At 71.7% G+C, this 57,052-nt stretch carries 49 protein-coding genes (1 of these 49 running past the window's edge); 24 read left to right on the forward strand and 25 right to left on the reverse strand.

Annotated elements, in window-relative coordinates; translation table 11 throughout:
* Positions 1–373, reverse strand: the beginning of a protein-coding gene (locus ACFVQG_RS20610; RefSeq protein ID WP_383385572.1) for a sugar kinase. Its footprint begins 650 nt before the window's first position; 373 of the gene's 1,023 nt are visible here — the first part of the coding sequence; its start codon is at positions 371–373; its stop codon lies beyond the left edge, outside the window.
* 135 nt (positions 374–508) lie between these two features.
* On the opposite strand from ACFVQG_RS20610, the gene ACFVQG_RS20615 reads away from it, so the two are divergent.
* A complete protein-coding gene (locus ACFVQG_RS20615) occupies positions 509–1,774 on the forward strand; it encodes an amino acid deaminase (protein ID WP_383384983.1) in 1,266 nt (421 codons plus the stop codon).
* An 11-nt stretch (positions 1,775–1,785) separates the two neighbouring features.
* Entirely contained in the window at positions 1,786–3,369 is a 1,584-nt protein-coding gene (locus ACFVQG_RS20620; protein WP_383384985.1) for an amidohydrolase family protein, read from the forward strand.
* Position 3,370: 1 nt separating this feature from the next.
* On the opposite strand, the gene ACFVQG_RS20625 is transcribed toward ACFVQG_RS20620, so the two are convergent.
* Positions 3,371–4,048: a hypothetical protein gene (locus ACFVQG_RS20625; RefSeq protein ID WP_383384988.1), complete on the reverse strand. Its 678-nt coding sequence runs from the start codon at positions 4,046–4,048 to the stop codon at positions 3,371–3,373.
* Positions 4,049–4,174: 126 nt separating this feature from the next.
* On the opposite strand from ACFVQG_RS20625, the gene ACFVQG_RS20630 reads away from it, so the two are divergent.
* The 6 genes from ACFVQG_RS20630 (at position 4,175) to ACFVQG_RS20655 (ending at position 10,577) form a co-directional block, all read left to right on the forward strand.
* Positions 4,175–5,386, forward strand: a complete 1,212-nt coding sequence (locus tag ACFVQG_RS20630; RefSeq protein WP_383384991.1) for a pyridoxal phosphate-dependent aminotransferase — start codon at positions 4,175–4,177, stop codon at positions 5,384–5,386.
* Positions 5,387–5,466: 80 nt separating this feature from the next.
* Positions 5,467–5,889, forward strand: a complete 423-nt coding sequence (locus tag ACFVQG_RS20635; protein ID WP_383384994.1) for a hypothetical protein — start codon at positions 5,467–5,469, stop codon at positions 5,887–5,889.
* A 186-nt stretch (positions 5,890–6,075) separates the two neighbouring features.
* Positions 6,076–7,179, forward strand: coding sequence for a hypothetical protein (locus ACFVQG_RS20640; RefSeq protein WP_383384997.1), 1,104 nt, complete (start codon positions 6,076–6,078; stop codon positions 7,177–7,179).
* A complete protein-coding gene (locus ACFVQG_RS20645) occupies positions 7,176–8,432 on the forward strand; it encodes a toxic anion resistance protein (RefSeq protein WP_383385000.1) in 1,257 nt (418 codons plus the stop codon). The genes ACFVQG_RS20640 and ACFVQG_RS20645 overlap by 4 nt, the downstream gene beginning before the upstream one ends.
* Positions 8,429–9,973 carry a substrate-binding domain-containing protein gene (locus tag ACFVQG_RS20650; protein WP_383385003.1) on the forward strand — a complete coding sequence of 515 codons (1,545 nt, stop codon included), beginning with the start codon at positions 8,429–8,431 and terminating at the stop codon, positions 9,971–9,973. Before ACFVQG_RS20645 ends, ACFVQG_RS20650 begins: the two co-directional genes overlap by 4 nt.
* Positions 9,960–10,577, forward strand: coding sequence for a hypothetical protein (locus tag ACFVQG_RS20655; protein ID WP_383385006.1), 618 nt, complete (start codon positions 9,960–9,962; stop codon positions 10,575–10,577). The genes ACFVQG_RS20650 and ACFVQG_RS20655 overlap by 14 nt, the downstream gene beginning before the upstream one ends.
* Here the strand turns inward: ACFVQG_RS20655 and ACFVQG_RS20660 are convergent.
* Positions 10,567–12,294 carry an Ig-like domain repeat protein gene (locus tag ACFVQG_RS20660; RefSeq protein ID WP_383385010.1) on the reverse strand — a complete coding sequence of 576 codons (1,728 nt, stop codon included), beginning with the start codon at positions 12,292–12,294 and terminating at the stop codon, positions 10,567–10,569. The two genes, ACFVQG_RS20655 and ACFVQG_RS20660, sit on opposite strands and share 11 nt — an antisense overlap.
* Positions 12,295–12,543: 249 nt before the next feature.
* Positions 12,544–14,367 carry a phosphoenolpyruvate carboxykinase (GTP) gene (locus ACFVQG_RS20665; RefSeq protein ID WP_383385013.1) on the reverse strand — a complete coding sequence of 608 codons (1,824 nt, stop codon included), beginning with the start codon at positions 14,365–14,367 and terminating at the stop codon, positions 12,544–12,546.
* Between the two features lie 343 nt (positions 14,368–14,710).
* On the opposite strand from ACFVQG_RS20665, the gene ACFVQG_RS20670 reads away from it, so the two are divergent.
* The 4 genes from ACFVQG_RS20670 (at position 14,711) to ACFVQG_RS20685 (ending at position 17,956) form a co-directional block, all read left to right on the forward strand.
* Positions 14,711–15,424, forward strand: a complete 714-nt coding sequence (locus ACFVQG_RS20670; protein ID WP_383385016.1) for a hemolysin III family protein — start codon at positions 14,711–14,713, stop codon at positions 15,422–15,424.
* 106 nt (positions 15,425–15,530) lie between these two features.
* On the forward strand, positions 15,531–17,033 hold the full coding sequence (locus tag ACFVQG_RS20675) for an MFS transporter (RefSeq protein WP_383385019.1): 1,503 nt from the start codon (positions 15,531–15,533) through the stop codon (positions 17,031–17,033).
* Positions 17,033–17,188, forward strand: a complete 156-nt coding sequence (locus ACFVQG_RS20680; RefSeq protein WP_383385022.1) for a hypothetical protein — start codon at positions 17,033–17,035, stop codon at positions 17,186–17,188. The genes ACFVQG_RS20675 and ACFVQG_RS20680 overlap by 1 nt, the downstream gene beginning before the upstream one ends.
* Before the next feature lie 36 nt (positions 17,189–17,224).
* Positions 17,225–17,956, forward strand: coding sequence for a Mut7-C RNAse domain-containing protein (locus tag ACFVQG_RS20685; RefSeq protein ID WP_383385025.1), 732 nt, complete (start codon positions 17,225–17,227; stop codon positions 17,954–17,956).
* A 108-nt stretch (positions 17,957–18,064) separates the two neighbouring features.
* Here the strand turns inward: ACFVQG_RS20685 and ACFVQG_RS20690 are convergent, their stop codons facing one another.
* The 5 genes from ACFVQG_RS20690 to ACFVQG_RS20710 form a co-directional block, all read right to left on the reverse strand.
* Complete coding sequence (locus tag ACFVQG_RS20690) at positions 18,065–20,500, reverse strand: galactose oxidase-like domain-containing protein (RefSeq protein ID WP_383385028.1); 2,436 nt, start codon at positions 20,498–20,500, stop codon at positions 18,065–18,067.
* Positions 20,497–21,678: a glycosyltransferase gene (locus ACFVQG_RS20695; protein WP_383385031.1), complete on the reverse strand. Its 1,182-nt coding sequence runs from the start codon at positions 21,676–21,678 to the stop codon at positions 20,497–20,499. The genes ACFVQG_RS20690 and ACFVQG_RS20695 overlap by 4 nt, the downstream gene beginning before the upstream one ends.
* Positions 21,675–23,324, reverse strand: a complete 1,650-nt coding sequence (locus ACFVQG_RS20700; RefSeq protein ID WP_383385034.1) for an ArnT family glycosyltransferase — start codon at positions 23,322–23,324, stop codon at positions 21,675–21,677. Before ACFVQG_RS20700 ends, ACFVQG_RS20695 begins: the two co-directional genes overlap by 4 nt.
* The gene (locus ACFVQG_RS20705) at positions 23,321–24,583 is read right to left on the reverse strand and encodes a glycosyltransferase (protein ID WP_383385037.1); all 1,263 of its coding nucleotides are present in this window, start codon (positions 24,581–24,583) and stop codon (positions 23,321–23,323) included. The genes ACFVQG_RS20700 and ACFVQG_RS20705 overlap by 4 nt, the downstream gene beginning before the upstream one ends.
* 202 nt (positions 24,584–24,785) lie before the next feature.
* A complete protein-coding gene (locus ACFVQG_RS20710) occupies positions 24,786–26,873 on the reverse strand; it encodes a thioredoxin domain-containing protein (RefSeq protein ID WP_383385040.1) in 2,088 nt (695 codons plus the stop codon).
* A 134-nt stretch (positions 26,874–27,007) separates the two neighbouring features.
* Here ACFVQG_RS20710 and ACFVQG_RS20715 point away from each other — a divergent pair, with 134 nt between their 5' ends.
* Positions 27,008–30,214, forward strand: a complete 3,207-nt coding sequence (locus ACFVQG_RS20715) for a tetratricopeptide repeat protein (RefSeq protein ID WP_383385043.1) — start codon at positions 27,008–27,010, stop codon at positions 30,212–30,214.
* Positions 30,215–30,217: 3 nt separating this feature from the next.
* On the opposite strand, the gene ACFVQG_RS20720 is transcribed toward ACFVQG_RS20715, so the two are convergent.
* Together ACFVQG_RS20720 and mca are read right to left on the reverse strand one after the other, a co-directional pair.
* Complete coding sequence (locus ACFVQG_RS20720) at positions 30,218–30,463, reverse strand: hypothetical protein (RefSeq protein WP_383385046.1); 246 nt, start codon at positions 30,461–30,463, stop codon at positions 30,218–30,220.
* Positions 30,456–31,337: a mycothiol conjugate amidase Mca gene (gene mca / locus ACFVQG_RS20725; RefSeq protein ID WP_383385049.1), complete on the reverse strand. Its 882-nt coding sequence runs from the start codon at positions 31,335–31,337 to the stop codon at positions 30,456–30,458. The genes ACFVQG_RS20720 and mca overlap by 8 nt, the downstream gene beginning before the upstream one ends.
* A gap of 156 nt (positions 31,338–31,493) precedes the next feature.
* Between mca and ACFVQG_RS20730 the strand changes: the two genes are divergently transcribed.
* Together ACFVQG_RS20730 and greA are read left to right on the forward strand one after the other, a co-directional pair.
* Positions 31,494–31,892, forward strand: coding sequence for a DUF4307 domain-containing protein (locus ACFVQG_RS20730; RefSeq protein WP_383385051.1), 399 nt, complete (start codon positions 31,494–31,496; stop codon positions 31,890–31,892).
* 226 nt (positions 31,893–32,118) lie between these two features.
* Positions 32,119–32,619, forward strand: a complete 501-nt coding sequence (greA, locus tag ACFVQG_RS20735; RefSeq protein WP_383385054.1) for a transcription elongation factor GreA — start codon at positions 32,119–32,121, stop codon at positions 32,617–32,619.
* Between the two features lie 118 nt (positions 32,620–32,737).
* On the opposite strand, the gene ACFVQG_RS20740 is transcribed toward greA, so the two are convergent.
* The 3 genes from ACFVQG_RS20740 to ilvA form a co-directional block, all read right to left on the reverse strand.
* Complete coding sequence (locus ACFVQG_RS20740; protein WP_383385060.1) at positions 32,738–33,583, reverse strand: ABC transporter permease; 846 nt, start codon at positions 33,581–33,583, stop codon at positions 32,738–32,740.
* Complete coding sequence (locus tag ACFVQG_RS20745) at positions 33,580–34,557, reverse strand: ATP-binding cassette domain-containing protein (protein WP_383385067.1); 978 nt, start codon at positions 34,555–34,557, stop codon at positions 33,580–33,582. The genes ACFVQG_RS20740 and ACFVQG_RS20745 overlap by 4 nt, the downstream gene beginning before the upstream one ends.
* Before the next feature lie 162 nt (positions 34,558–34,719).
* The gene (ilvA, locus tag ACFVQG_RS20750; protein WP_383385070.1) at positions 34,720–35,949 is read right to left on the reverse strand and encodes a threonine ammonia-lyase; all 1,230 of its coding nucleotides are present in this window, start codon (positions 35,947–35,949) and stop codon (positions 34,720–34,722) included.
* Positions 35,950–36,112: 163 nt separating this feature from the next.
* Between ilvA and ACFVQG_RS20755 the strand changes: the two genes are divergently transcribed.
* From ACFVQG_RS20755 to ACFVQG_RS20765, 3 genes are all read left to right on the forward strand, one after another.
* Complete coding sequence (locus ACFVQG_RS20755; protein ID WP_383385073.1) at positions 36,113–36,619, forward strand: MarR family winged helix-turn-helix transcriptional regulator; 507 nt, start codon at positions 36,113–36,115, stop codon at positions 36,617–36,619.
* Between the two features lie 195 nt (positions 36,620–36,814).
* Positions 36,815–37,321, forward strand: a complete 507-nt coding sequence (locus ACFVQG_RS20760) for a sigma factor-like helix-turn-helix DNA-binding protein (RefSeq protein ID WP_383385076.1) — start codon at positions 36,815–36,817, stop codon at positions 37,319–37,321.
* Positions 37,318–37,566, forward strand: coding sequence for a hypothetical protein (locus tag ACFVQG_RS20765; RefSeq protein WP_383385079.1), 249 nt, complete (start codon positions 37,318–37,320; stop codon positions 37,564–37,566). Before ACFVQG_RS20760 ends, ACFVQG_RS20765 begins: the two co-directional genes overlap by 4 nt.
* A gap of 13 nt (positions 37,567–37,579) precedes the next feature.
* Here ACFVQG_RS20765 and ACFVQG_RS20770 read toward each other — a convergent pair whose 3' ends face one another.
* On the reverse strand, positions 37,580–38,734 hold the full coding sequence (locus ACFVQG_RS20770; RefSeq protein ID WP_383385082.1) for a cystathionine gamma-synthase: 1,155 nt from the start codon (positions 38,732–38,734) through the stop codon (positions 37,580–37,582).
* A 165-nt stretch (positions 38,735–38,899) separates the two neighbouring features.
* Here ACFVQG_RS20770 and ACFVQG_RS20775 point away from each other — a divergent pair, with 165 nt between their 5' ends.
* The 4 genes from ACFVQG_RS20775 to ACFVQG_RS20790 all read left to right on the forward strand — a co-directional run bounded on the left by ACFVQG_RS20775 (position 38,900) and on the right by ACFVQG_RS20790 (position 42,421).
* Complete coding sequence (locus tag ACFVQG_RS20775) at positions 38,900–40,018, forward strand: hypothetical protein (RefSeq protein ID WP_383385085.1); 1,119 nt, start codon at positions 38,900–38,902, stop codon at positions 40,016–40,018.
* Positions 40,019–40,092: 74 nt separating this feature from the next.
* Positions 40,093–40,764 (forward strand): peptide-methionine (S)-S-oxide reductase MsrA, encoded by a 672-nt coding sequence (gene msrA, locus ACFVQG_RS20780; protein WP_383385091.1) that lies wholly within the window; start codon positions 40,093–40,095, stop codon positions 40,762–40,764.
* Between the two features lie 497 nt (positions 40,765–41,261).
* Positions 41,262–41,840 (forward strand): DUF4291 domain-containing protein, encoded by a 579-nt coding sequence (locus ACFVQG_RS20785; RefSeq protein WP_383385097.1) that lies wholly within the window; start codon positions 41,262–41,264, stop codon positions 41,838–41,840.
* 5 nt (positions 41,841–41,845) lie between these two features.
* Positions 41,846–42,421, forward strand: coding sequence for a hypothetical protein (locus ACFVQG_RS20790; RefSeq protein ID WP_383385100.1), 576 nt, complete (start codon positions 41,846–41,848; stop codon positions 42,419–42,421).
* On the opposite strand, the gene ACFVQG_RS20795 is transcribed toward ACFVQG_RS20790, so the two are convergent.
* The 7 genes from ACFVQG_RS20795 to ACFVQG_RS20825 all read right to left on the reverse strand — a co-directional run bounded on the left by ACFVQG_RS20795 (position 42,395) and on the right by ACFVQG_RS20825 (position 51,237).
* Positions 42,395–42,643 (reverse strand): helix-turn-helix domain-containing protein, encoded by a 249-nt coding sequence (locus ACFVQG_RS20795; protein ID WP_383385103.1) that lies wholly within the window; start codon positions 42,641–42,643, stop codon positions 42,395–42,397. The genes ACFVQG_RS20790 and ACFVQG_RS20795 overlap by 27 nt on opposite strands.
* Positions 42,643–43,140, reverse strand: a complete 498-nt coding sequence (locus ACFVQG_RS20800; RefSeq protein WP_383385106.1) for a DUF2975 domain-containing protein — start codon at positions 43,138–43,140, stop codon at positions 42,643–42,645. Before ACFVQG_RS20800 ends, ACFVQG_RS20795 begins: the two co-directional genes overlap by 1 nt.
* A 99-nt stretch (positions 43,141–43,239) precedes the next feature.
* The gene (locus ACFVQG_RS20805) at positions 43,240–44,031 is read right to left on the reverse strand and encodes a group II truncated hemoglobin (protein ID WP_383385109.1); all 792 of its coding nucleotides are present in this window, start codon (positions 44,029–44,031) and stop codon (positions 43,240–43,242) included.
* A 117-nt stretch (positions 44,032–44,148) separates the two neighbouring features.
* Positions 44,149–47,457: a S8 family serine peptidase gene (locus ACFVQG_RS20810; protein ID WP_383385113.1), complete on the reverse strand. Its 3,309-nt coding sequence runs from the start codon at positions 47,455–47,457 to the stop codon at positions 44,149–44,151.
* 200 nt (positions 47,458–47,657) lie between these two features.
* Positions 47,658–48,335 (reverse strand): ABC transporter ATP-binding protein, encoded by a 678-nt coding sequence (locus ACFVQG_RS20815; protein WP_383385116.1) that lies wholly within the window; start codon positions 48,333–48,335, stop codon positions 47,658–47,660.
* A 51-nt stretch (positions 48,336–48,386) separates the two neighbouring features.
* A complete protein-coding gene (locus ACFVQG_RS20820) occupies positions 48,387–49,856 on the reverse strand; it encodes an ABC transporter permease (RefSeq protein ID WP_383385118.1) in 1,470 nt (489 codons plus the stop codon).
* A 127-nt stretch (positions 49,857–49,983) separates the two neighbouring features.
* Positions 49,984–51,237 carry an Ig-like domain-containing protein gene (locus tag ACFVQG_RS20825; protein WP_383385120.1) on the reverse strand — a complete coding sequence of 418 codons (1,254 nt, stop codon included), beginning with the start codon at positions 51,235–51,237 and terminating at the stop codon, positions 49,984–49,986.
* 428 nt (positions 51,238–51,665) lie between these two features.
* Here ACFVQG_RS20825 and ACFVQG_RS20830 point away from each other — a divergent pair, with 428 nt between their 5' ends.
* A complete protein-coding gene (locus tag ACFVQG_RS20830) occupies positions 51,666–51,965 on the forward strand; it encodes a hypothetical protein (RefSeq protein ID WP_383385123.1) in 300 nt (99 codons plus the stop codon).
* 57 nt (positions 51,966–52,022) lie between these two features.
* Positions 52,023–52,832 (forward strand): hypothetical protein, encoded by an 810-nt coding sequence (locus tag ACFVQG_RS20835; protein WP_383385126.1) that lies wholly within the window; start codon positions 52,023–52,025, stop codon positions 52,830–52,832.
* 86 nt (positions 52,833–52,918) lie between these two features.
* Here ACFVQG_RS20835 and hutH read toward each other — a convergent pair whose 3' ends face one another.
* The 3 genes from hutH to ACFVQG_RS20850 form a co-directional block, all read right to left on the reverse strand.
* Positions 52,919–54,457: a histidine ammonia-lyase gene (gene hutH, locus ACFVQG_RS20840; protein WP_383385575.1), complete on the reverse strand. Its 1,539-nt coding sequence runs from the start codon at positions 54,455–54,457 to the stop codon at positions 52,919–52,921.
* Between the two features lie 77 nt (positions 54,458–54,534).
* On the reverse strand, positions 54,535–55,680 hold the full coding sequence (locus ACFVQG_RS20845) for a diguanylate cyclase domain-containing protein (protein ID WP_383385131.1): 1,146 nt from the start codon (positions 55,678–55,680) through the stop codon (positions 54,535–54,537).
* Between the two features lie 129 nt (positions 55,681–55,809).
* Complete coding sequence (locus tag ACFVQG_RS20850; protein ID WP_383385136.1) at positions 55,810–56,619, reverse strand: enoyl-CoA hydratase/isomerase family protein; 810 nt, start codon at positions 56,617–56,619, stop codon at positions 55,810–55,812.
* Positions 56,620–57,052 lie beyond the last annotated feature (433 nt).

Here is a 57,052-nt window from a genome sequence, read left to right on the forward strand (position 1 = left end):
CCGGCGTCATCGCGGAGGCCGCCGATCCGGCGCGGTAGTACGCCACCTCGTGGGCGTCGGTCGCGCGGTCCCCGGCGGTGCGGAAGTAGAGGCCGGTGGGGCGGGCGGGGTCGCGGACCACGTGGGACACGTCGACGCCGTAGGCCGCGAGGGCGGCCACCAGATGGTCGCCGAACCCGTCGGTGCCGACCCGGCTCACCCAGCGGGCGCGGTGTCCGGCGGCGGCCAGCGCGCAGGCCACGTTGGACTCCGCGCCGCCGATGCCGCGGTCGAAGGACGGGACGTCGGCGAGGCGGCCCGGCCGGGTGGGCAGGAACGTGACCATGGACTCGCCGAGGGCGACGACGTCGAAGGGTCCGTGGTCGGTCACGATCGTCGGGTCTCCTCTGCGGCTGGCCGTGCGGGGTACGGCTCCGTTGACCCCGCGTGGCCGAGATGTTAGACAGCGACAAGCGATATACGCAATGACTGTTGCAAGTAGCGCAACAGACCTGATCAGGGAGGTTCCATGAGCCCCGAGGCGCTCGCCCGACTCGCCGAGGAACGCATCGACCACCGCTTCAAGGGCCTCCCGCCCGACGCGGACGGCCTGACCGTCGGGGAACTGGCCGCCCAGCGCCGCGACCTCTTCACCGGCGGCTTCAGCACCCCCGTGCTGGCCCTCTCCGCCGAGCGCCTGGAGCACAACCTGCGGCTCATGGAGACCTACGCGGCCCGCCACGGCCTCGCCTTCGCGCCGCACGGCAAGACCTCGATGGCGCCCCAGCTCTTTCAGCGCCAGCTCGACCACGGCGCCTGGGGCATCACCCTCGCCGTCCCCCACCAGGTGCGGGTGGCCAGGGCCTTCGGCGTGCGGCGGGTCTTCCTCGCCAACGAACTGGTCGATGCCGCCGCCCTGCGCTGGCTCTCCGCGGAACTCGCCGCCGACCCGGACTTCCGCCTGGTCTGCTACGTCGACTCGGTGCGCGGCGTGGAGCTGATGGCCGCGGCGCTGCGCGGGGCCGCCCGCCCGGTGGACGTCGTGGTGGAACTGGCCGCCGGTGAGGGGGCGCGTACCGGCGTGCGCACCGAGGCCGAGTGCGCGGCGGTCGCCGACGCGGTGGCCGCGACGGACCGGCTGCGGCTGGTCGGGGTCGCCGGTTACGAGGGCGAGGTGCCGCGGGCGACCCCCGAGCGGGTGCGGGACTGGCTGGGCCGTCTGGTCTCCCTCGCCGTCGAGTTCGACAAGGCGGGCCGGTTCGCGGGGCTGGACGAGATCGTCGTCAGCGCGGGCGGCAGCGCCTGGTTCGACGCGGTCGCCGACGCCTTCGCCGGTATCCCCGGCCTCTCCGCGCCGGTGCTGAAGCTGCTGCGCTCCGGTGCGTACGTCTCCCACGACGACGGGCACTACCGCAAGCTCACCCCCTTCAACCGGGTCCCCGGGGAGGGCGCCCTGGAGCCCGCGTTCCGGCTGTGGACGCAGGTCGTCTCCCGGCCGTCGGCCGAGCAGGCGTTCGTCAACGCGGGCAAGCGCGACGCCGCCTACGACCTGGATCTCCCGTTCGCCCAGGTGGTCCGCCGGGACGGCACCGAGCACCCGGCGGCCGGGATCGAGGTCACCGCCCTGTCCGACCAGCACGCCTGGCTGCGCACCGGGCCGGACGCGGACCTGGAGGTCGGGGACTGGGTGGGCCTCGGGCTGTCCCACCCGTGCACGTCCTTCGACAAGTGGCAGCTGATTCCGGTGGCCGAGGCGGACGGCACAGTCGTCGACTACGTCCGCACGTTCTTCTAGGAGGTACGGCGATGGCAGACCTGGTCATCCGGGACGCGGACGTCGTCGACGGCTCGGGCGGGCCCTCGTACCGCGCCGATGTCGCGATCGACGACGGCAGGATCGTCTCGATCGTCAAGGAGGCAGCGGCGGCGGGCTGTCAGCGCCCGACCGCCACCCGGGAGCTGGACGCGGAGGGCCTGGTCCTCTCCCCCGGCTTCATCGACATGCACGCCCACAGCGACCTGGCCCTCCTCAGGGACCCGGACCACAGCGCGAAGGCGGCGCAGGGCGTGACCCTCGAGGTCATCGGCCAGGACGGGCTGTCGTACGCCCCGGTCGACGACCGCACCCTGGCGGAGGTCCGCCGGGCGATCACCGGCTGGAACGGCTCCGGCGACGACATCGACTTCGACTGGCGGTCGGTGGGCGAGTACCTGGACCACCTCGACCGGGGCATCGCGGTGAACGCGGCGTACCTGGTCCCGCAGGGCACGGTCCGCGCGCTCGCCGTCGGCTGGGAGGACCGCGAGGCGACGCCCGCCGAGCTGGACCGGATGCGGCGGCTGGTCGCCGAGGGCATGGAGCAGGGCGCGGTCGGCATGTCGTCGGGGCTGACGTACACGCCGGGCATGTACGCCAAGGACGCCGAACTGACCGAGCTGTGCCGGGTGGTGGCGTCGTACGACGGCTACTACTGCCCGCACCACCGCTCCTACGGGGCCGGGGCCCTGGAGGCCTACGCGGAGATGGTGGCGCTGACGAGGGAGGCGGGCTGCGCGCTCCACCTCGCGCACGCCACCATGAACTTCGGCGTCAACGAGGGGCGGGCGCCGGAGCTGCTGGGCCTGCTGGACGAGGCGCTGGCGGCGGGCGCGGACATCAGCCTGGACACCTACCCCTACACGCCCGGCTGCACCACGCTCGCGGCGCTGCTGCCGAGCTGGGCGAGCGAGGGCGGCCCGGAGGCGGTGCTGGCCCGGCTGGCGGACGAGGAGACCGCCGAGCGCATCCGGCACCACCTGGAGGTCATCGGCTCGGACGGCTGCCACGGGGTGCCGGTCGAGTGGGAGACGATCGAGATCTCCGGGGTGAGCGACCCGGCGCTCGCCGCGCACACCGGCCACCGCCTGGACGGCTGGACGACGGCCCGCCGCCTCCTGCTCTCCGACCGGCTGGGCACGACGATCCTCCAGCACGTCGGCCACGAGGAGAACGTCCGCGCGATCATGCGCCACCGCGTGCACACGGGCGGCTCCGACGGCATCCTGCAGGGCAGCAAGCCGCACCCGCGGGCCTACGGCACGTTCCCGCGCTACCTGGGCCGGTACGTGCGCGAGCTGGGCGTGCTGTCGCTCGAGGAGTGCGTCGCCCGTCTGACCGCCCGCCCGGCGGCCCGGCTGCGGCTGCCGGACCGGGGGCTGGTGCGGGAGGGCTACCGGGCCGACCTGGTGCTGTTCGACCCGGAGACGGTGGCTGCGGGCTCGACCTTCGACCAGCCGCGCACCCTGCCGACCGGCATACCGCACGTCCTGGTCGACGGCCGGTTCGTCATCGAGGACGGGCGGCGCACGGACGTACTGGCGGGCCGGTCGGTCCGGCGCACGCCCGCCTGAGCTACTTGGGCCCCTTGGTCGTGCCCTGCCCGTTGCCGGGCTTGTGGTCGGAGTTGCCGGGGCCGCCGTCCTCGCCCGCGGGCGCGGTCGAGGTGGGCGCGCCGGACGTGGTGGGGGCGGTGGACTCGGCGGCGCCGGAGGAGGGGCTGGCGGTCGTGTCGGCCTCGTCCTTGGTGGGGCTCGCGGAGCGGGAGGCGCCGGGCGTGCGGCTGCCGGTGTCCTCGGAGGCGTCCGGGTCGGACGTCCGGGTGGTGTCGGTGTCCCCGGCGGACGGTACGCCCGTACGGTCCTGTCGGTCCTCGGAGCCGTCCGTGGAGGAGCCGGAGAAGGAGAACCCGGCGATCAGCGCGGCGGCGGACACGGCGCCCACGGCTCCGGCGGCGACGGCGGCGCGGCGGGTGCGCCAGGCGCTGGGCTTGCGGCGGGCGCGGTGGCCGGTGCGGGGGCGGTCCGTCCGGGCGGGCACGGCGGCGGGCGCGGGCGGCACCTCCCCGGCCTGGGGCGCCAGTTGCTCCCCGGCCGCGATCGAGGGCAGCTCGTGCGTCTGGTCGTAGGCGTTCTGCCAGCCGTGCGCGGCGGCCGGGTCGGCGTACTCGTCGTACGACGGGGTCTCGGCGGCCTGCGGGTGGTAGACCTTCGGTGCTTCGCCGTCCGCGGGGGGCTGCTGGTGCTCGGACATGGCCGGGGATTGTAGGGACTGGAGTGGCCTCTGAGACAGCGGACGGCGATATCGGGACATACCCCTGCGTCTCACGTGGCGGAAAACACCACCCATGGAGCGTTACCCAGCCGTAAGCTCCCAGACATGCAGGTGATCCAGTCGACGAAGCTCGCCAACGTCTGTTACGAGATCCGGGGCCCGGTGCTCGAGGAGGCGATGCGGCTGGAAGCTGCCGGTCACCGCATCCTCAAGCTGAACACCGGCAACCCGGCGGCGTTCGGCTTCGAGTGCCCGCCCGAGATCCTGGAGGACATCCTCCGCAACGTCTCCACGGCCCACGGCTACGGCGACGCGAAGGGCCTGCTGGCCGCGCGCCGGGCGGTGGTGATGCACAACCAGACCCTCGGCATCGAGACGGACGTCGAGCACGTCTTCATCGGCAACGGCGTCTCCGAGCTGATCACCATGGCGATGCAGGGCCTGCTGGACGACGGCGACGAGGTGCTGGTCCCCGCCCCGGACTACCCGCTGTGGACGGCCGCGGTCTCCCTGTCCGGCGGTACGGCGGTGCACTACCGCTGCGACGAGCAGTCGGACTGGATGCCGGACCTCGCGGACGTGGAGCGCAAGGTCACCGACCGCACCAAGGCGATCGTCATCATCAACCCGAACAACCCGACGGGCGCGGTGTACGACGAGGCGGTGCTCAAGGGACTGACCGACATCGCCCGCCGCCACAACCTGCTGGTCTGCTCGGACGAGATCTACGACAAGATCCTCTACGACGGCGCCACGCACACCCCGACCGCCGCCGTCGCCCCCGATCTGCTCACCCTCACCTTCAACGGCATGTCGAAGGCGTACCGGGTCGCCGGTTACCGGGTCGGCTGGATGTCGATCTCCGGGCCGCGGGCGCACGCGGACTCCTACATCGAGGGCCTGACGATCCTGGCGAACATGCGGCTGTGCGCGAACATGCCGGGCCAGCACGGCGTGGTCGCCGCGCTCAGCGGGCGACAGACGATCAACGACCTGGTGCTGCCGGGCGGGCGTCTGAAGGAGCAGCTGGACGTGGCCTACGACCTGCTGACCCAGATCCCCGGCGTGTCCTGCGTCCGGCCCAGGGGGGCGCTGTATCTCTTCCCGCGGCTCGACCCCAAGGTGTTCAAGATCAAGGACGACCGGCGGATGGTCCTGGACCTGCTCCGCCGCGAGAAGATCATGGTCGTGCACGGCACCGGCTTCAACTGGCCCGAGCCGGACCACTTCCGGGTGGTGACCCTGCCGACGGCCGGGGACCTGCGGGACGCGATGGGGCGGATCGGGAACTTCCTGGACGGCTATAGCCAGCCTTGAGCGCCTCTTTTTGGAACAACACAACTTTAGACGCGATCTAATGTAGGATGGCTTCTGTCAGAGCATCTGGAGGCCGTCCCATGTACGAACCGATCCGCGACAAGTCGGTCCACAGCACGACGGCCGGCCGCACCGCCGACTTCCCCCACCGCTCCCGTGAGGAAGAGCTGGACATCCAGCTCGCGGGCCATCTCGCCGCCCTGCTCGCCGTCACCGACGAGCTGCGCGCGCTGGCCCCCTCCGCCGACCTGGACACCGCGGCCGAACGGCTCGCGCAGCAGGTCACCCGGCTGCGCGGAGGCAGTGCCCCGGCCCGCGCGCCGCTGGCCGCCGCCACCCCCGAGCCGCACCTCGCGGCCCTGCACCGCCGCGCGCACACCCTCGCCGGACGCGCCCTGGTCGTCGCCGCGTCCCGCGCCGACACGGCCGCCGCGATCCTCACCGCCGAACGCATGGACGCCCACGCCGCCGCCCTCGAACCCCGCGAGCTGGCATCCCACTGAGCCCCGCCGAGGGCTCCCCCTGACGGCCCCGGTCCGCGTGCACCCGCAGCGACGCGCGGACCGGGCGCCACACACCCGCGCGCACGGCGCCCGCGACGGGCGCCCGTTGTGTACCGGGACCGGTACGTCACCCCCCGTTCACCCTGGGCGACGAGGAACGTTGGATTCCAGGAGCACGCTCCCCGCGTGAGAAGAATCGCAGGCATCGTCCTCGCGGTCCTGCTGATCGGCGGAGTGGTGGCAGCCGTCGTAGCGGGCCGGGACAACGGGGACCAGGGCACGGCAACGAAGACCGTGCGCGCGGTGATCGGCTCGGAGAAGGCCACCTTCTTCGCCGATCAACAGGTGGTGGACGCCCTTGCCGCCGAGGGCTACACCGTGCGGACGGAGACGTCCGGGTCCTGGGCCATGGAAGGGCTCGACCTCGAGGGCTTCGACTTCGCCTTCCCCTCCAGCCAGGCACCCGCCGACGAACTCGCCGCGAAACTCGGCGTGCAGAAGCCACTGCCGCGGCCCTTCTACTCCCCGCTCGTCGTGGTCGCCCACCACAACGCCGCCGCGGTCCTCGACCGCAACGGGCTCGCGGACGTGGAGAGCGCACAGGGCAAGGGCGTCCTGCGCATGGAGGCGTTCCTCGACGCCGCCCGGGACGACCGGACCTGGCAGGAACTGAAGGGCGCCGAGCAGCACGGCGAGCTGACCGGCACCCTCTACACCGCCACCACCGACCCCGTCACGTCCAACTCCGGCGCCCTCTACCTCGCCGCCGCCTCCTACGTCGACAACGGCCTCAAGGTGGTCGCGGGCGACGCCGACATCCGGCGCGCCGCGCCGCTGCTGCGGAAGCTGGTCCAGGTGCAGGGCGCCCAGCAGCCCAGCTCGGACGCCGCCTTCACCGACTTCATCAGCGGCGCGGGCAAGCCGCTCGTCCTGGTCTACGAGTCCCAGGTCGCCGCCCTGCTCGCGGAGGGCGGCGCGGGCGTCACCGACGACCTGACCGTCCTCTACCCGGACACCACCGTCAACAGTGACCACACCGTCGTACCGCTCACCGAGGAGGGCCGCGCCGTCGGCCAGCTCCTCTCCACCGACCCGGAGCTGCGCAAGCTGGCCGTCAAGCACGGCTTCCGGCCGGAGCGCGGCACCGCCGAGTTCACGGCGGCCACCCAGGACCACACCGACCACCTCAACCAGCAACTGGACGGCATCAGTCAGGCGCCGGTGCCCACCTACGAGGTGCTGCGCGAGATGACACGCCGAGCGCGTGGACAGGGGGACAGCACATCATGAACGACCAGAGCGCCAGCTTCGGCCTCGGCCGGAGTCCGGGTCACAGCACCAGCCAGAACACCAGCCAGAGCACCAGCCAGAACAGCCACGTCAGCCTCGACGACACCTTCACGCTCACCCCACCGCAACCCGTCACCCCCGTACCGCCCGAGCGCGCCGGGGGGCTCGTCCCCGTCGACGACGGGGTGCGCACCGAGATGGCCCGCAAGGCCGCCGACTACGTCGCCTCGCTCGCCGCCCTCGACGCCCGCTCCCCCGAGTTCGCCGGGAAGGTCGGCGAGATCACCGCGCTCGGCGCCGGGGAGATGCGCACCGCCGCCGCGCAGTCCAACCGCATGCTGGAGCGGACCGTGCGCAGCCTGCCGTCCAAGGGCGGCGACGCCCAGTCGCAGGTCGCCGGGTCGCTGGTGGAGCTGCGCCGGGTGGTCGAGGACCTCGACCCGCGCGACCTGCCCGCGACCAAGGGACGCAGGTTCCTGTCCCGGCTGCCGGGCGGCAACCGGCTGCGCGACCACATCGCCAAGTACGCCTCCGCACAGGGCACCCTGAACCAGATCGTCGGCGCGCTGCGCGGCGGGCAGGACGAACTGCGCCGCGACAACGCCGCGTTGCAGACCGAGCGGGTCCGGCTGTGGGAGACCATGGGCAAGCTCCAGGAGTACGTGGTGCTCACCGAGGCCCTGGACACCGCCGTGGAGCGGCACATCGACGCCGCCGAGCCGCAGCAGGCCGACTCGCTCCGCGCCGACGTGCTCTTCCCGGTCCGGCAGAAGCACCAGGACCTGCTCACCCAGCTCGCGGTGTGCGCGCAGGGCTACCTCGCCATGGACGTCGTACGCCGCAACAACGACGAGCTGGTCAAGGGCGTCGACCGGGCGGCCACCACCACGGTGTCCGCGCTGCGCATCTCCGTGATGCTGGCCTCCGCGCTGGACCACCAGAAGAAGGTCGTCGACCAGGTCAACGCGTTGCGCGGCACCACCGAGGACCTGATCCGCGGCAACGCCGAGATGCTCGCCACGCAGAGCGGGGAGATCCAGCGGATCGCCGCGGACCCGGCGGTCGGCGCGGAGACCCTGCGGACCGCCTTCCAGCAGATCTACCGCACCCTCGACGCCATCGACACCTACAAGGTGCAGGCGACCGAGGCCATGGCGGCCACCGTGGAGTCCCTGACCAGCGAGTTGCAGCACGCCAGCGCGTACCTGGAGCGGAGCCGGTCGCAGGGCGCGCTGGAAGGGGGCCCGGCATGAGACGGCTGCTGGCCCTGCTGCTCGCCGCGTGCGCGGCGCTGACCGCCTGCACCGGACAGGACGGCGACGACCGGGACGACGACGGCGCCCCCGCCTACCAGCCGGGCACCCTGCGCGTCCTCGCCTCCAGCGAGCTGAGCGACATGACGCCCGTCCTGGACCAGGTCCGCGAGGACACCGGCATCACCGTCCGCCCCACCTACATGGGCACCCTCGACGCCGTGGACCTGCTCGCCAGCGGCAAGGCGGACGGCACCTACGACGCGGTGTGGCTGGCCTCCAACGACTATCTGCGGCTGCGCCCCGAGGCCGCGCAGGAGGTCGTCTCCGAGACGCCGGTGATGTCCAGCCCGGTCGCCATCGGCGTCAAGCCGGACACCGTCGACGAGCTGGGGTGGGAGCCGGAGAAGGTGACGTGGGCGCAGGTCGAGCGGGCCGTCCGGGACGGCGGGCTCACCTACGGCATGACCGACCCGACCCGCTCCAACTCGGGCTTCGCCACGCTGGTCTCGGTCGCCTCGGCGCTGTCCGGCGCCCAGTCCGCGCTCACCGACGCCGATGTGCGCCGGGCGACACCCCGGCTGAAGGACTTCTTCCAGGGGCAGCAGCTCACCTCGGGCTCCTCCGGCTGGCTGGCCCAGGCCTACCAGCGGCGCGGCACCGTGGACGCGCTGCTCAACTACGAGTCCGTCCTGCTCGGCATCCCCGACCTGACGGTGATCCGCCCCCGCGACGGCGTCGTCACCGCCGACTACCCGCTGTCCACGCTGGCGTCCTCCAACGCCACCGCCCGCGAGGACGTCCGGCGCCTGGCCGAGGCCCTGCGCTCGCCCGAGGCGCAGCGGCAGATCACCGGCACCACGCACCGCCGCCCGGTCGTCGCCGCCGTACCGCCAGGACCCGGTCTCGACCCGGCCCGCCGCCGGGAACTGCCCTTCCCCGGCAGCCGGTCGGTCGCCGACGGGCTGCTCGACAGCTACCAGAACGAGCTGCGCCGCCCCTCGCGGACGGTGTACGTCCTGGACACCTCCGGCTCGATGCAGGGCGACCGGCTCGACCGGCTGAAGCAGGCCCTCACCGACCTCACCGGCGACTTCCGCGAGCGCGAGGAGGTCACGCTGATGCCGTTCGGCTCGGCGGTGAAGGACGTCCTCACCCATGTCGTCGACCCGGCCGACCCGCAGACGGGCCTGGACGGCATCCGACGCGACACCGAGGCGCTCTCCGCCTGGGGCGACACCGCCGTCTACACCTCGCTGGCGAAGGCCTACGACCATCTGCGCACCGACAAGGACACCTTCACCTCGATCGTGCTGATGACGGACGGCGAGAACACCACCGGCGACGACGCCGGGGACTTCCAGTCCTTCCACGCGTCCCTCACCGGCGCCCAGCGCGACATCCCCGTCTTCCCGATCCTCTTCGGCGACTCCGACCGCTCGGAGCTGGAGCGCATCGCCGACCTGACCGGCGGCCGTCTCTTCGACGCCCGGCAGGGCTCGCTGGACGGCGCCTTCGAGGAGATCCGTGGCTACCAGTAGAGCGGCCCTGCGCTACCTCGAGTCGCGCAAGAACCTCACCGGCAGCGCCTGCGGGCTGCTGGGCCTGGTGCTGACGTTCACGGAGGTGGCGGGCCCGTACTGGCCCGTCGTCGTGTGCGGTCTGTACGGCGCGGGCGCGCTGATCGCGCCGCCGGAGCGGCCCGCGCTGCCGGAATTCCCCGACCCGTCCGCCCAACTGGAGGCGGTGCGCGCCGACTTCGAGCGGCTCGGCGGCTATCTGGCGGACGTGGAGCTGCCGACCGCCGCCGCGGAGCGCCTCACCGCGCTGACCGACCTGCTCGGCGCGCTCCTTGCGCCCGGCTGGGTCGCGGAGGTCCTGGCGGCCGACCCGGAGGGGGTGCACGCCGTCTCGCGGACCGTCCGGCAGGACATCCCGGAGGCCGTCGACGCGTTCGTACGGACCCGGTGGTGGCACCGGATGGCGCCGGGCCAGGAAGCGCCGGAGTCCCCTCTGGAGCGGCAGTTGACGCTGCTGCACGAGGAGGCCGAGCGGCTGGCGGCGGGCCTCAGGGAGATCGAGGCCCGCCGCCAGGAGTCGCACACCCGGTACCTGGAGGACCGGGGCGGCGGACTCAGCGCGTGACGTACACGGTCGCCGACGCGGTGGACGGCTGGTGCAGGTCGTCGCCGGGCCAGCTGACGGTGTAGGTGACCTCGCGGCGGGTGCGCGGCAGGTCGTCGATGGTGAAGGTGCCGTCGGCGGCGACGGTCACCGACGACAGGGTGCCCGTGCCGAGCCGGTCCGACCGCTCCACCTTCAGCACCGCCCGCTCCGGCAGCGCCTTGCCCCGCGCGGCGAACGTGCCCGTGATGTGCACGCCGCCCGACAGGGAGCCCTCCGCCGGGGCGGTGAGCGCGATCGAGGTGGGCGCCTTGCCGACGGTCACGGTACGGGTGAGGTCGGTGGCGGGGCGGTGGGTGAGGTCGCCGAGGAAGGAGACGGTGTAGGTGGCCTCGCCGACCAGGTCGGGCTCGTCGAGGACGGTGAAGGTGCCGTCGGACCTGACGGTGGCGGTGCCCAGGTCGTGGGTGCCGTGGGCGTCCTTGCGGGTCGCCGTCACCCGCAGCGGCTGGGTGGGGGCGGGCCCGTCGGACTCCAGCCTGCCGCGCACGGCGAGCGGCTCCCCGGCGACGGCCTCGGCGGGGCTGTGGCTCAGCTCGCCGGAGAAGCGGGTGTCGTACTGGACGGCCGGGGGCTGGATGACGTGCAGCCAGTACTGGCCGCCGGTGGCGTTGGTGGTGACCGCGAACAGCCGGGAGCCGTCGGCGGACCACTCCAGGCCGCGCGGGGCGACCCGGTCGCCGTCGAGGCTGCCCTCGAAGGCGAACTCCAGCGGCTCGGTGGCGTCGGCCGGGTCGGCGGGCTGGACCAGCAGGTCGGGCGTGGCGCCGGTGGCCGCCGCGCCCCGGGCGATGTACTTGCCGTCGCCGCCGAAGGCGACCGCGCTGGCGGTGGCACCGGCCGGGAGCGCCGGGTAGCCGGTCCCCGCGTCCGACAGGTCGTCGGTGTTGAGCAGCCGGGTGCCGTGCGAGGCGTCGGCGACGGCGATCTTGGCGCCGTCCGGGGAGACCGCCATGTCCTTGAGGTGGAGGGCGCCCTTGCCGTCGGCGTCGGCGAACCGGCGGGCGGCGTTGCGCACCAGCGTGGTGCCGCTGGCGTCGAACACCGTGAGGAACGGGTCCGGGGCCTTGGTGTTCAGCGGCTGGCCCATCACGAGCCGGTCCCCCGCCCCGGCCTCCAGCTGCAGGACGCCGAAGTCGTTCCAGCCGGTGCGCGTGTACCCGCCCGGGACGAGGGTGTCCAGGTTGGTCGGCACGGTGGCGCAGGAGTCGGCGGTGCCGTACGGGGTGGTGAAGTGCAGGGTGCCGCCGGACTGGGCCAGGGAGCGCCCGCAGACGTCGACCGAGACGTTGGTGGTGGCGGTCTGCTGGTGGGTGGTGGTGTCGAAGGCCAGGATCTGGGTGCGTCCGCCCACGTAGAGGGTGGAGCTGTCGGCGCTGAGGGCCAGGCCGGAGACGTAGTACTGGGTGTTGATGGTGGTGACGCGCTCGCCCTGGAAGTCGTACACGACGACGATTCCGGGGTTGGTGTAGTAGTTGGTGCTGCTGTCCGCGACGTACACGCGCTGGTGCACGGAGTCCACGGCCATCGCCGAGTACGAGCCGATCGGCAGCTTGGCCACCACGTCGGAGGCCGCCGCGTGGGCCGCGGGCGCGGCGGCGACGGTCAGTCCGGTCCCGGCGAGCGCGGCGGCGAGGACGGTGGCCGCGAGCCGTCTGGGACGGTGTGCTGTGTTCAACTGTGCCCCCCACAGGCTGTGTTGAGCCCCGTCGGACGCGACGGGACTCGTGTGTCACCCATGTAACAGGGGTGAAGATCATGTGATCAAGGGGGCGCGCGGGCTGGTTGAGCGCAACGGCAGCACGCCCCGCACGCCGTTGTGCGGGGCCCGGTTCGTGACAATGTGCCGCCGCCCGCGGCCGACCGTGACGATCGCTGGTCAGGGCTCCCATCGAGGGGTCGGCCGCGGGGGTTCTCGGGGTGGGCGTCAGCCCAGGCGCCGCACCAGGGCGCGGTACTCGTCCCACAGCTCCTGGGGAGTGTGGTCGCCGAAGGTGTTGAGGTGCTCGGGGACCAGGGCGGCCTCCTCGCGCCAGACCTCCTTGTCGACGGTGAGCAGGAAGTCCAGGTCGCTGTCGGAGAGTGCGAGGCCGTCGGTGTCGAGCGCGCCCTTGGCGGGCAGCACGCCGATCGGCGTCTCGACGCCGTCCGCCTTGCCCTCAAGGCGCTCCACGATCCACTTCAGGACGCGGCCGTTCTCACCGAAGCCGGGCCAGACGAAGCGGCCCTCGTCGTCCTTGCGGAACCAGTTGACGTAGTAGATCTTCGGCAGCTTGGACTGGTCCTTGTCCTTGGCCACGTCGATCCAGTGACCCATGTAGTCGCCCATGTTGTAGCCGCAGAACGGCAGCATGGCGAACGGGTCGCGGCGCAGCTCGCCGACCTTGCCCTCGGCGGCGGCGGTCTTCTCGGAGGCCACGTTGGCGCCGAGGAAGACGCCGTGGTTCCAGTCGAAGGACTCCGTCACCAGGGGTACGGCGGTGGCGCGACGGCCGCCGAAGAGGATCGCCGAGATCGGCACGCCCTTGGGGTCCTCCCACTCCGGCGCGATGATCGGGCACTGCGCGGCGGGCACGGTGAAGCGGGCGTTGGGGTGCGCGGCGGGCGTCCCGGACTCGGGGGTCCAGGCGTTGCCCTTCCAGTCGGTGAGGTGGGCCGGGCCCTCCTCGGTCATGCCCTCCCACCACACGTCGCCCTCGTCGGTGAGGGCGACGTTGGTGAAGACGGCGTTGCCCCACAGCGTCTTCATCGCGTTGGCGTTGGTGTGCTCGCCGGTGCCGGGCGCGACGCCGAAGAAACCGGCCTCGGGGTTGATGGCGTACAGACGGCCGTCCTCGCCGAAGCGCATCCAGGCGATGTCGTCGCCGATGGTCTCGACCGTCCAGCCGGAGATCGTGGGCTCCAGCATGGCGAGGTTGGTCTTGCCGCAGGCGGAGGGGAAGGCCGCGGCGACGTACTTGGACTCGCCGGTGGGCGGGGTGAGCTTGAGGATCAGCATGTGCTCGGCGAGCCAGCCCTCGTCGCGGGCCATGACGGAGGCGATGCGCAGGGCGTAGCACTTCTTGCCGAGCAGGGCGTTGCCGCCGTAGCCGGAGCCGTAGGACCAGATCTCGCGGGTCTCCGGGAAGTGGGAGATGTACTTGGTCTGGTTGCAGGGCCACGGGACGTCCTGCTGGCCGGGCTCCAGGGGGGCGCCGAGCGAGTGCACGGCCCGCACGAAGAAGCCCTCGTCGCCCAGTTCGTCCAGGACCGGCTGTCCCATGCGGGTCATGGTGCGCATGGAGACGGCGACGTACGCCGAGTCGGTGATCTCGACGCCGATCGCGGACAGCGGCGAGCCGAGCGGGCCCATGCAGAAGGGCACGACGTACATGGTCCGGCCGCGCATGGAGCCGCGGAACAGGCCCTTGTCACCGCTGAAGATCTCCCGCATCTCGGCGGGGGCCTTCCAGTGGTTGGTGGGACCGGCGTCCTCCTCCTTCTCGGAGCAGATGAAGGTCCGGTCCTCGACGCGGGCCACGTCGGTGGGGTCGGAGGCCGCGTAGTAGGAGTTGGGGCGCTTGATCGGGTCGAGCTTGCGGAAGGTGCCCGCCTCGACGAGCTGCCCGCACAGCCGCTCGTACTCGGCCTCGGATCCGTCACACCAGACCACGCTGTCCGGCTGGGTCAGTTCGGCGATCTCGTTGACCCACGAGATCAGTTCCTGGTGGTTGGTCGGAATGACGGGGGGAGCCGCGATATCGCGCGCCACGATCGCTCCTAGGTGAGGGTTTGTCGTGAGGGATATGTCGTTGTCTGCCCCGTGGGGGCCGCGACCCGGATGCTTCGCTGGTTCCGCCGCGCGCTCATCCGGTGCCGACCGCACTCATATGATCATGCGATGCGAGTGCCCATCTGTCCAGAGGGCCTCACAACTGAGCAACGTGACCATCGCCACGTGTGAAATGTCACTTTACGTGCGCATTGCGTTCAGCCAACCGTTCCTTTACGCCACCCGGGGGGCCACTCCGCCCGCCCCAACTCCCGTGAGACGATGGCCACTACCGGCGCCGGACTGATCCGTAACTTACGGTTCCGTAGGTACGATGTGGTGTATGACTGCGTCCGTCCCCGACGCGCCCATGGACACGCCGGCCGCCGGCCGCGTCTCCGCGGCGCTCTCCCTGCCGCACCCGATCAAGCCCAAGCTCCGCGGCTGGCTGCATCTCGGCATGTTCCCGGCCGTCCTCGTCGCGGGTCTGGTGCTCACCGCCCTCGCCGACTCCCCCCGGGGACGCCTGGCCTGCGGGATCTACGCCCTGACGGCATGCCTGCTGTTCGGCGTGAGCGCGCTGTACCACCGGGGTGACTGGAGTCCGCGCATGGACGGCGTCCTGCGCAGGCTGGACCACGCCAACATCTTCCTGATCATCGCGGGCACCTACACCCCGCTGACGATCCTGCTGCTCCCGGGCGCCCAGGGGCAGTGGCTGCTGTGGGGCATCTGGGCCGCCGCGCTCGCCGGGATACTCTTCCGGGTCTTCTGGGTCGGCGCCCCGCGCTGGCTCTACACCCCGTGCTACATCGCCATGGGCTGGGCGGCCGTCTTCTACCTCCCCGACTTCCTGCGCACCGGCGGCATCGCCGTCCTGGTCCTGGTGATCGTCGGCGGGCTGCTCTACAGCGCGGGCGGGGTGGTCTACGGCATCAAGCGCCCCAACCCGTCACCGCGCTGGTTCGGCTTCCACGAGGTCTTCCACTCGTTCACGCTGGCGGCGTTCATCGCGCACTACGTGGGGATCTCGCTGGTGGCGTACCAGCACGCGTAACCACCGCTCACCGTTCAGCAAAGGCCACGGCTCACGCCGTGGCCTTTCCCATGTCCCTCCCCGGGGATATTGACAGAGACTACCTTCTGAGAGCTACTCTCAGTTCATGTCAGCTGTCACTCCGTCGGTCGGACGCCGCCGCTGGGCGGTGCTCGCAGCCCTGGCCGCGAGCACCCTGGTGCTCGGCTTCCAGCTCACCGACGTGGTGTCCGTGGTCGTCTTCGCGGCGCTGACGCTCCCCGCCGGACTGCTCGGCGACCGGTTCGGGCGGCGCCGGATGCTGCTCACCGGGCTCGGCGTCCTGCTCGCCGGTTCCCTCCTCGGCGCGCTGGCCGGGGACGAGCGCGCGGTCGTCGTGGCGCGGGTCGCGATGGGCGTCGGCGGGGCGCTGCTCGTGCCGCTGTCGCTGTCCGTGCTGCCCACGCTGTTCGGGCCCTCCGAGCGCCTGCGGGCCGTCGGGATCGTCTCGGCCGCCTCCGCGCTGGGCATGCCGCTCGGGCCCGTCCTGGGCGGACGGCTCTCGGACCACTTCTGGTGGGGCTCGGTCCTCCTGGTCAACGTCCCGCTGCTCGCCCTGGGCATCGCGGCCTGCCTGTTCCTGCTGCCCGACCCGGAGGACGCCGCCCCCGTCGGCGTCGACGCCCTCTCCACCGCGCTCACCGCCGCCGGGCTCGGCTCCCTCGTCTACGCCGTCATCCAGGCGCCCGTGCGCGGCTGGGGCGACCCGCTGGTCCTGGGGCTGCTCGGCGGGTCGCTGGTGGTGCTCACCGCGCTGGTGCGGCGGGAACGGCGGGCCGCGCGCCCCACGCTCGACCTGGCGCTGCTCGGCGACCGCGGCTTCCTGCTCAACGCCGGAACCGCCACGCTGGTGACCTTCGTGCTGGCGGGGCTGCTGTTCCTGCTGCCGCCGTACCTCCAGGCGGTCCTCGGGCACGACGCCTTCGGCACCGGGCTGCGGCTGCTGCCCGTCATGGGCGGTCTGCTGATCGCCGCGCGGGCGGCACAGCCGCTGGTGGACCGGCTCGGCTCCCAGTCGGTGGTGAGCGCGGGCCTGGTGGTGCTGGCCTTCGCCGCGTTCCTCGGCAGCCGTACGGCGGCCGACTCCGACTACGGCTACACCGCGCTGTGGCTGTCCCTGGCGGGCATTGGCTTCGGCTTCTCGATGGTCCCGACGATGGACGGGGCGCTGGCCGTGCTGCCCGCCGACCGGTCCGGCGGCGGCTCCGGGCTGCTGATGGCCCTGCGCCAGGTCGGCGGCGCGATCGGCATCGCCCTGCTGGGCAGTCTCCTCGCCGGGGTCTACCGCGCCGGGCTGGACGTCACCGGCCTGCCCTCGGCGGCGGCCGACACCGCCGGTGAGTCGGTCGTCGCCGCGCACCTGATCGCCACCGAGACCGGCGCCCCCGCCCTCGCGGCCTCCGCGGACGCCGCCCACGTCCAGGGCATGGCCGTGGTGCTGCTGGTGTGCGGGGTCGCGGCGCTGGCGGCGGCGTTACTGGCGGCGGCGCTGTTACCCGGCGTCGCGGCAGCGGACGCCGCCGCGACGGGCGGGGGCAAGGTCGGAAAGGTCAGGCACGTCAGACAGATCGCGGGACGGAGCGAAGGCTGATGTTCGACATCGAGGCATACGACAGCCGGTACTTCCCGGTCGAGGCGGACACCGCCCGCACCGAGGAGCCCGACGACCCGGTGTCGCTGCGGCTGATCACCACGGCCCCGGAGCCCGGTCCCGCCCACGCCATCGGCCCCTCCTGGGAGGTCTGACCGCACCCGGGCGCGGCGCCTGACATCCTGAGTGCCGTGAACGGACCCCAGATCCACGTCGAATTCGACCCAGGAATCCACCTGTTCGTCCCCGCCGCCCGCCGCGCCGGACCCACCCCGCTGACCACCGACGGCGTCTCCACCCTCGGCCATGTCGTCGAGTCCCTGGGCGTACCCCTGACCGAGGTCGGCGCCCTCGTCGTGGACGGCCGCGAGGTGACCACCGCGCACATCCCGGCCGCCGGTGAGTCCGTCGCCGTACGCGCGGTGACCCGCCCCCAACGCGTCCCGGGCGCGCCCCTGCGGTTCCTGCTCGACGTCCACCTCGGCACGCTGGCCCGGCGGCTGCGGCTGCTCGGCGTGGACACGGCGTACGAGTCGACGGACATCGGCGACCCGGCGCTCGCCGCGCGCTCGGCCGCCGAGCGGCGGGTGATGCTCAGCCGCGACCGGGGGCTGCTGCGGCGCCGTGAGCTGTGGGCCGGGGCGTTCGTCTACTCCACCCGGCCCGACGACCAACTCCGCGACGTCCTCGACCGGTTCGCGCCCGCACTGCGGCCGTGGACGCGGTGCACCGCCTGCAACGGGATGTTGCGGGCGGCGACGAAGGAGGAGGTCGCGGACCAGTTGAAGGGCGGGACGCAGCGGTCGTACGACGTGTTCGCGCGGTGTGGGGAGTGTGGGCGGGCGTACTGGAAGGGGGCGCATCACGATCAGTTGGAGGCGATCGTCGAGCGGGCGCTCGCGCTCCGCGCGGAGCGGGGATAGGGGCGTGGGGGGGGTTGGGGTCGTAGGGAACCGCGGGTCCGTTGTGGCTGGTCGCGCCCACGGCGGAACCGCGTATCGATACAGCCCCCACGCCCCTGGAAGGGGCGCTCAGCGCCTGGTCAGGTCCTTCTTCCCGCAGGCTTTGCCGTCCCCGTCGCGGTCCAGGTGCAAGGGGTCGTCCGTGCCGTTGAGGGTCAGTCGGCCGTAGCCGTTCGTCTTCAGCCAGGTGCAGCGGGACTTCGTCGTCGCCTGCACCGTGGGCGGGAAGGTGGTCGGTACGCAGACGTTGGCGGAGCCGTAGTGGCGGTCGCAGCCGGAGACCGTCGGGGGGACCGGGTGGGAGGCGCGCTTCTTGCCCGCCTCGGTGACCTTGCCCTCCGGGGAGTCCGCGAACGAGTGGACATGGGCCGAGGCCAACGCCTGTGGGCCCTGGAGGTGGATCCACTCGGCCACCGACGGGACCCCGTTGGCGTCTACCGCGAAGAGCATGTACCAGCCGGGCGGGGCCAGGTTGGGGTTGCTCGTGACGTTCAGGTCGACGTTGTTGCCGTCCACGCTCAACGGCAGGTCGACGAACCGCTGGTTGGGGTCGGAGGAGTGGGTGACGGCCGCCGGGCGGATCAGTTCGGCCCTGGCGATCGGACGGTCCACGGTGATGCGCTGGGTGTCGCCGTAGGTCCACTCGGTGTCGATGACGGAGGTGATGGCCGGGCGGTCGCCCTTGAGGAGGTAGGGCGGGGTGTAGACGGAGACGTCGTGGTTCCAGGAGCCGTTGCCCGGGTTGTCGCCGGTGGTCATCACCCGGCCGTCGGGCAGCAGGAACGCCGAGGAGTGGTAGCCGCGGGCCTCCGGGTCTGCGGCGACCGGGTCGAAGGTGTCCGTCGCCGGGTCGAAGATCGACGTCTCGTAGACCGGGTCGGCCCGGTTGTGCAGCGCGCCGCCGGTCTCCAGCACCTTGCCGTCCGGCAGCAGGACCGCGGAGACGTACATCTTGCCCTGGGCGCCGGTCTGCGGGACGGGCCCGGCACCGAGGTCGACGGTGCCCTGCGGGAGGGGCGGACCGGCGGTGTAGGCCGGGTCGGGCTGCTTGAGGTCGATGATGTCGGTGAGGCGGTTGGCGTCGGGGTTGGAGTCGATGTTGCCGCCGCCGAGGGTGAGGACGCGCTGGTCCTGCGCCGGGGGCAGCAGCACGGACGCGGACTGGTCGCGCTGGTCCTTGTTCTGGAGGCCGGGCACCTGGGTGACGGTGTTGGCGCCGTAGTCGTAGATCGCCGAGCCGGTGCCGGGGATGTTGTTGCCGAAGACATGGCTGCCGGAGTAGAAGAGGCGGCCGTCCTGCATGAGGATCATCGACGGGTACAGGCCCCAGTAGGACCAGGTCTGGTTGACCTTCCACAGTTCGAGCCACTTCTGCTCGGCCTGTGAGAAGACCTCCGCGGTCACCGAGCCGGTGGAGTCCTCCTTCAGCCCGCCGAAGGAGATCACGTCACCGTTGCCGAGGATGGTCGCCGACGGGTACCAGTGCCCGTCGTTCATGTCGTTGGTCCTGGTGTACGTCTCGGTGGTGGGGTCGAAGACGTACGAGCCCTTGTACCCCTGGTAGCCGATGGTGCCGTCCGCCGACGGATAGCCCTTGTTGCCGCTCATCACCAGCACCCGCCCGTCCTGGAGCTGGACGTGCCCGGCGCAGAACATGTCGTCCGGGGTGGGGACGATCCGGTACGAGCCGTTCGCGGGGTCGTAGACGGCGGAGGTGAAGGTGCCCGCCTCGAACATCTCCTCGCTGTTGCCGGAGCCCGCGATCAGCAGCACCTTGCCGTTGTGCAGCACGACGGAGTGCATGGAGCGCACCGGGTTCCGCACCGGCAGCACGTCCCAGCGGCCGTTGGCGCACTCCTCGGCGGTGCCCGTGCAGTCGGGCGGCGGGGTGACGTCGGGGACCTGCTCCATCGTGTAGTCGTCGGTGGTCGCCGAGCCGGTGCCGTACACCGACACGCCCCAGGAGATCCGGTCGGTGCCCGCCGGGACCTCGGGGGTGCGCACGGTCGCCCGGGTCCAGTCGGCGGCCATGCCGAGGGTCTTCAGGTCGGTCCAGTACTGCCAGCCCGCGGTGGTGTCGTGCCGGAAGAGGGTGATGTTGGCGTCCGGGGTGGTCGTCTTGTACCAGAGCGACAGGTCGTACTGCTTGCCCGCGCTGACCGTCGGCGCGCACTGCGCGGACTCGGTGATCAGCGCCTTGCGGTCGCCCTCGGTGCGCCGGGTCAGGGTGACCTTCATGGCCTTGGACCCGGTGTGGGCGTCGGCGACCGTCTCGTAGCTGAAGTCGTTGTCGCCCCAGCCGGACTTGGACCAGCAGTACGGCATGTCGCCGGTGCCCGCGGTCTCGAAGCCGGGGTTGGTGATGAGGTTGGCCGCGGCGGCGGGGTGGGGCGAGGCCAGGAGGAGACCGGCGGTGAGCGCGCCCACCGCCAGCAGGGCGGTTCGCGGTCTGTGCCCCAGCCGTCCGAACCTCGGCTGTCTGCGCCTCAGCTGTCCGTACCTCATACGGTCCTCCTCGTGTTGCGGCTCCCGCTCGGCAGGTAGACCAGCGCCTCGGTGCCGACGAAGCGCAGGACGAAGGTGGTCACCAGCGCGAGCGCGGTGGCGGGCAGCGCGTCCATCCCGAACCGGCTGACCAGCAGCGCGATCAGCGGGAGGCGCAGCAGCAGATCGGCGTTGGCGAGCAGCGCGAACCGGCCGAGCCGGTCCCACCAGCGCCGGAACGACCGGCGGTCGCGGAACAGCAGATGCTCGATGAGCAGGAAGTTCCAGGCGACGCCGAGCTGGTTGGCGAGGATCTCGGCGGGCAGGTAGTGCAGGCCCGCCCCGGTGAGCGTCCACAGGGCGAGCAGGTTGGGGAGGAACCCGCTGACGCCGATCAGCCCGAAGACGACCATGCGGGCCAACGGTGAGGAGGTGCGCAGCCCGACCAGGTGGCGCAGGAACCGCATGCCCTCCCGCGCGCTGGACTTGGACTCCCCCGCGAACCGTTCCTGGAAGACGAACGGCACCTCGCTGACGCGGCGGGGGCGGCTGCGGACCGCCAGTTCCAGGAGGATCTTGTAGCCGAGGGGCTTGAGGACCTCGGCGGTGACGGCGCTGCGCCGGATGGCGAAGAAGCCGCTCATCGGGTCGCTGATGCCGTGCAGGCGGCGCGGGAAGAGGGACTTGGTCAGCCAGGTCGCCGCCCGGGACACGGCGACGCGGTAGCTGCCCGCGAGCCCGGCGCGGCTGCCGCCCTTGGTGTAGCGGGAGGCGACGACCAGTCCGGCGCCCGCCCGCTCACCGGTGGCGACGAGGTCGGGGACGAGGGACGGCGGGTGCTGGCAGTCGCCGTCCATGACGACGATCCACTCCGACCCGGCCACCGTGATGCCCGCCACGACCGCGCCGCCGAGGCCGCCGACGGGTTCCTCCCGGCGCAGCACGGCCACCGGAAAAGGGCAGTCCTTCGCCGCCTCCTCGATGATCTCCGGGGTGTCGTCGGTGGAGTCGTCGACGAAGAGGACCTCACAGGGCAGCCGGGACGGCACCGACTCGGTGATCTGGTGCAGCAGCCGCCGTACGTTCGCGGCCTCGTTGAAGGTCGGTACGACGATGGTGACGGCGCCCGGTTCGGCCACCTCGGCCGCGATGGCGGCCGGGTCGCCCAACTCGCCGGGGACGGTGGACTCCTGGCTCATCGGGCGCCTCCCGCGGTGGTGTCGAGCCGTCGGATCTCGATGCGGTCCTCGCCGGTGCCGAAGACGGCGACCGGTGTGGAGTGCTCGATGGCGGCCCGGACGATCGGCAGGTCCACGGCGTCCCGGCGCACCGTCGGCGAGGCGACCACGTAGTCCAGGTCCCGCCAGCCGCGCTCCATCGTCTCCCGCACCGAGGGGTCGAGGTCGGCCTTGTAGAACCAGATGACGCCGTCCCCGGCCCGGTACCCGGCGTGCACCAGGTCCAGCCAGAGCGCGTCGTCGACGAGCACCCGGGTGTCCCGCGGCTCGGCCACCTCGCTGCCGAGCCAGCGGGCGGCGGCCCGGTAGGGAGCGTTGGCGTCGGCGGTGACGGCGGTGCGGTCACCGTCGTACCAGCGGGGTACGACATGGGCGGCGGCGCCGATCGCGAGGACCGCGGCGAGGGCGTACCGTCCGCCGACGAGCCACCGGGGCTCTCCCGTGCGGCGGCCCCGGCGCAGCACGGCGTGGGCGACGGAGGCGGTGCCGCCCGCGAGGACGAGGGCGAGGAAGGGCAGCGCCTGGATGATGTACATCGCGGGCAGATAGCCGTTGGGGCGCAGCGCCAGCGCGGCGAAGACGGCCACGGCGAGGGCGGGTCCGGCGAGCGCGCGGGCGGTGACCGACCAGCGCCACCCGGCGAGCAGCAGCAGGGCTCCGGCGAGTCCGCCGAGCGGCAGGACACGGTCGTAGTAGAGCCAGGACTCCAGGACGCCGTGGGAGCCGGAGCCCTCGTCGAGGAGGAAGCCCGAACCGGGTCTGGTCATCTGGTACCTGACGCCCTCCCAGAGGGAGACATGGCCGCTGCCGGGGAGGAGTTCGCCCTTGAGGAGGGCGAACAGCGGGTACGACAGGCCGATCAGGGCGCAGGCGGTGGTGGCGCCGGTGAGGGCGAACTTGCGGGTGTCGCGGTGGCTGTGCCGCCACATGGTGACCAGCAGCGCCGGGAGGACGACGAGCATCGTCTCCTTGGTGAGCACGGCGGTGGCGGCGGCTACGCCCGCGCCGAAGTGGTGCCAGAGGTGGCGGCTGGGCGAGGCGGCCAGGCAGAACGCCAGCAGCGTCCACATCACGGCGAGGTTGTCGAGGAAGATCTCCCGCTGCAGCACGACGGACAGCGGGGAGAGCCCGAACAGGGCCATGGCGAGTCCGGCGGCCCAGCGGGGCAGGGCGAGGCGGCGGGCGAGGACGTAGAGGAGGATCGCGCTGACCGCGCTGACCAGCAGCATCACCGCGCGCATGGTGCCGACGGTCATCGACTCGGGGCTCAGCCAGGCGGGTATCCAGGTGAGCAGGGCGAGTTGGATCCAGCCGAGCGGCGGATGGTCGTACCAGTAGGTGTAGTGGGCGAGGCCCGCGCCCTGCTGGACGGCCCAGGCCTGGGCGAGGTAGGTGCCCTCGTCGTCGCTGAGGGTGGGGTAGTCGGCGATGTTCCAGCCCTGTACGACCATGATCGCGACCAGCAGGGCGCCGCACAGGAGCAGGTCGGGGCGGGAGGAGCGGAGGCGGCTGGGCGGCGTCGCCCGGCGGGCCGGAGCGGTTGCGGGCGCGGCTGTCCGCGCCGCGGGGACCTGGGTGGTGGTCGCCGCGGGGAGGGTGGAGGTCACGCGGGAACGTCCTCTCGGTTCGCCTGGGCGAGATGTGCGCCGACGTGGCTGGTCAGCTCCCAGTCGTTACGGCCGCGCTGCTCGCGCCAGACGGCGCGGACGGCGGCTCCGGCGAGCAGCACCTGGTAGAAGGGGCCGCCGACGACGAGCTTGAGGTAGTGCACGAGGCGGACGCGCAGGCCGTACTGCTTGCCGAAGTCATGCAGCCCGACGACCTCGAAGACGAAGGTGACCAGGGCGGTGACGGCGGGCAGGAAGGTGATGAAGGCGATGCCCACGGGGACGTCGAGGAAGAGGGCGACGGCCACGTTGAGCGGGATGACGACGCCGGTGAAGGCCTGCATGAACGGCGTCATCAGGGTGTAGCGGGCGAGCAGCCGCTGCCCGACGGTGGGCAGTTGCCGCCAGTCCCTCTTCCGGTACACCTGGAGGAAGCCCTGGTTCCAGCGGGTGCGCTGCTTCAGCAGCGAGATCAGGGAGCCCGGGGTCTCCTCCCGGGTGACCATGTCGGAGTCGTAGGCGACGACGACCTTCTTGCCGGTGCTGGACAGCCGTACGCCCAGGTCGCAGTCCTCGGCGAGGCAGTCCGGGTCCCAGCCGTCGGCGTCCCGCAGGACGCCGGTGCGGACGAAGACGGTGTTGCCGCCGAGGGGGATGAACCCCTTCTGCGCGTGCAGGTGGAGCCGGGAGCGGAACCAGAAGAAGTACTCCAGGCAGTTGCGCAGGCTGTACCAGCTGGAGTGGAAGTTGATCAGCTGGACGCCGCCCTGCACCACGTCCGCGCCGGTGGTGCGGAAGGCGTGGTCGACATGGGCGAGCAGTTCGGGATGGACCTGGTCCTCGGCGTCGAAGACCCCGACGACGTCGCCGCGGCAGTGCGGCAGCGCCGTGTTCATGGCCTTGGGCTTGTTCTTCTTCTGGTGGGTGTCGACGACGACCCGTACCCGGGGGTCGCGGTCGGCGGCGGCCTCGGCGACGGCGGTCGTCTCCGGGTCGTCGTGGCCGACGATGACGATGATCTCGAAGTCGGTGTGGGTGGACTCCAGCAGCCGCTGGATGGTGTGGTCCAGCACGGCCTGTTCGTGCCGGGCCGGGAGCAGCAGCGAGAACGACACGTGCTCGGCGCCGTCCGGCCTGCTGAAGCGGGTGGAGGCCAGCACCTCGGGCGTGCGCCACGCGTGCATCTGCCACCACAGGGTGAAGGCGGCCATCCAGAACAGGGCCAGTGAGACGGCAGCGACGAAGACAGACGTCAGCAAGAAAGATCCCCCCGAATCTTCAACTCCCCCGGACGCGGCGGGCCATCAGGTCCACCGCGTGACTGTGGAGAGGTTAGGGGGGAACTGTGAAGGGCGGAAGCTGTTCCGATAAATTACGTGTTTCGGAGCGGGGTATCGGTAACCGGCACCTACCCGAACTCACGCCCAAATGCGGCAGTCAGAGCCGTCTGACCGGTTTCTCTCAGCGGGTCAGCGTGGCCCTCAGCCGCTCCGGATCGGTCGTCGGGGCGTCACAGGTGAAGTTGCGGCAGACATAGGCGGTCGGTGCACCGCCGCTGAGCGGACGGTCGGCGAGCAGCGGGAACTCGTCGCTGCCGACGGCGCCGTAGGCGACCACCGCGCCGGGCGCGGTGCCGAGCAGCGCCGTGCGGTGCAGGGCGCGGGCGGCCGGGTCGTCCAGCGCCGGTCCTACGACGGCGACCTCGCGCGGACCGTCGAGGCGGGCCTCGGCGGCGGCCAGCCCCCAGCCGATGAACCTCGGCACCCGCGGCCCGAGCGCCTTCACCACGCCGAGCGCCCGTTCGGCGGCGGTGCGGTGGGGTTCGGAACCGGTCTGGGCGGCGTACCCGAGCAGCGCGCCCGCGGCGGCGGTCCAGCCGGACGGGGCGGCGTTGTCGGTGGGGTCCTGCGGGCGCCGGATCAGCCGCTCGGCGTCGGCCGCCGTGTCGTACAGCGCGCCCGACTCCTCGTCGGTGAAGCGGACCAGCACATGGTCGAGCAGGAACCCGGCGAACTCCAGCCAGACCCCCTCCCCGGTCACCGACGCCAGCGCGAGGAAGCCCTCGGCCACGTCCGCGTAGTCCTCCAGGACGCCCGCGTTGGTCCCGGCGCGGCCGTCCTTGCTGGTGCGGGTGAGCCGGGCCTGGTCGTCCAGGTGCAGCCGGACCAGCAGATCGGCGGCGGCGACGGCGGCCTCCACCAGGTCGGGCCGGTCGAAGTAGGCGCCGGTCTCCGCGAGCGCGGCGATGGCGAGGCCGTTCCAGGCGGCCACGACCTTGTCGTCCCGGCCGGGGGCGGGCCGCCCGGCCCGCGCCTCGAACAGCCGCCGCCTGATGGCGTCGATCCGCTCGGCGTCGACGACGCCCTCCCGCTGCGGGAGCCGCAGTACGGACGCGCCCTCCTCGAAGGTGCCCTCCTCCGTCACGCCGAAGTGCCGCGCGGCCAGTTCGGCGTCCCGCTCGCCGAGCACCTCACGCAGCTGCGCGGGCGTCCAGACGTAGTACGCGCCCTCCACGTGCCGGCCGGTGCCGCCCTCCCGTCGCCCACCACCGCCCTGCTGCGGACGCGCTTCGCGCGGCACCTCCTGTTCGCTGTCGGCGTCCAGCGCGGAGGCGAACCCGCCCTGCTCGGTGCGGAGTTCGCGGACCATGAAGTCGGCGGTCTCCAGGGCGACCCGGCGGGCCAGCTCGGAGCCGGTGGAGCGCCACAGATGGGCGTAGACGCGGCACAGCAGCGCGTTGTCGTAGAGCATCTTCTCGAAGTGCGGCACGGTCCAGTCGCGGTCCACCGAGTAGCGCGCGAAGCCGCCGCCGAGCTGGTCGTAGAGGCCGCCGCGGGCCATGCGCTCACAGGTGTCCGCCGCCATCTGGAGCGCGCCCTCGGAACCGGTACGGGCGTGGTGGCGCAGCAGGAACTCGATCACCATCGACGGCGGGAACTTCGGCGCCCCACCGAACCCGCCGCGCTGTGGGTCGTACTCCCGCGTGAGCCCGAGCAGCGCGCCCGCCAACTCCTCCTCCCCGGGCACCTCGGTGCCGCCGAACGACACCTCCCGCCCCGCGAGATCCCGCACGATCTTGCCCGCCACGTCCGCGACCTCCTCGCGGCGCTCCGTCCACGCGTGCCGGACCCCTTCCAGCACCTGCCGGAAGGACGGCATCCCGCCGCGCGGGGCAGGCGGGAAGTACGTCCCGAAGTAGAACGGCTCGGCATCCGGCGTGAGAAACACCGTCATCGGCCACCCGCCCTGCCCCGTGGCCGCCTGCACCGCCTCCATGTAGACCGCGTCGACGTCCGGCCGCTCCTCGCGGTCGACCTTGACGCTGACGAAGTGGGCGTTCATGACGTCGGCGGTGGCCCGGTCCTCGAAGGACTCGTGGGCCATGACATGGCACCAGTGACAGCTGGAGTAGCCGACGCTCAGCAGCACCGGGACGTCCCGCCGCCGCGCCTCCTCGAAGGCCTCCCGCGACCAGGGCCACCAGTCGACCGGGTTGTCGGCGTGCTGGAGCAGGTACGGGGAGGTCTCTTGCGCGAGTCGGTTCGGCATGGGGTCCATCCTGCCCCAGTACCCGGCAAGACGCCGGACAGCACGCAGCAGGGTGATCCGGCCCCCTCCCCATGTCGGCCCGTCCGCAGCACACTTGATGACCAAGGACAGCGATCCGCGGAGGGGGACATGACATGCGGGACGCTCACCGTGCGGAGGCCGAGCGGTTGCTGCGGCGGGCCGTGGAGGAAGAGGTACGGCGCTCGGGCGGCCGTATCGACGGGCAGGTGCTGCTGACCCGGGCGCGCGGCGCCCTGGACGCGATGGCCGAGACCGCCGCGGAGGAGTACGGCGCCTACACCCACGCCCTCGACGAGTCCGAGGCCGGACGGCTCACCTTCGGGCAGCGGTACGCCCGTGAGGGCGCCGGGACGCCGCTGCTGGTGGCGGGCGTGGCGGGGCTCGCGGCGGTGGTCGCCGACCTGGCCCTGGGCACCGGCGCCGGGACCGCCCTCGGCGCGGGCGTGACCGTCGGGGTCGTCGGCGCCGCGGCGACCGTGGTGAAGGTGGCCGGGGTGCACCTGCCCGCCGCCCACCACCGCGCCGGTGCGGTCGGGCAGCCGGGCGGGCCCGAGCAGTTGCGGCTGCAGTGGCTGACCGCGCTCGAGGTGCGCGGCATCCGGCCGTTCCTGGACCAGCAGCGGGTGCTGGCCGCGTCCACCGGGCCGGTCGGCAAGCAGCCGGGGCCCAAGCTGCGCGGCGCGGACAAGAGCGCGAAGGCCCGCGGGCGCACCGTACTGGAGCAGTCGTTCACCCAACTACCGGAGCCGGTGGGCCCGTTCGCGGGGCGGCGGGCCGAGCTGGCGCGGATCCGGCAGTGGGTGCAGGCCGCCCGCGCGAGCACCCGGACCCGGCCGACGGTGGTGGTCCTGCACGGGGCGCCCGGCAGCGGCCGTACGACGCTGGCGGTGCGGGCCGCGCACGATCTGCGGGACCAGTTCCGGGGTGCCTGCGTGGTGGATCTGCGCGGCGACAGCCCCCAGGACCCGCCGCTGCCCACCCGGGACGCCCTGCTGCATCTGCTGAACCGGCTCGGCGCCTCCCGCGAGCAACTGCTGTTCCGGGAGCGCTCCTCCCCCGACCAGCAGATCAGGCGGCTGAGCGAGCTGTACCACCAGCATCTGACCGGGGTGCCCGTCACCGTCGTCCTCGACGACGCCCACGACCCCGAGCAGATCCGCGCCCTGATCCCCGAGCGCTCCGACAGCCTGGTCCTGGTCACCGCCCGCGAGCCCCTGGAACTCCCCGCCGACCTGCCCGCCTGGGTGCACCAGCTGCCGGTGGGGACGCTGGACGCGGCGGGCGCGGAGGAACTGCTGGGCGCCGCGGCACAGGACCCCTCGGGGCCCTACGACGCCGAGTCCGCCGAGGACGTCCGGAAGCTGTGCGGCGGGCTGCCGCTCGCGCTGCGCGTCGCCGGGTCCTCGCTCGGGCCGCGCTCACCCCGGCAGCTCGCCACCGACCTCGGGGCCTACGGGCCCGTGCAGCCGGTCGAGCGGGCGCTGTGGCTGCGCTACACCGACCAGTCCGACGCCGCCCGGCGGCTGCTGCGGCGCCTGGCGCTCGCCGGTCGCGCCTCGCTCGGCGCCGCGGCGGCGGCCTCCCTCATCGCCACCGACGAGGCCGAGGCGACCCGGCACCTCGTCGCGCTCTCCCGCGCGGGGCTCATCGACCGCGTCCGCGGCGACCGCTACCGCCTGCACGACCTCGTCCGCGTCTTCGCCCACGCCCGCCTCCTCGACGAGGAGGAGCCCGCCGAGCGCACCGCCGCGCAGGAACGGCTGATCGTCAACTACGCCGACCTGGCCGACTCCGTACTGCGACTGGTCGACGGCAACATGTCCACCCGCTCCGACCGCTTCGGCCCGCACGGCTTCACGTCCCTCGACGAGGCGCTGCGCTGGCTCGACGACGAGTCCAGCTTCATCACCGCCACCCTGCGGCACGCCGAGGGCGTCGACCAGGGCGCGGTGCTGAACCTGCTGGGCGCGCTGTGCGACTACTGCCTGCTGCGCGGCGACCTCTACCGGCTCGGCGAGATCAGCGAGCTGGCCCAGGCCGTCGACCAGGGGCTGCTGATCCGGTCGGTGCAGTGGCGCACCGGTATCGCCGCCCGCCAGCTCGGCGAACTCGACACCGCCCGTACGACGCTGACCTCCGTCGTCGACCTGTACCGCGAGGCCCACCACGACGCGGGCGCCGCGCGTGCCCTGTGCTCGCTCGGGATCACCCTGCACCACCAGGGCAACCTCACCGAGGCCGCCGCCAAGCTCCGCGAGGCCCTGGACCTCCAGGCCTCTCCCGACCTGGCCACCGACCGGGCCTGGACCATGCACGCGCTGGCCGCCGTCGAACGCGACCGCGCCCATCTCGCCGAGGCCCTCGACCTGCTCACCCGCTCCCTGGAGCTGCACCGCGCGGGCGAGTCCCTGCACGGCCAGGCCTGGGCCCACTTCCAGCTCGGCCAGCTCTGCCTGCGCCTCGGCGACGTGCCCCGCGCGGAGTCCGAGCTGCGCTCCGCCCTGGAGCGCTACGGCCGCACCCGCGACGCCCGCGGCGAGGCCTGGGCCCTGACCCAGCTGGCCCGGGCCCGACTGGTCGCCGGGGACGCCGGGGACGCGGTGACGGAACTGCGCCGCGCCGCCGCCCGGCACCGCGACAACGAGGACGCCCGGGGCGAGGCGTGGACCCTGTACTACCTGGGTCAGGCGCTGGAGGAAGCGGGCGACCTGGACCAGGCGGTCCGTGACCTGGAACGCTCCCGCACGATGTTCTCCCGGATGCGCGACGTCTACGGCCTGGCCTGCGCCCGGCACCACTCGGCCCGCGCCACCCGCGACCAGCGCGCCGCCCAGACCGGTTCCCTGCGCAACTCCGGCTTCGCCCGTCAGCTCCTCGTCGACGCCCGTGCCGACTTCCAGCGCATCGGCGTCGCCCACGGCGAGGCCTGGACCTGCCTGGAACTGGCCGTCGTCGACGCGGGCAACGCCCGCACCCAGCAGGCGCTCGCCCTGTGCGACGAGGCCGCCGGACTGTTCGCCTCCTACGGCGACCGCCGCGGCGAGGACTGGGCGCGCTTCCTGCGCTGCACCCTGCTGCCGTACGCCGCCCCCGGCGGCATCGACGTCGGCACGGCGGTGGCCCAGGAGGAACTGGCCCAGCTGTCCCGCGCCACCCACCCGGCACGGGACGAGAAGCTCGACGACTACGTCGCCGCGTACGAACTCCTGCTGGAGCGCGGCGTCACCCTCGAGACCGGCTGGCAGGCCTGGCGCCTCGGCATGACGCCGAACCGCCACGCCCGCGAGGTGATGGGGGTGGCGGTACCGGCCACGCCGTGAGCGTCAGCCCTTGTGGGCCTGGGGGGCCTCGGAGTCGGCCGCCGCGGCGTCCGGGTCCGGGGCCTCCTTGAAGTCGACCCGGCCCATGTGCCGGTTCATCGACTTCATCAGGGCCCACACGGCCAGGGCCATCACCGCGAACACGATGAAGCCGAGGACGCCGGGCGTCACCTTGTCCTCGTCGAGTTCCTTGGCGAGGGTCACGACGTGCGTCATTGCCAGGCTTGCGCTTGCGCTCATATCAGGCATTGTCGCGGATGCCCGCGAAGAGGTCGTCCTCGGGGAGGGAGGTCTCCACGAGCGACTTCGCCAGCTCGTACTCCTCGGTCGGCCAGATCTCCTTCTGCAGCTCCATCGGCACCCGGAACCAACCGCCGTCCGGATCGATCTGCGTACGGTGCGCGATCAGCGCCTTGTCGCGGATCTCGAAGAAGTCGGCGCAGGGAACATACGTGGTCAGCGTGCGCTCGGCCCGCTGGAACTCGTCCCAGCGCTTGAGCCACTCCCCGTACGGCGACTCCAGGCCCCGGTCGAGCATCGCCTGGTGCAGCGCCTCGGTGCGGGGGCGGTTGAAGCCCTGGTTGTAGTAGACCTTCATCGGCTGGTAGGCGGGGCCGTACTCGGCCTCCGGGTACTTCTCGGTGTCCGCCGCACCCTCGAACGCCACCATCGTGATCTTGTGGGTCATGATGTGGTCGGGGTGCGGGTAACCGCCGTTCTCGTCATAGGTGGTGATCACCTGGGGCCGGAAGGAACGGATCTTCCGCACCAGTTCCCCAGCCGCGTGGTCGACGTCCTCCAGGGCGAAGCACCCCTCCGGCAGCGGCGGCAGCGGATCGCCCTCGGGCAGCCCCGAGTCGACGAAGCCGAGCCACTCCTGCTGGACGCCGAGGATCTCCCTCGCCTCGTCCATCTCCTTCTTGCGTACCTCGTGGATGTGCTCCTCGATGTACGCGTCTCCCTGGAGCCTGGGGTTGAGGATGGAGCCACGCTCCCCACCCGTGCAGGTCACGACCAGCACGTCCACCCCCTCGGACACGTACTTCGCCATGGTGGCCGCGCCCTTGCTCGACTCGTCGTCGGGGTGGGCGTGCACGGCCATCAGTCGCAACTGCTCAGTCAAGACTCAATCCTCAAGTCGGTAGGCGCCCTGTGTGCGGCGGCGCAATCGGCGGCTTCTATAGTGACCGAATCGGTGGGCGAATAATTCCGCCCCCAGGACGACCAGGACGGCCAGGACGGCCAGGACGGCCTGGGGACGACCGGAGGGACAACGATCATGAGCACGGCGAGCACGCGCCTGCCCGAGGGCCGCTACGGCCGCTCCTCGGACGAGCGCGCCAACCGCACGCTCAAGGTCGTCGGCGCCGTCCTGGGAGCCCTGCTCATCGCCGTGATCGGCTACTTCGCCTATCACTACATCGGTGGAAACAAGATCAGCGGTCAGGTGATCAGCTTCGATCCCTCGGACGACGCGGTGAAGGTCCGCCTCCAGGTCGAGAAGGACGCCGGTGCCTCCGGCTACTGCACCGTGCGCTCCCAGGCCGCGGACGGCGCCGAGGTGGGCCGGGCCGACTTCCGCTTCGCCGGGGACGCCACCACCGTCACCAAGGTGGTCACGCTCCGCACGACGGCACCGGGGTCGACGGCCGAGCTGCTGGGCTGTCACACCGACTGAAGATCAACGCCGGGGTCCCGTCAGGTGTTCACCTGAGCGTCACCCGGGCACGATCCGCGTCACCCGGATTACGTAGGCACTGACCTGCGTTGACCTGACTTTAGTGACTTATGTCCTCCCCCTTCCGCCACTGAATTGTTAGGCTCGTGGTTTCGCCCACTCCTGAAGGAACATTCTTCTGGGTAGGGCGATGCTTTGTATTCCCAGTACCGACGAGGAGCACCCTGTGACCCAGACCAGCGAGAACGTCACCTGGCTGACCCAGGAGGCGTACAACAAGCTCAGGGACGAGCTTGAGTACCTTACTGGTCCTGCGCGCACGGAGATCGCCGCCAAGATCGCGGCCGCGCGCGAGGAGGGCGACCTGCGCGAGAACGGCGGGTACCACGCGGCCAAGGAGGAGCAGGGCAAGCAGGAGCTCCGTGTGCGCCAGCTGACCCAGCTCCTCGAGAACGCCAAGGTGGGCGAGGCCCCGGCCTCGGCCGACGGTGCGGTCGCGCCCGGCATGGTCGTGACGATCGCCTTCGACGGTGACGAGGACGACACGCTGACCTTCCTGCTCGCCTCCCGCGAGTACGCCAGCGGCGACATCGAGACCTACTCCCCGCAGTCCCCGCTCGGCACCGGCGTCATCGGCCACAAGGTCGGCGAGGACGCGCAGTACGAGCTGCCGAACGGCAAGAAGGCCTCGGTGCGCATCCTGAAGGCGGAGCCGTACAGCGGCTGACCAGGCCGTACCGCGCCTGACCGGCCGATCCCGCAGGACCTTGGCACGCCCCCGGTGTCGCAGTACCACCGGGGGCGTTGCCATGCCCGCCCGCGGAAGCGGGGCCGCGAAGGCCTTCTCAGGTGGCTGCCGAGCGGTACTTGCGGACCGCCAGCGTCCGGAAGAGGGCGATGATCACTATCGAGTAGATCAGCGACGCCCACACCGGGTGCTGCATGGGCCAGGCGTCCGACTGGCTCACCCCCGGGTTGCCGAACAGCTCACGGCACGCCTGCACGGTGGCGCTGAACGGGTTCCAGTCGGCGACATGGCGCAGCCACGGCGTCATCTGGCTGGAGTCCACGAACGCGTTGGACACGAAGGTCACCGGGAAGAGCCAGATCAGCCCGCCCGAGGTGGCCGCCTCGGGAGTGCGCACGGAGAGGCCGATCAGCGCGCCGACCCAGGTGAAGGCGTAGCCGAGCAGAAGCAGCAGCCCGAAGGCGGCGAGCACCTCGCCCACGCTGGTGTGGGTCCGCCAGCCGACCAGCACCGCGACGAGTGCCAGCACCAGCACGGTGAGCGCGGTCTGCACCAGGTCGGCCAGCGTCCGCCCGGTCAGCACCGCCCCCCGGGCCATGGGCAGCGAGCGGAAGCGGTCGATGAGCCCCTTGTGCATGTCGTCGGCGATCCCCGCGCCCGCGCCCGCGGTGGCGAAGGTGACGGTCTGCGCGAAGATGCCCGCCATCAGGAACTCGCGGTAGACGCCCGGGTCGGTGGTGCCGCCGATGTTCATGGAACCACCGAAGACATAGCTGAACAGCACCACGAACATGATCGGCTGGATGAGCCCGAAGATGATCATTTCGGGAATCCGGGACATCCGGATCAGGTTCCGCTTGGCGACCACCAGCGAGTCGCGCACGGACTGGGTGACCGGGTTGGACGGCGCGGCGATCCGCACGCTGTCGGTGACGGCACTCACCTGACGGCCTCCTTCTCGTTCTCTTCTTCCTTGGCCTCGGCCACATGTCCCGTCAGCGACAGGAAGACGTCGTCGAGGGTGGGCCGCCGCAGGCCGATGTCGTCGATCTCGATGCCCCGGGTGTCCAGCTCGCGGATGACCTCGGCGAGCAGCTTGGCGCCGCCGACGACGGGCACGGTGAGCTTGCGGGTGTGCTCCTCGACGGCGGCCTCGCCCTTGCCGAAGCCGCGCAGCACCTCGGCGGCGGTATCGATGTGCTCGCGCTCGTGCACCACGACCTCCACCCGCTCGCCGCCGGTGCGGGCCTTGAGCTGGTCGGAGGTGCCGCGGGCGATCACCTTGCCGTGGTCGACGACCGCGATCTCGTGCGCGAGGTGGTCGGCCTCCTCCAGGTACTGGGTGGTCAGCAGCAGGGTCGTACCCCCGGAGACCAGCTGCTTGATGACCTCCCACAACTGCTGGCGGTTGCGCGGGTCCAGGCCGGTCGTCGGCTCGTCCATGAACATCACCGGGGGCGAGACGACCAGCGCGGCGGCCAGGTCGAGGCGGCGGCGCATGCCTCCGGAGTAGGTCTTCGCGGGCCGGTCGGCGGCGTCCGCGAGGTTGAACTGGTCCAGCAGCTCACCGGCGCGGACCTTCGCGTCCTTGGCCCGCATCTGGTACAGCTGCCCGACCATCTGGAGGTTCTCCCGGCCGGTCAGGTACTCGTCGACCGCGGCGAACTGGCCGGACAGGCCGATGGAGCGCCGCACCTCGTTCGGATGCTTGAGCACGTCTATCCCCGCGACCACCGCGCGGCCGCTGTCGGGGCGCAGCAGCGTGGTCAGGCAGCGGACCGTGGTGGTCTTGCCCGCGCCGTTCGGCCCGAGCAGGCCGAGGACCGTGCCCTCGGGGACGTCGAGGTCGACGCCGTCCAGAGCCCTTACGTCGCCGAAGGTCTTGACCAGACCTTCGGCATAGATGGCGCCTGGCATATGAGTCTCCACCTCATTGGGGTTCTTCGTGGGATTGCTGAGCGGTAGGTGCGGGCCCTGCGGGCGCTCGGGCCCTGCGGACACTCACCATAACGCGATGTATCGCGTCTCACAATGCGAATCATTCGAACGGGTGAGGGAACGAAGATCGATCCCGGCGGGTCAGCCGATGACCAGGTATCCCGCGTCGCGCAGGGCGTCACCGACCTCGGCGCAGTGGGCCGGTCCCTTCGTCTCCAGGTGCAGTTCGACCTCCGCCTCCGTGAGCCCGAGCCGTGGATCGGTCCGGACGTGGCTCACATCGAGGACGTTAGCGTCGACCACTGACAACACCCCCAGCATTTTTGCGAGGGCGCCCGGCCGGTCGGTCAGCCGCAGCCGAACGGCCAGGTAGCGGCCCTGCGCCGCCATGCCGTGCCGCAGCACCCGCTGCATCAGCACCGGATCCACGTTCCCGCCGGACAGCACCGCGACCACCGGGCCCTCGAACGCCCCCGGCTCGCTCAGCAGCGCCGCGACCGGGCTCGCCCCGGCGGGCTCCACCACCAGCTTCGCCCGCTCCAGACAGAGCAGCAGCGCGGTGGACAGCTCGTCCTCGGTGACCGTGCGGACCTCGTCCACCAGTTCGCCGATGATCCCGAACGGCACATCGCCCGGCCGCCCGACCTTGATGCCGTCGGCCATCGTCGCCGGGTTCTCGATCGCCACCGGCCGCCCCGCGGCCAGCGACGGCGGATAGGCCGCCGCGCCCCGCGCCTGCACCCCGACGATCCGCACGTCCGGCCGCAGCGCCTTCACCGCGACCGCGATCCCGGCCGCGAGACCGCCGCCGCCGATCCCCACCAGGATCGTGCGCACCTCCGGGCACTGCTCCAGGATCTCCAGGCCGACCGTGCCCTGGCCCGCGATGACGTCCGGGTGGTCGAAGGGGTGGATGAACACCGCGCCGGTCTCGGCGGCGTACTCCTGCGCGGCGGCCAGCGTCTCGTCGACCACCTGGCCGTGCAGGCGCACCTCGGCGCCGTACTCCCGGGTGGCGCTGATCTTCGGCAGCGGGGCGCCCCTCGGCATGAACACCGTCGACCGCACCCCGAGCAGCGCGGACGCCAGCGCGACGCCCTGCGCGTGGTTGCCCGCGCTCGCCGCGACCACCCCGGCGGCCCGCTCCTCCGGCAGCAGCCCGGCGATCCGGACGTACGCGCCGCGCAGCTTGAACGATCCGGTGCGCTGGAGGTTCTCGCACTTGAAGTGCACCGGGGCGCCCACCAGCTGGGTCAGGTGCCTGCTGCCCTCCATCGCGGTCACCCGCGCCACCCCGGTGAGCATCTTCTGGGCACCGCGCACGTCGTCGAGGGTGACCGGCGGCACGGGGGTGGACTTGCGGTGGTTCATGCCTCAAGTCTCGCAGTTCACACACGCCCACGGCCGCTGTGACCAACCTCCGAGACTGGTTTGCGCAGCCCCGGTACGGGCCGCCTTCCGTCCGCGTAACCTGTCCCCCAACCCAGCACCCAGTAAATGAAGTGAGCCCCCCGCCATGCCCACAACACCTGAAATGTCGATGGACATGACGACCGTCGGAGACACCGGTCTGCTCGACACGCTCCAGCACGAGGTGGCGGTGTTCGCCCGGCGTGCCGAGCAGACCCGGCTCGGCGGCGTCGGACAGGTGCGCAACTCCATGGACCGCGCCGCGTACCTGCTGCTCAACCGGCTCGACAAAGAGGGCCCCATGGGCGTCAAGGCGCTCGCCGCGAGCATGGGCATCGACTCCTCGACGGTCACCCGGCAGGTGGCTCCCCTCGTCGACACCGGCCTGGTCAAGCGCACCTCGCACCCCGAGGACGGGCGCGCGGTGGTCCTCCAGCTGTCCCCGCGCGGGCACTCCCGGCTGGAGGAAGTGCGCTCCTCGCGACGTCAGTTGATGGCCGAGCTGACCCACGACTGGGCGCCGGAGGAGCGCGAGGCGTTCTGCACGCTCCTCACCCGCTTCAATCGCTCCCTCTCCGCCCGTATGGCCGCCCAGGGCGTGCCGGTCGCGGAGCAGTCGCCCACGTCCTGAACCGCCCGCCGATACGGAGGGCAGACCTCCGCAGGCCGGTGGTGCGCGGCTCTTGACCGAAAGGGCACCCCTGGCCTCATATGAGAGCCGGGTCCTGGTCTCGTACGCGGGTGGGCGTGCCCTCAGCGGGTTGGCATGCCCTCATACGACCACCGGGGTCCGCTTCCTCAAGGACGCCTTCAGGCGGGAGGCGCGGTGCGAGAAGGGCGAGCGTCCCGAGGGACCCGCCGGGACGACGAGTTCGCGGCGTTCGTCGCGGGTGCGGCGGGCCGGCTGCTGCATGCCGCCACCCTGCTCACCGCGGAGTCCCCGGACGCCAACCCGCGCGCGCGGCGCTTGCTGACCCTGGCCCTCGCGCACACCTACGCCCGCTGGGACGGGCTGCGCGGCGAGGACCCGTACAACCACACCCGCAGCTATCTGGCCACCCGGTTCGCACACGCGGCCTGGCACCACTACGGCGCCCTCGGCCGGGCCCGTCCCCACCCGCGCAGTGCGCTGGCCCATCTGTCGCCGCAGGAGCGCCTGGTCGTCGTCCTCAGGTTGTACGAGGCGATCGCGGAGAAACAGACGGCGGCCCTGCTCGGCCTGCCCGTCGAACGCGTCCGCACCCTGTGCGACCGGGCGACGGCGCTGCTGCTGCACCCGCCCCGGGACCCGGCACCCGCGGTGGTGGCCGGGGCGAAGGTGGCGGCGTCATGAGCCGCGCCGACCGCGAGGCGGCCGCCCGCCGGGTCATGGACCGTACGCCACCGAAGGTGCCGCCCGACCTGTGCCCCGACGCCGTACGCCGCGGCACCCGCATCCTGCACCGGCGGCGGGCCGTGCGGCGGCTGCTGTGGCTGCTGCTGTGCGTGGCGGCGCTGGCGTTCGCCGTGTGGGCGCTGGCCGCCGAGCCCTGGGTGGAGCCGCCGTCGGAGACGACTCCACCACTGACCGACTGGTGACCTCCCGGCGCCCCTAGCCGAGCGCCTGCTGCAGGTCCGCCAGCAGGTCGTCGGCGTTCTCGATGCCCACCGAGAGGCGTACGAGGTCGGCGGGGACCTCCAGGGCGGAGCCCGCCACGGACGCGTGGGTCATGCGCCCGGGGTGCTCGATCAGCGACTCGACGCCGCCCAGCGACTCGCCGAGCGTGAACACCTTCGCCCGGTCGCAGACCGCGACGGCCGCCTCCTCGCCGCCCTCGACGCGGAAGGAGACCATGCCGCCGTAGGACCGCATCTGCTTGGCGGCGACCTCGTGGCCGGGGTGGTCCGGCAGCCCGGGGTAGAGCACCTGCGTCACGCGCGCGTGCCGGGTGAGCATGTCGGCGACCTTGGCGGCGTTCTCGCTGTGCCGGTCCATGCGCACCGGAAGCGTCTTGATGCCGCGCAGTACCAGCCAGGAGTCGAAGGGCCCGGCGACCGCGCCCATCGCGTTCTGGTGGAACGCCAGCTCCTCGCCGAGCCCCTCGTCGCCGACGATCAGCGCGCCGCCCACGACGTCGGAGTGACCGCCCATGTACTTGGTGAGCGAGTGCACGACGACGTCCGCGCCGAGCGACAGCGGCTGCTGGAGGTAGGGCGTGGCGAAGGTGTTGTCGACGACCAGGCGGGCGCCCGCGTCCCGGCTGACCTGCGCGACCGCGGCGATGTCGGTGATGCCGAGCAGCGGGTTGGAGGGGGTCTCCACCCACACCGCCTTGGTCTTCGGGGTGATCGCGGCCCGTACGGCGGCGGGGTCGGAGGTGTCGGCGACCGACCACTCCACGCCCCAGCGGGCGACGACCTTGGCGAAGAGGCGGAACGTCCCGCCGTACGCGTCATTGGGGATGACCACGTGGTCACCGGGGCTGAGCAGCGTACGCAACAGGCAGTCCTCGGCCGCCAGTCCGGACGCGAACGCGAGGCCGCGGCGGCCACCCTCCACGGCGGCGAGGTTCTCCTCCAGCGCGGTCCTGGTCGGGTTGGCGCTGCGGCTGTACTCGTAGCCGCCGCGCAGACCGCCGACGCCGTCCTGCTTGTAGGTCGAGACCTGGTAGATCGGCGGGACGACGGCGCCGGTCAGGGGATCGGCGGTGTTGCCCGCGTGGATCGCGAGGGTCTCGAAATGCTGACTGATGTGCCTGTCACTCATGGGCACCGAGCGTAATGCGCGCGGGGGCGGTCTGAGGGCCGAGCGGGATTCCACAAGCGCACTACGGAGGGTCGCCGGACGTTGTCCACAGCCCGGGGCCGGGGTTTTCCACAGGCTATCGCCACGGGTTGGCCAATTGTCACCGGCGTCTGGTTCGCTTGAGGCATGGAGATTCTCTGGGTCCTGGTCGCGCTGGTCATGCTGGGCTTCGTGGTGCTGCCGTTCCTGCGGCGCGGGCGCGGTGCGATCGAGCAGGTCGCGCCGGGCCACCCGGACGCCGCCGACCCCGCGGACTACGGGTTCGCGCGGCAGGAGGAGCTGGACGTCCGCATGCCCGGCCCCGACAAGGACCTGCTGGACGTGCTGGACCTGGTGCAGCGCGGCCAGGACTACCGCGCGGCGGCCCAGCTGCTGGCGGGCACCGAGGCGGAGGGCGAGCTGCGCTGGCAGCGGGTGCAGGCCTTCGCGGGCGCCGCGTCCCTGGAGCTGGCGCAGCGCCCCGGCGGGGTGAGCGAGGTGCCGGGCGGGCAGTGGCTGCGCAACTGGCGCACCGAGGCGCCCAAGGACGCGGGCGGCGCGGCGGTGCACGCCGAGTTCCTGGTGCAGCAGGCGTGGCGGACGGCGACGCCCGGCACCGACGAGTTCCGGATCATCATGGAGGAGGCGAAGGCGGCCTGCGGTGACGCGGCGCTGCTGGCCCCCGGCGACCCGATCCCGTACATCGTCGAACTGTCCGTGGCGCGCGGCCTGGCGTACCCCCGTCCGGAGTTCGAGCAGCTGTGGCTGAGGATCCTGGACCGCGCCCCGAACCACATGGGCGCGCACCTGGCGGCCCTGCACTACTGGTGCGAGAAGTGGCACGGCTCGCGCGAGCTGGCGACGTCGTTCGCGGAGGCCGCGGCGGCCCGCGCGCCGCGGGGTTCGCTGCTGGCGGCCATGCCCCTCTTCTCGGTCTTCGAGCACCTCCCCGAGCTGAACCTGGTCAGAGGCTTCTACCAGAGCGAGGTGGTGACGAAGGCGATCCACGGCGCCCTGCACGCCGTCCACTCGGCCCGCCCCGACGACCCGATGCTGGCCCACGTCCGCCACCTTCTGATCTTCTTCCTGGTCCGCGCCGAGCGCTGGGCGGAGGCCATGACCCAACTCGTCCACGTGGACGGCCACGTCGGCGCCCTCCCGTGGACCCTCTCCCCCGACCCGGCCGCGGAGTTCGCGGTCTACCGCGCCCTGGCGGTGGCGGGCTACGAGGCGAACGGCGGCAGCCCGGCGACCCTCCCGGGCTGAACACCCCGGAATGCCCGGGGCCCCCACCGGGTTGACCCACTCGCCGCCCCGTCCCGGACAAGGAGCCCACACACATGCTGTTCGGCCGCACGCCGTCGCTCCCCACCCCCGAGCAGGCACTGAAGGGCCGCCCGGAACCGATCTTCACCGTCCCCGACCACCACACCGTCCTGGGCACCCCCCTCCTCGGCCCCTATCCCCCCGGCCTGGAAACCGCCGACTTCGGCCTGGGCTGCTTCTGGGGCGCCGAGCGCACGTTCTGGCGACTCCCCCAGGGCGTGTGGACCACCCTCGTCGGCTACCAGGGCGGCCATACCGAGCACCCCACCTACGAGGAGGTCTGCTCGGGCCTCACCGGCCACACGGAGGTCGTCCGCGTGCTCTACGACCCCCGCCTGCTCCCCTACGAAGCCCTCCTGAAGACCTTCTGGGAGTCCCACGACCCCACCCAGGGCTTCCGCCAGGGCAACGACGTCGGCACGCAGTACCGCTCCGCGATCTACACCCACACCCCGGCCCAGACCACCGCGGCTACCACCTCCCGCGAGACCTACCAGAAGGCCCTCACGGCCCGGGGCCACGGCAGGATCACCACGGAGATCCTCCCCGCGGAGGGGCGCGCCTTCTATCCCGCCGAGGGGTATCACCAGCAGTACCTTTCGGCCAGCAAGAACCCGGACGGGTACTGCGGGTTGGACGGGACCGGCGTCTCCTGCCCGATCGGCGTGGCTCCTGCGCAGGGCTGAACCACCGCCGCCGGACGTCACGGCGACGCTGCGGGCGCTGCTGCCCGGTGAGCGGCGCCCTGCTGGCCCAGGTTCCCCACACACGGGTGGTGGGCAGGTGCGGCTGCGGCTGTGCGACGGTCGATCTTGAGGTGGACCGCACGGCGGTGGCTCCCGCTCCGGCGCATGACAATCCGGCCGTGGAGGCGGGCTACACCGAGCCGCACTCGGCCGCCGTCATGGTGGGACATCTGCCCAGGGGCGGGCGCGCCGACTCTCGTCAGATTCGCCAGGTAACCGGCGACCCGGCAGCCTGACGGTCGGCGTCCTCCGGCAATGCCTCGTCGGCCGGGCGACTGCCCCGGGGCCACCTGGGCGGGACGCGGATCGCGGGGCGCGCGGTCATGACGGTGGCGAGGCGGATCCGGTCCGGGCGGCCCGTCGTGGGTCGTGTCCGTCGACGAACCCGTTTCAAATTGAGTGGCCCCCCGCCTCGGCCGACCCTCACCCTGTACGCCATGCACCTCACAGAACCACCGCAGCGCGAAGTCCGCGCCGCGTACACGGCCGACACGATCACCGTCTACCAGGCGTACGCGCCGGAGATAGGCCTGGCCGCGGCCCGGGAGGGGCGGTTCCCGGGCGCGTGGAAGCGGGACCGGATGACATGGGTCAAGCCGTCGTTCCTGTGGATGATGTACCGCTGCGGGTGGGCCACGAAGGAGGGCCAGGAGACAGTACTGGCGGTGGAGATCGAGCGGGACGGTTTCGAGTGGGCGTTGCGGCAGGCCTGTCTGTCGAGTTACGCGCCCGGGGTGCATCCCGACCGTGCCACCTGGAAGCGGCAGTTGAGGCGTTCGCCGACGCGGGTGCAGTGGGACCCCGAGCGGGACCTGCGGCTCCAGCCGCTGCCGTACCGTTCCCTCCAGCTCGGTCTCTCCGGCGAGGCCGCGCGGCGGTACGCGGACGAGTGGACGGTCTCCGTCAGGGACGTGACCCCGCTCGCCCACCGCGTCCACGCCCTGGTCCGCGACGGCGACCTCGACTCCGCGACCCGGCTGCTGCCGAGTGAGCGTCCGTACCCGGCGCTGGCCTGAGCGTCATGTCCCTTGCCGCGTCGTGGCGGGAGCGGCGGGCTCTCGGTCCCCCGGTCGCGCACACCTTCCGCCGCGCCTACGCGGACCGCTGGGTGCGGTTTCACAGCCTGCCCGGGTCGAAGCGGCATCCCGAGTCCGAGGACGAGTACGCGATCGTGCTGCACCGGTACAACACCGTCCTCGATGAACTCTTCGCCGGTGTCGACGTGTTCGTCGTGACCATGGACTGGTCGAACACGCCGGACGGGCCACCCGGGCATCCCGCGCCACGGCGGCGGTTCCATCCCGCGGGTGTCCGATGGTGGACCGAGGCGGATGTGGACGATCCTGACCCGGACTTCCACACTCACACCCGCCTCTACGCCGACCGGCGCCCCTGGCGGCGCGGCCGCGTCGACGACTTGCTGCGGGCCGTCGCCGACGACGTGCTCGCCGAGGTGTTCATCACCGATGTCCAGCTCCGTCGCATCCATCATCCCTACGACGGTGGCGCCGACGTCATCCTCACCACGCCCGCCGAGCGCGACCGCCTCCGCGCCCGGTACGCCGACTGGCTACCCGCCAACTCCGTCGGCCTGTGACGATCCCCCCACCCCGCCCTCCCCCTCCCACCGCAACAAATCCCCCGGCTGGCACTCCAGCACCTCACACAACGCCGCCAGCGTCGTGAAACGGACCGCCTTCGCGCGGCCGTTCTTGAGGACGGCCAGGTTGGCGGGGGTGATGCCGACGCGGTCGGCGAGTTCACCGACGGAGATCTTGCGCTTGGCCATCATCACGTCGATGTCGACGACGATCGGCATCAGATGACCTCTTCCAGCTCGGCCTGCATGCGTGTGGCCTCGATGTCGCGGGCCACGGCCTGGGCGAGGAGCATGCGCAGGACGAGGACGATGAGGGCGACGCCGAACAGGCCGAGGGAGAGGCCGCAGATCAGGAGGACCACCCCGGGGGCGGTGGCCTCTCCCGGGGCCAGGACGACCGCCAGCGCGAACACGACCAGTGATGACGCCACGAACGCCCCCATGATGATGTGCACATAGCGGAAGGCCGCGTCGGAGAAGACGGTGCCGCGGCGGACCATCGTCACCAGGCGCCATACGGCGGCCAGGACGGTCTGGGCCGTCACCACCCCCAGGACGATGATCACCAGGACCGGGACGCGCAGGTGCGCCGCGTCCTCGTCCAGGTCTCTCATGTCGATGGCCAGCAGCGGCACCATCACCGCCTGCACGAACACCGAGCCCGCCAGCAGCGCCACGAGCACCGCGCGCAGCGCAAGCACCGTCAGTCTTCCCATCGGCCCTCGCCTCTCCCTTTTCCGTACGAGCATCCGTCACCTATCGATTAACGGGGGGAATCTATCGAGATTCGATAGGTTATGCAAGGAGGGAGTGGCTCAGCCCTCGTACGGCAGCACCGCCCCCCACGACCACCGCGGCACCGGCTGCTCCGCCGGAGGCCGGGCGTCCGGGCCCGAGAAGTACACCGCCAGCCGCGTCCCCCACTCCACGTACGCCATGAACGCCGAACGGAACTCCGCGTCCGTCGGCAGCCCCGCCTCGTCCGCCGCGTCCTGGATGAGGTTGACCCAGCGGCGGCGCTGGGGCTCGGTGATGCCGCGGCCCCTGTGCTTGGCGACCATGTGGGTGTGGCCGCCCCGCGTCCGGGAGTACTCCGGCGGGCCGCCGAAGACCTCGGCCAGCCAGAGGGCCACGTGTTCGGCGTGTTCGGGGGCGAGGCCCGCGAAGACCGGGGCCAGAAGGTCGTCCTTCCTGACCTTGTCGTAGAAGGCGGTCGTGAGGCGGGAGAAGGCGTCCGCGCCGCCCGCCCAGTCGTAGAGGGAGGGGATCGCCGCGCCCTTGCCGCGTACCGGCGTCGGCGCGTAGTGGCGCATCTCCTCGATGTGCTCGATGTACGGGCGGATCTCGGCGAGGAAGCCGGGGAACAGACCGGACTCGCGGAAGCCTTCGAGGTGGTCCGCGGTGGAGGTCCAGGTGATGCGCAGGATGTGGTGTCCGGGGGCCTCCTCGCAGCGGGTCAGTTCGTAGTCGACGCAGTGCGGGGACGCGGCGAGGTGCGGGGCGGCTCGGGTGTAGGCGGCGAGGAAGTCGGCCGTCCGGTCCGCTGGGACGCGGTAGCGGATGTACTCCACGGACACGGAGGCCGTCTGCGCGGTTGTGGCGGTCATGCCGTCACCGAAGCACGGACGGCCCCCCGGACGCTTTCCTTCCGGGGGGCCGTTCGCCTACGGCTCACTGCCGACGGATCAGCGGAGCACTACAGGCACCGCACGACCGTCACGCGCTCACTTGCCGTAGTACGCGTTGTAGATCGAGATCGTCGACTTGTTGCCCTTCTTGTCGGTGATCTTGGCGTGGTACGAGATCGCCTTGCCCTTGGCCGGGTTCTTGACCTTGACCTTGCCGTCCTTGACGGTCAGCTTCTTCCAGGTCTGGCCGTGGTCGTACGACACGTACACGTGCAGCGACTTCAGGCTGGAGCCCTTGGCCGCGCCCTCGACGGTCACCGGGACGGTGGCCGTGCGGCCGGCCGTCACCTTGCCGTCCAGGGTGGTGTTGGCGCCGAAGCGGGCCGTGGAGGCCGGGAGCCGGACCAGGTCGGCACTGGACTTCTTGGAGCGGAAGGTGAAGCTGGCGTCGATCCGCGTGGAGGCGGCGGCCACCTTGGCGCTGCGCTTGACCGAGGAGGTCAGCTTGTACTCGGCGTCACCGGACGGGACCTTGAACGACTTGTCGCCGAACAGCGGGTCGTCGTTGGAGCCGACCTTGGTGCCGTTGCGGTACAGGGTCGTGGTCACCGAGGTGAACAGCGACGAACCCGGGTGCCTGGCGCTGTCGGCGAACAGCGGGACGACACCGTAGACCTCGTTGCCCTCGCGGAACAGGCCGAACTCCCCGCCCAGCGTGGGACCGAAGACCGCGCGGTTGAAGGTGGTGGAGTACTTCTTGCCGCCGGTGTACTTCTTCGGGTTGCCGCCGCTGTAGTACGCCTCGTCGACCGGGATGCCGTCGGCGTCCTTCGGACCGAGCTGGAAGAAGTCGTACGACCAGCGGACGTCGTCGACGGTCGACAGGTACAGCGTGCGCTTGGTGGGCAGCTTGCGCTCGATCCCGACGCCGAAGACGAAGTCCTCGGGGAAGAGGCCGAACGGCATCAGCATGCCGGTCTTGCCGGAGGCGGCGGCGCCCACGCTGGCGTTCACCGTGGCGAGTTCGCCCTTCTTGAAGTGGCGGACCTTGTTGCCCTGGATCTTCTTCACCTTGGCGGTGGTCGCCACGTTGTACTCGCCGCTGGAGCCCTTGGTGAACTGGCCGTGCCAGGTCTGGCTGAGCCCGCTGGAGACCTCCGCGCCCAGGTGGGCCATGCGCAGGTCGGCGAAGGAGCTGGCGCCGAAGCCGAAGCCGACGCCCGCCGTCTCGTAGAGGTAGCCGATCATCGCGAACTTCGGCTTGGCCGACGTGTCCGGCACCCGGATGTCCGCCGTCTTCGTCTTACGGGCGTCGAGGGTCACCGAGGTGTTCTTGGTGACGCTCAGCTTCGGCTGGACCAGCCAGTCCAGGCCGCCCTCGAGCGTGTCGAAGTCCTTGGCGATCCAGGCGTCCAGCAGATACGTGCCCTTGGGCACCCGCAGCGTCGTGACGCCCGACTCCACCGGCGGGACCTGGTAGGAACGGTCCGTGGCGAGGCCGGAGTAGCCCAGCAGCGCGGTGTTGTAGTCGTCGGTGCCCTTGCCGTCCAGGCCGATGTGCTTGACCTTGACGTCGTACGACTCCACCTCACGGTTCACGGCGGCGGCCGTGCGGACGGCCTGGCCGCCGCCCGTCGCCGTCACGTACGCGGAGTAGTTGCCGTCGACGGTGCCGCCCAGCTTGGTGTTGACGGTCATGGCCACGGAGGCCTTGCCGCCCGCGGGGACCGTCACCTTGGTGGCGCCCAGCGTGAAGAAGCCCGCCGGAGCCGCCTGGCCCTTGGGGTTGGTGGCGCTGACCGCGAGGTCCAGCGTCACGTCGGTGGTCCCGAGGTTGCGGTACGTCAGTTCCTTGGCGACCGGCGTGTCATCGGTGTGCGGCCACGCCTGCGTGCCGAAGCTGACCGACACCGGGTCGGCGATCACGGTCTGCTTGAGCGCCTTGTCGACCTGGATCCGGCCCGAGCCCTGCTCGAAGGGCGTGTAGGCGCCGCCCTTCGTGGACGCGGCCAGCGCGCCCTTGAGTTCGGTGTACGTCCACTCCGGGTGCTGCTGCTTGAGCAGCGCGGCGGCACCCGCGACATGCGGGGTCGCCATCGACGTACCGGAGATGGTCAGGTAACCGGCGGGCGACTCGCCGACCTCCTGGGCGATGACGCTGCCCTTGGCGGACGCGGCGGTGATGTCGACGCCGGGCGCGGTGACGTCCGGCTTGATCGCGCCGTCCCCGACGCGCGGGCCGGTGCTGGAGAAGTCGGCCAGCTTGTCCTTGTCGTCGACGGCGCCGACGGTCAGCGCGGCGTCGGCGCTGCCGGGCGAACCGACGCTCTCCGGGCCCGCGTTGCCCGCGGCGATCGCGAAGAGGACGCCCTTCTCGGCGGACAGCTTGTTGACCGCCGCCTCCAGCGGGTCGATCTCCGGGGAGTCGAAGCCGCCGAGGCTCATGTTGATGACGTCGGCGCCCTGTTCCGCCGCCCACTCCATGCCCGCGAGGATGCCGGAGTCGTCACCGAAGCCGTTGTCGTCGAGGACCTTGCCGTTGAGGACGGACGCGCCGGGCGCCACGCCCTTGAACTTGCCGCCCGACTTGGCGCCGGTGCCCGCCGCGATGGACGCGACGTGCGTGCCGTGGCCGTACTTGTCGGTGGCGTCGGCGGCGGTGGTGAAGTTCTTCGAGGCGGTGACCTGCGACTTCAGATCCTCGTGGGTGGCGTCGACACCGGTGTCCAGGACGGCGATCTTCACACCCTTGCCGTCGTACCCGGCCTCCCACGCCTTGGGGGCGCCGATCTGGGCGACGGACTTGTCGAGGGTGACCTCGCGGACGCCGTCCAGCCAGACGTGCGCGATGCCGGAGGCGGTCTTCTCACCGTTGGTGAGCGCGTCCCACAGGTGCGGCGCCTCCTGGTGCGGGGTCTGCACCGCGTCGGCGTTCAGGGACTTCAGGGTGCGGCGCAGGGTGCCCGCGTCCCGGACGTCCGCCTTGGCGGCGGTCGCGGCGCCCTGGTAGCCGACGATGACCTTCAGGCCGTTCTTCTGTCCCTTGCGGGCCTGGGCCTTGCTCAGCTCGGTCACGTCGAACAGCCGCTGGTCCAGCTTGCCGGAGGCGACCAGCCGGGCCGCGTCGGCGGGTATCACCAGCGTGCGCCCGTCCGCCTTGCGGACCTGCACGGGTATGTGCTCACGCCCCGCGGCCCGGTCCAGGCCGACGACGCGTCCCTTGGCGTCCACGGTCACCCGGTCACCGGTGATGAGCGTGACACGCTGGTTGGCCGAGACGTCGGCGGCGCCGGTCCCGCGCTGCTCCGCCCGGTCCGTGGGCTTCGCCGACGCCGGGCTGGTCAGGCCCGCGGCGAGGGCGACGGCGGCTGCCGTGGCTACGGCAGCGGCACCGACTTTCTTCACTTGTCTGCGCAAAACTCCCCCTGGGAGATGAGGTACCGGGCGAATTCCCCGTTCACCCGGCCGAGGGAGTTATCGCACGCATGCGCGTACGCCCCCCGGAATACGCAGTATGCCGGGGAGTGATCAGTCACCTCAATAGACCAGTCGGCCCCGAAACGGCTTCTATGACACGACTGTTACACAGTCATGTCATAGGCACGTCACAGGTTCTCCCTGACCGAGATCTTTCCCTTCTTGATGGTGGCCAGCCGCGGCGCCTTCCGCGCGATCGCGGAGTCATGGGTGACCATCACGAAGGTCAGCCCGTGCTCCTTCCACATGGACTCCAGTACGTCCATGATCTCGTCGCGCATCGACTCGTCGAGGTTGCCGGTGGGTTCGTCCGCCAGCAGCACCTTCGGCCGCTTCACCAGCGCCCGCGCGATGGCCACGCGCTGCTGCTGACCTCCGGACATCTCCCCCGGCAGATGCCCGAGCCGCTCCCCGAGCCCGACCGACCGCAGCGCCTCGGCGGCCCGCTCCCGGCGCTCCTTCGCCTTCGCCCCGAGGGGGACGAGCGCGGTCTCGACGTTCTCCTGAGCGGTCAGCGTGGGAATGAGGTTGAAACTCTGGAAGACGAACCCGATGTTCTCGCTGCGCACCCGGGTGAGCCGCGCCTCGGGCAGTTTGCCCAAGTCGATTCCGTCCAGGACCACATCACCGGAACTGGGCCGGTCCAGTCCGCCGAGCATCTGGAGCAGCGTGGACTTTCCGCCACCGGTGGGTCCCTGAATGACCAGCCGGTCACCGTCGGGGATGGTCAGATCGATGCCGTCCAGCGCGTCGACGGTTTCCTTGCCGCGCGTGTAGCGCTTGGTGACGGCCTTGAGTTCATACATGGGGACAACAACTCCTGTGCTTTCGGCGGGGCTTGACTCGTCGCATTTCGGCTACTCGACCCGCCGCAGCGCGTCCGCGGGCCGCAGCCGGGAGGCCCGCCAGCCGCCGAACGCCCCCGCGATGAGCCCTCCGGCCACGGCGAGACCCACCGCGAGCCCGATGGTCGTCACACTGACCGGCGCCGTGAGGGCGACGTCGAGGGTGCGGGACGCGGCCTCCCGCACGGGCCCACCGCCCCCCATCGCCCCGCCGCCGGGACCGGTCGCACCGCCACCGCCGCCGCCACCGAGCTGCGCCTGGAGCGTGGGGCTCACCGCCGTCACCGCGTAGGCGCCCGCGAGACCCAGCGCGATCCCGAGGACCCCGCCGACCAGCCCGTTGACGACGGCCTCGCCGACCACCTGCCGGGTCACCCGCCCCGACCGCCAGCCCAGCGCCTTCAGCGTGCCGAACTCCCGCACCCGGCGCGACACCGCCGAGGAGGTGAGCAGCCCGGCGACCAGGAACGCGGCGACGAGCACCACGATCGACAGCCACTTGCCGACGCTGGTGGCGAGGGAGGAGGCCGTGGAGAGGGAGCCGGAGACGGTGTCGGCGAGATCGGCCGAGGTCGTCACCGTCGTACCCGAGATGTTGTCCTGGATCGCCGACTTGACGCTGTCGATCTCCTGCGAGTCGGTCGCCTGGACGTAGATCGTGGTGACCTTGTTCTTGGAGTCGCTGAGCGTCTGGGCCTGCTTCAGCGGGATGTAGAGGTTGGCCGCGGAGTCCCCGCTGTCGGCGGTCGCGATGCCGACGACCTCGAACTTCACGCCCTTGATCTTGACGGTCGAACCGGCCTTCAGCTCCTTCTCCTTGGCGTACGCCGAGTCGGCGACGGCGACCTTGGCGTTGGTCTCGGAGGTCTTGAAGGTACGGCCGCTGGTGATCTTGGAGGAGGTCAGCGGGCCGAGCGCGGGCTCGGTGACATCGGTGCCGTAGACCGAGTAGTTGTTGACGTCGAAGTCGGCGCCGCCGCCCTGCACCTCGCCGCCGGGCTGTCCGGTGCCGCCGGGGCCGCCGCCCTGCTGCTCGCTGCCGCTGCCGTTGTCCTGCTGGAACTGGCCGCGGGTGAACTGCCCGCTGACCTTGATGACTTGCAGGCTCAGTCCGCCGACCGCGTCGGAGACGCCGCTCTGTTCGGCGACCTCGGTCACGGTCGAGGAGGACAGCGTCTGGAAGCCCTGGACCATGACGCGGTCGGTGCTCTGCTCCTCGTCGGAGTCGCTGTCCTGGGCGTCGAAGCGGAAGCGCGGCCCGGCGTTCTCGCCCTCGGTGGGCGCGGTGGCCGCCTTGGTGACGGTCATGTCGGTGCCCAGGCCGTAGAGCGACTCCAGGACCTTGTCCTGGGCCTTGCCCATGCCGGACGAGACGGAGTTGACCACGATGACCAGCGCGATGCCCAGCGCGAGGCCGGAGGCGACGACGAGGGCCGCCTTTCTGCGGCGGCGCAGCTCGCGCCTCAGATAGGTGAAGAACATGAGCCGCAAGCTAGGGACGCACCGTGATGAAGGGATAAGCCCCGGATAAGAGGAGGATGAGAAGGCCCGGGAAACGCGGATGCCGCCCCGAAGGACGGCATCCGTACACGTGGTTACTGAGCGGGTGTCAGACCGCGGAGCCCGCCTTCCACTGCTCCCAGCTCATGTTCCAGCCGTTGAGGCCGTTGTCCGGCGCCACGGTCTTGTCGCCGGTGTTCTGGACGACGACCACGTCACCGACCATCGAGTTGTTGTAGAACCACGCACCCGGGGTGTTGGGGTCGTCGGCGCCCTTCTTGTCCTGCAGGCCGACACAGCCGTGGCTGGTGTTGACGTTGCCGAAGACGGACGGGTCACCCCAGTAGTTGCCGTGGATGAAGGTGCCGGAGGTGGTCAGGCGCATGGCGTGCGGCACGTCCTTGATGTCGTACTCGCCCTTGCCGTCGTCGTCGGTGAAGCCGACCGTCGCGCCGTTCATCCGGGTCTCCTCGAACTTCTCGGAGATCACCATCTGACCCTCGTAGGTCTTGTTCTCCGGGGCGCCCGCGGAGATCGGGATGGTCTTGACGACCTTGCCGTCCTGCATGATCTTCATCTGCTTGGACTGGGCGTCGACGTAGGTGACCTGGTTGCGGCCGATGGTGAAGGAGACCGTCTTCTGCTGGACGCCGTAGACACCCTCGGCGCCCTCGACGCCGTCCAGGGCCAGCTTCAGGGTGACGGTGGAGCCCTCCTGCCAGTACTCGTCGGGGCGGCAGTCCATGCGGTTGGCGTTGAACCAGTGGCAGACGACCTCCTGGCCGCTGCTGGTGCTGACCGTGACGCCCTTCTGGACCTCGGCCTTGTTGGTGATCGCCTTGTCGAAGTTGATCGACACGGGCATGCCGACGCCGACGGTGGAGCCGTCCTCCGGCGTGAAGTAGCCGAGGAAGCTGTTGTCCGGGGAGACCGTGGTGAAGGAGGCGTTCTCGTGGGCCGCACGGCCCTCGGCGTCCTCGGCGGTCACCGAGATCTTGTAGGTGGTGGAGCGCTCCAGCTGGACGCTGGGCTTCCAGCTCGTCTTGTCGGCGGATATCTCGCCCTCGACGGCCACGCCCTCGGCGGTCTCCATGGTGACCTCGGTGAGCGTGCCCTTGCTCACGGTCACACCGGCGTCCTTGTTGATGGAGGCGTTGCTCGAACCGTCCTTGGGCGTGATCTTGATCTGCGCCTCGGAGGTCTTCGCGGCAGCCGCTTCGTCGACCTTGGCGGCCGAGGTCTTGTCGCCGGTGCCGGAGGCGTCGCCGCCGCCGTCGTCACCGGAGCACGCCGAGAGCACCAGCACCCCGCCGAGCAGGGCGGACGCGACGGTCAGACCCCGGCGCCGCCTACTGTTCGTCATCACACGCTTCTCCATCGTTACCGAATCCCCAAAACCCCGGAGTCCCCGTCAAGAACTTTCAACGCTACGACCGGTTCGTCCCGTTCCACATACGCTCGATGTGTGGGGCACGCCACGTCCCGCCGCCGCGGGTGGCGCGATGGTCGGTCACCGCGCCCCATGAGACGACAAAACCCCCGGCCGCGGTTGCCCCTCATGGTCACGATTTCCCCAAGCTGAGGTGGCCAATCCGCCCACCGCGGCCACTGTGACATCCATGACGCCCCGACACACCCCCGGAACGAGTGCCGCCAAACCATGACATGCCGGGCGATTTCTCCTGCGGACCGTACAGCCCGTGCCTCCCGTGACTTTCCCGCGACCCGCGCCTTTCATTAGCATCGCCCCACACGGCCAATTCGCCAGTGCCACAAGGGGATCGATATTCCGTGTCATCCGCTCGCCGTCCGTTGCTGACCGCCACCGCCGCGGGCACCCTGCTGGGCGCCCTGTGGTTCGTTCCCTCCGCGAACGCGACGGGGGACGACGCCCCGGCCAGACAGCAGCCTTCGGTCACGCAGACGACGCAGGCCCGGGCGGCGTCGCTGACCACCTCCGGGAGTGAGACCCGGCTCGCCGACACCGGCAGCTTCGACAGCACCCCCTATGTCGTCGGCGGCACGCTCTGCCTGACGCTGGGTGCCGGATTCGTGGTGTATTCGGTGCGGCGTGAGCGGCTTGGGCTGTAACTTCCCGAAAATGCGCTCGATTTGACGTGCTCTTGACGCTAACTTCATAGTCCGCTCATGAAGAGATCATCGAGGGCGCGGCTCGGCGCCACGGCCACCGTCGGCGCACTTTCGCTCGCCCTCATCACGGGCTGTTCGGACAGCGGGGACAGCGGGTCGGACGACTCCAAGGCCTCCGGGTCCGCGGAGACCCAGGCCGCCAAGGCGCTCGGCGCGGCGGAGCTGGAGAAGCTGATCCTCGCTCAGGGGGACGTCGACGGCTACGAGGTCGAGGCCGCCGACAAGGAGCTGACGGCCAGCAAGAGCGACATGAAGGCGGACGAGCGGTGCCTGCCGCTCGCCTATGTCATGAGCGGGCTCGCCCCGGGCGACGCGGCGGCGGAGACCAACCGCATGGTCACCCAGGAGAAGGAGCCCACGGACACCGCCTCGCAGTCCCTCGAGGACCTGGGCGAGGGCGAGTTCGAGGACGCGTTCACCGACGCGCTGAACGTCGACGTGACCGTGGTGACGCTCTCCTCCTACGACGGTGACGGTGCCGAGCAGACGATGAAGTCCGTCTCCGACGCCGTCGAGGGCTGCGCGGGCGGCTTCACCGCGACCTCGGAGGGCGAGGAGGGCAAGATCACCGAGGTGGCGGCCGAGGAGGGCACCGGCGGCGGTGACGAGGCGGTGGCCTTCGCCGTGACCGCCGAGATGGGCGAGCCCGGCAGCGACCCGGCCACCACCCACGCCGAGGTGGTCCGGCACGGCAGCACCATCGCCGCGTACTACACGCTGAACGTCGGCGCGATGATGTCCGAGGGCAAGCAGAAGTACACGGTCCCGGCCGTGGTGGTTGAGGCGCAGGGCGCGAAGCTGAAGTGACGCGGTGGGCCGTCAGGCCCACCCCCACCCTGGTGCGGACGGGCGGGCCCGGGCCGCCAGACCCGCCCCCCTCACCTCACCTCACCTCACCGCAACGGCCCGGTCACCGTCTCCACCGCCGCGACCAACCGCCCGCCCCGTACGAACGCGTCCGCCGCCGCGAGGTCGGGGGCGAGGAAGCGGTCCGGACCCGGGCCCTGCACGCCCGCCCGGCGTACGGCGTCGAGGACGGCGCGGGTCGCGGGGGCGGGGGTCAGGCCCTCGCGGAGCTGGACGGCGCGGGTGGCGGCGTACAGCTCGATGGCGAGGACGCGGGTGAGGTTGTCGACGGCCGTGCGCAGCTTGCGCGCCGCCGACCAGCCCATGGAGACGTGGTCCTCCTGCATGGCGGAGGACGGGATGGAGTCCGCCGACGCCGGTACGGCGAGCCGCTTCAGCTCACTGACCAGGGCGGCCTGCGTGTACTGGGCGATCATCAGCCCGGAGTCGACGCCCGCGTCATCGGCGAGGAAGGGCGGCAGCCCGTGGCTGCGGTTCTTGTCCAGCAGCCGGTCGGTGCGGCGCTCGGCGATGGACGCGAGGTCGGCGGCGGCGATGGCGAGGAAGTCCAGGACGTAGGCGACCGGGGCGCCGTGGAAGTTCCCGTTGGACTCCACCCGGCCGTCGGGCAGCACCACCGGGTTGTCCACGGCCGACGCCAGCTCCCGCTCGGCGACCAGCCGGGCGTGCGCGAGGGTGTCCCGTCCGGCACCGGCCACCTGCGGGGCGCAGCGCACCGAGTAGGCGTCCTGGACGCGGGGCGCGTCGTCCTGGTGGTGACCGGTCAGGCCCGAACCCCGTAGTACGGCGAGCATGTTGGCGGCGCTGGCGGCCTGCCCGGGGTGCGGGCGGATGGCGTGCAGCTCGGGGGCGAGGACCTTGTCCGTGCCGAGCAGGGCCTCCAGGGACAGGGCCGCCGTGATGTCGGCGGACTTGTAGAGGGCGTCCAGGTCGGCCAGGGCCATCACCAGCATGCCCAGCATGCCGTCGGTGCCGTTGAGGAGGGCGAGGCCCTCCTTCTCGCGCAGTTCGACGGGCGCGATGCCGTGCGCGGCGAGGAGTTCGGCGGCGGGCCGGACGATTCCGTCGGGTCCCTCCGCGTCCCCCTCCCCCATCAGCGTCAGGGCGCAGTGGGACAGCGGCGCGAGGTCGCCGGAGCAGCCGAGGGAGCCGTACTCGTGCACGACCGGGGTGATACCGGCGTTCAGCACATCGGCCATGGTCCGCGCGACCTCGGGGCGCACGCCGGTGTGCCCTGAGCAGACGGTCTTCAGGCGCAGGAACATCAGCGCCCGGACCACCTCCCGCTCGACCGGGGCGCCCATCCCCGCCGCGTGCGAGCGGACGATGTTGCGCTGGAGCTGGGCCCGCAGTTCCTGGCTGATGTGCCGGGTCGCCAGGGCGCCGAAGCCGGTGGAGACGCCGTAGACGGGTTCGGGCTTGGCCGCCAGCGCGTCCACGATCTCGCGGGCCGCGGCGAGCGCGGCCACCGCCTCGGCCGACAGCTCGACCCGGGCACCGCCGCGTGCCACGGCGAGAACGTCGGACGCGGTGGTCCCGGACGTTCCCACCACCACAGTGTGCATATCCATATTCAGGAGCGTACGCAGTGAATCTGAGGATGTCACCAGTGGGGCGCGGCCTCACCCCTTACACCAAGGGCTCAACCCCGCCCCCGGAACCGCCGCCGCTCCGGCGTCGCCTCCTCGGAGGGCGTGTCGGCGAGACGTACGACGGGATCGTCCGGCCCCTCCCGACCGGCGACGACCGGCCGCGTGGACCGCTCGGCCTTGGCCCGGTACTGCGCGGCGTCCGCGAGCCGGAACAGACGCCGGGCGCTGCCCACCGGCCCGATCGGCTCCTCGGTGGACGCCACCCCGCACGCCACGCCCTCCCCCAGCTCCAGTTCGGCGGCGCGGCGGCACAGCTCGTCGGCCACCTTGACCACGTCGTCGGCGGGCGGCCCGACCGCCAGCAGACAGAACTCGTCACCGCCGAGCCGGGCCACCAGCGCCCCCGGCAGCATCGCGCCGCACAGCGACAGCACCGACCCGAACCGTTCCAGCAGCCGGTCGCCCACGGCGTGCCCGTAGGTGTCGTTGACCTGCTTGAGCCCGTTCACGTCGCAGACGACCAGACTGACGACGGTGCCGTCCGCGCGGTACCGCTCCACCGCCTCGTCCAGCCGCATGTCCACACAGCGGCGGTTGGCGAGCCCGGTCAGCGCGTCCGTGAAGGCCAGCCGCCGGGCCTCCTCCAGCCGCTCGGTCTGGGTGAGCCCCGCGGCGGCGACGGCGGCCAGCACGGTCGCGAAGTCGGCGTCGGCCCGGTCGAACACGGGCGCGCCGACCGGGCGCGCGACATACAGTTCGCCCCAGGCCCGGCCGTGCAGCACCACCGGCGCGACCACACAGCAGCCCCGGCCCCGGCGGCGCAGGGCGGCGACGCGCTGGTGGCAGTACCCGGGGCGCAGGCCCTCGGCCGGACCCTCGGCCGTCTCCACCCAGGCGTTGGGCTGACCGCCCGCCGCCCACTGCTCGTGCAGGAACTCGGTGATCTCGGCGAACTGGTGCACGGGGTAGGCCTCGTCCTCCGGGAACTCCAGCTCGTCCGGGGCCCGCTCGCCCACGTTCACCAGCACCCGTAGCCGCCCCAGCTCCCGCTCCCACACCGACAGCGCGGCGAAACTCCCGTCCAACGCCCGGCACGCCCCCAGCGCCGCGGCCCGCCAGGACTCCCGCGGCGTGTGCGCGGCGGCCATCCCCTGCGCGAGCGCCACGACGTCCGCGAGCCGCTTGTCGTCAGCCATCTCTCCAGGCTAGGGACGTTCGGGGTATTCCGGGACATTGATACGGCGCCAGGGTGATCGTCGACGGTCGGCGCTCACCCGCCGCGGCTGAGGTCTGCCGCCCCCCGGACCACGCGGAACGGCCGGAACTCACTCCCCCGGCCACACCGGCTTCCGCTTCTCGTTGAACGCCGCCACCCCCTCCGCCCGGTCCCCCGAGAACGCCACCGCCCGCCACGCCGCGTCCTCGACCTCGAGACCGGCCCGCAGATCCAGCCCCTGCCCCAGCCGCAACGCCCGCTTGGCCGCCCGCAGCCCGACCGGCGAGTTCGCGGCGATCCGGGAGCCCAGCGCCAGCGCCTCCTCCCGGTCCCGTCCGGCCTCCACCAGCTGATCCACCAGCCCCAGCTCCCGCGCCTCGACGGCCTCCACCCGCCGCGCGCTGAAGATCAGCTCGGCCGCCCGCGCCGCCCCCACCCGACGCGGCAGCAACTGCGTACCACCGCCCCCGGGAATCACCCCGACGGACACCTCGGGCAGCCCCACCACCGCCGTACGGTCGGCCACGATCACATCGCAGGCCAGCGCCAGCTCGAACCCGCCCCCCAGCGCGAACCCGTGCACCGCCGCGATCGTCGGCACCGGCAGCTCCAGCACCCCCGTGTACGCCCCGCGCGCCACCGGCCGCTGCCGGACCAGTTCCGCGTCGCTGAAGGAGTTCCGCTCCTTCAGGTCGGCCCCGACGCAGAAGGCCCGCTCATGCGTCGAGGTCAGCACCACCGCGGAGACGTCCCGGTCGGCGCCCAGCGCCGCACACGCCGCGGCGATGGACCGCGCCATCTCGGTCGACACGGCGTTCATGGCCTTGGGCCGGTCCAGGGCCAGCTCCGCGAAGCGCCCCGCGCCCTCGTCCCCGTGTCGCCGTACCAGCACGAACTCCCCGAACCGCTCCTCGCTCACAACACCCTCCGGTTAACGCGGGTTAACAGCATCCGTCCCGATCATCGCAGCCCCGCCCCGCCAGGAAAAGGCCGGACGCCGACCCCGGCCCCGCCCACCCGTCCGGGTGACACCCGCCCCGACCGCGCACCGGCGCCCACGACGGGCGCATAGCGTGCGCACGGCCAGGCGCACCGGGGAGGGACGACGATGAGGACGGGCACGACAGCCAGGGCACGCCGCCTCCGTGGCCGTCACCGCCGGACCCGCCCGCCGAGACTGCTGTTCCTGGCCGCCGCGGTCGCCCTCCTCACGGGCATCCTCAGCCTCGTACGCCTGGCCCCCGACCCCGACGTCGGCACCCCCGCCACCGCCCGGGCCGAACCCCGCCGCACGCCTTCGGCGACCCCCGCCGCGGGCCCCGTCGCCGTCCCCCGGGCGGCCACCAGCAGGA

It is taken from the genome of Streptomyces sp. NPDC057877 (genome assembly GCF_042796855.1).
GTDB lineage: Bacteria > Actinomycetota > Actinomycetes > Streptomycetales > Streptomycetaceae > Streptomyces.

Excerpts from the sequence above, each read along its gene's own strand:
- ACFVQG_RS20615 (WP_383384983.1), top strand. The coding sequence starts at position 509 with ATGAGCCCCGAGGCGCTCGCCCGACTCGCCGAGGAACGCATCGACCAC.
- ACFVQG_RS20620 (WP_383384985.1), top strand. The coding sequence starts at position 1,786 with ATGGCAGACCTGGTCATCCGGGACGCGGACGTCGTCGACGGCTCGGGC.
- ACFVQG_RS20625 (WP_383384988.1), bottom strand. The coding sequence starts at position 4,048 with ATGTCCGAGCACCAGCAGCCCCCCGCGGACGGCGAAGCACCGAAGGTC.
- ACFVQG_RS20630 (WP_383384991.1), top strand. The coding sequence starts at position 4,175 with ATGCAGGTGATCCAGTCGACGAAGCTCGCCAACGTCTGTTACGAGATC.
- ACFVQG_RS20635 (WP_383384994.1), top strand. The coding sequence starts at position 5,467 with ATGTACGAACCGATCCGCGACAAGTCGGTCCACAGCACGACGGCCGGC.
- ACFVQG_RS20645 (WP_383385000.1), top strand. The coding sequence starts at position 7,176 with ATGAACGACCAGAGCGCCAGCTTCGGCCTCGGCCGGAGTCCGGGTCAC.
- ACFVQG_RS20650 (WP_383385003.1), top strand. The coding sequence starts at position 8,429 with ATGAGACGGCTGCTGGCCCTGCTGCTCGCCGCGTGCGCGGCGCTGACC.
- ACFVQG_RS20670 (WP_383385016.1), top strand. The coding sequence starts at position 14,711 with ATGACTGCGTCCGTCCCCGACGCGCCCATGGACACGCCGGCCGCCGGC.
- ACFVQG_RS20675 (WP_383385019.1), top strand. The coding sequence starts at position 15,531 with ATGTCAGCTGTCACTCCGTCGGTCGGACGCCGCCGCTGGGCGGTGCTC.
- ACFVQG_RS20680 (WP_383385022.1), top strand. The coding sequence starts at position 17,033 with ATGTTCGACATCGAGGCATACGACAGCCGGTACTTCCCGGTCGAGGCG.
- ACFVQG_RS20690 (WP_383385028.1), bottom strand. The coding sequence starts at position 20,500 with ATGAGGTACGGACAGCTGAGGCGCAGACAGCCGAGGTTCGGACGGCTG.
- ACFVQG_RS20695 (WP_383385031.1), bottom strand. The coding sequence starts at position 21,678 with ATGAGCCAGGAGTCCACCGTCCCCGGCGAGTTGGGCGACCCGGCCGCC.
- ACFVQG_RS20710 (WP_383385040.1), bottom strand. The coding sequence starts at position 26,873 with ATGCCGAACCGACTCGCGCAAGAGACCTCCCCGTACCTGCTCCAGCAC.
- ACFVQG_RS20715 (WP_383385043.1), top strand. The coding sequence starts at position 27,008 with ATGCGGGACGCTCACCGTGCGGAGGCCGAGCGGTTGCTGCGGCGGGCC.
- ACFVQG_RS20720 (WP_383385046.1), bottom strand. The coding sequence starts at position 30,463 with ATGCCTGATATGAGCGCAAGCGCAAGCCTGGCAATGACGCACGTCGTG.
- ACFVQG_RS20730 (WP_383385051.1), top strand. The coding sequence starts at position 31,494 with ATGAGCACGGCGAGCACGCGCCTGCCCGAGGGCCGCTACGGCCGCTCC.
- ACFVQG_RS20745 (WP_383385067.1), bottom strand. The coding sequence starts at position 34,557 with ATGCCAGGCGCCATCTATGCCGAAGGTCTGGTCAAGACCTTCGGCGAC.
- ilvA (WP_383385070.1), bottom strand. The coding sequence starts at position 35,949 with ATGAACCACCGCAAGTCCACCCCCGTGCCGCCGGTCACCCTCGACGAC.
- ACFVQG_RS20755 (WP_383385073.1), top strand. The coding sequence starts at position 36,113 with ATGTCGATGGACATGACGACCGTCGGAGACACCGGTCTGCTCGACACG.
- ACFVQG_RS20765 (WP_383385079.1), top strand. The coding sequence starts at position 37,318 with ATGAGCCGCGCCGACCGCGAGGCGGCCGCCCGCCGGGTCATGGACCGT.
- ACFVQG_RS20770 (WP_383385082.1), bottom strand. The coding sequence starts at position 38,734 with ATGAGTGACAGGCACATCAGTCAGCATTTCGAGACCCTCGCGATCCAC.
- ACFVQG_RS20775 (WP_383385085.1), top strand. The coding sequence starts at position 38,900 with ATGGAGATTCTCTGGGTCCTGGTCGCGCTGGTCATGCTGGGCTTCGTG.
- msrA (WP_383385091.1), top strand. The coding sequence starts at position 40,093 with ATGCTGTTCGGCCGCACGCCGTCGCTCCCCACCCCCGAGCAGGCACTG.
- ACFVQG_RS20785 (WP_383385097.1), top strand. The coding sequence starts at position 41,262 with ATGCACCTCACAGAACCACCGCAGCGCGAAGTCCGCGCCGCGTACACG.
- ACFVQG_RS20790 (WP_383385100.1), top strand. The coding sequence starts at position 41,846 with ATGTCCCTTGCCGCGTCGTGGCGGGAGCGGCGGGCTCTCGGTCCCCCG.
- ACFVQG_RS20795 (WP_383385103.1), bottom strand. The coding sequence starts at position 42,643 with ATGCCGATCGTCGTCGACATCGACGTGATGATGGCCAAGCGCAAGATC.
- ACFVQG_RS20800 (WP_383385106.1), bottom strand. The coding sequence starts at position 43,140 with ATGGGAAGACTGACGGTGCTTGCGCTGCGCGCGGTGCTCGTGGCGCTG.
- ACFVQG_RS20805 (WP_383385109.1), bottom strand. The coding sequence starts at position 44,031 with ATGACCGCCACAACCGCGCAGACGGCCTCCGTGTCCGTGGAGTACATC.
- ACFVQG_RS20815 (WP_383385116.1), bottom strand. The coding sequence starts at position 48,335 with ATGTATGAACTCAAGGCCGTCACCAAGCGCTACACGCGCGGCAAGGAA.
- ACFVQG_RS20820 (WP_383385118.1), bottom strand. The coding sequence starts at position 49,856 with ATGTTCTTCACCTATCTGAGGCGCGAGCTGCGCCGCCGCAGAAAGGCG.
- ACFVQG_RS20825 (WP_383385120.1), bottom strand. The coding sequence starts at position 51,237 with ATGACGAACAGTAGGCGGCGCCGGGGTCTGACCGTCGCGTCCGCCCTG.
- ACFVQG_RS20835 (WP_383385126.1), top strand. The coding sequence starts at position 52,023 with ATGAAGAGATCATCGAGGGCGCGGCTCGGCGCCACGGCCACCGTCGGC.
- hutH (WP_383385575.1), bottom strand. The coding sequence starts at position 54,457 with ATGCACACTGTGGTGGTGGGAACGTCCGGGACCACCGCGTCCGACGTT.
- ACFVQG_RS20845 (WP_383385131.1), bottom strand. The coding sequence starts at position 55,680 with ATGGCTGACGACAAGCGGCTCGCGGACGTCGTGGCGCTCGCGCAGGGG.